Origin of the sequence: Cellulomonas sp. ICMP 17802, assembly GCF_041295535.1 — a bacterium.
Lineage (GTDB): Bacteria > Actinomycetota > Actinomycetes > Actinomycetales > Cellulomonadaceae > Cellulomonas.
In genome coordinates, this window is the sequence record NZ_JBGFQZ010000028.1 from 1 (window position 1) to 47,145 (window position 47,145).

Annotated in this window: 43 protein-coding genes and 1 pseudogene; 32 read left to right on the forward strand and 12 right to left on the reverse strand. The window is 73.7% G+C overall.

Annotation, left to right across the window (positions count from 1 at the left end):
* The 8 genes from AB5970_RS15920 to AB5970_RS15955 form a co-directional block, all read left to right on the forward strand.
* Positions 1-601, forward strand: a 601-nt coding sequence (locus tag AB5970_RS15920) for an FHA domain-containing protein (RefSeq protein WP_370504926.1), incomplete at its 5' end; no start/stop codon positions are given.
* A gap of 9 nt (positions 602-610) precedes the next feature.
* Complete coding sequence (locus AB5970_RS15925; RefSeq protein WP_370504927.1) at positions 611-2,035, forward strand: PQQ-binding-like beta-propeller repeat protein; 1,425 nt, start codon at positions 611-613, stop codon at positions 2,033-2,035.
* 6 nt (positions 2,036-2,041) lie between these two features.
* Positions 2,042-3,499, forward strand: a complete 1,458-nt coding sequence (locus tag AB5970_RS15930) for a PQQ-binding-like beta-propeller repeat protein (protein WP_370504928.1) — start codon at positions 2,042-2,044, stop codon at positions 3,497-3,499.
* 163 nt (positions 3,500-3,662) lie between these two features.
* Positions 3,663-5,408, forward strand: a complete 1,746-nt coding sequence (gene leuA / locus AB5970_RS15935) for a 2-isopropylmalate synthase (RefSeq protein ID WP_370504929.1) — start codon at positions 3,663-3,665, stop codon at positions 5,406-5,408.
* 221 nt (positions 5,409-5,629) lie between these two features.
* Positions 5,630-6,079: an NUDIX hydrolase gene (locus tag AB5970_RS15940; protein WP_370504930.1), complete on the forward strand. Its 450-nt coding sequence runs from the start codon at positions 5,630-5,632 to the stop codon at positions 6,077-6,079.
* Positions 6,080-6,158: 79 nt separating this feature from the next.
* The gene (locus AB5970_RS15945; protein ID WP_370504931.1) at positions 6,159-7,586 is read left to right on the forward strand and encodes an HNH endonuclease; all 1,428 of its coding nucleotides are present in this window, start codon (positions 6,159-6,161) and stop codon (positions 7,584-7,586) included.
* Between the two features lie 125 nt (positions 7,587-7,711).
* Complete coding sequence (recO, locus tag AB5970_RS15950) at positions 7,712-8,443, forward strand: DNA repair protein RecO (RefSeq protein ID WP_370504932.1); 732 nt, start codon at positions 7,712-7,714, stop codon at positions 8,441-8,443.
* Positions 8,444-9,226, forward strand: coding sequence for an isoprenyl transferase (locus AB5970_RS15955; RefSeq protein WP_370504933.1), 783 nt, complete (start codon positions 8,444-8,446; stop codon positions 9,224-9,226).
* Between the two features lie 28 nt (positions 9,227-9,254).
* Here AB5970_RS15955 and AB5970_RS15960 read toward each other — a convergent pair whose 3' ends face one another.
* From AB5970_RS15960 to AB5970_RS15985, 6 genes are read right to left on the reverse strand one after another with little or no spacing between them, the layout of a single operon-like run.
* Complete coding sequence (locus tag AB5970_RS15960) at positions 9,255-9,542, reverse strand: transcriptional regulator (RefSeq protein WP_370504934.1); 288 nt, start codon at positions 9,540-9,542, stop codon at positions 9,255-9,257.
* On the reverse strand, positions 9,542-10,105 hold the full coding sequence (locus AB5970_RS15965) for a hypothetical protein (protein WP_370504935.1): 564 nt from the start codon (positions 10,103-10,105) through the stop codon (positions 9,542-9,544). The genes AB5970_RS15960 and AB5970_RS15965 overlap by 1 nt, the downstream gene beginning before the upstream one ends.
* A 50-nt stretch (positions 10,106-10,155) precedes the next feature.
* Complete coding sequence (locus AB5970_RS15970) at positions 10,156-10,710, reverse strand: DedA family protein (protein WP_370504936.1); 555 nt, start codon at positions 10,708-10,710, stop codon at positions 10,156-10,158.
* A 9-nt stretch (positions 10,711-10,719) separates the two neighbouring features.
* Positions 10,720-11,688: a metal ABC transporter permease gene (locus AB5970_RS15975; protein WP_370504937.1), complete on the reverse strand. Its 969-nt coding sequence runs from the start codon at positions 11,686-11,688 to the stop codon at positions 10,720-10,722.
* On the reverse strand, positions 11,685-12,461 hold the full coding sequence (locus AB5970_RS15980; protein ID WP_370504938.1) for a metal ABC transporter ATP-binding protein: 777 nt from the start codon (positions 12,459-12,461) through the stop codon (positions 11,685-11,687). Before AB5970_RS15980 ends, AB5970_RS15975 begins: the two co-directional genes overlap by 4 nt.
* A complete protein-coding gene (locus AB5970_RS15985; protein ID WP_370504939.1) occupies positions 12,458-13,384 on the reverse strand; it encodes a metal ABC transporter substrate-binding protein in 927 nt (308 codons plus the stop codon). The genes AB5970_RS15980 and AB5970_RS15985 overlap by 4 nt, the downstream gene beginning before the upstream one ends.
* 153 nt (positions 13,385-13,537) lie before the next feature.
* On the opposite strand from AB5970_RS15985, the gene AB5970_RS15990 reads away from it, so the two are divergent.
* The 8 genes and pseudogenes from AB5970_RS15990 to AB5970_RS16025 all read left to right on the forward strand — a co-directional run bounded on the left by AB5970_RS15990 (position 13,538) and on the right by AB5970_RS16025 (position 20,558).
* Entirely contained in the window at positions 13,538-14,923 is a 1,386-nt protein-coding gene (locus tag AB5970_RS15990) for a glycine--tRNA ligase (protein ID WP_370504940.1), read from the forward strand.
* A 131-nt stretch (positions 14,924-15,054) separates the two neighbouring features.
* On the forward strand, positions 15,055-15,999 hold the full coding sequence (locus AB5970_RS15995) for an ABC transporter ATP-binding protein (RefSeq protein WP_370504941.1): 945 nt from the start codon (positions 15,055-15,057) through the stop codon (positions 15,997-15,999).
* Positions 15,996-16,787, forward strand: coding sequence for an ABC transporter permease (locus tag AB5970_RS16000; protein WP_370504942.1), 792 nt, complete (start codon positions 15,996-15,998; stop codon positions 16,785-16,787). Before AB5970_RS15995 ends, AB5970_RS16000 begins: the two co-directional genes overlap by 4 nt.
* Before the next feature lie 50 nt (positions 16,788-16,837).
* On the forward strand, positions 16,838-18,043 hold the full coding sequence (locus AB5970_RS16005) for a sensor histidine kinase (RefSeq protein WP_370504943.1): 1,206 nt from the start codon (positions 16,838-16,840) through the stop codon (positions 18,041-18,043).
* Positions 18,040-18,651 (forward strand): response regulator, encoded by a 612-nt coding sequence (locus AB5970_RS16010; RefSeq protein ID WP_370504944.1) that lies wholly within the window; start codon positions 18,040-18,042, stop codon positions 18,649-18,651. Before AB5970_RS16005 ends, AB5970_RS16010 begins: the two co-directional genes overlap by 4 nt.
* A 25-nt stretch (positions 18,652-18,676) precedes the next feature.
* On the forward strand, positions 18,677-19,861 hold the full coding sequence (gene dusB / locus AB5970_RS16015) for a tRNA dihydrouridine synthase DusB (protein ID WP_370504945.1): 1,185 nt from the start codon (positions 18,677-18,679) through the stop codon (positions 19,859-19,861).
* Positions 19,862-19,909: 48 nt separating this feature from the next.
* Positions 19,910-20,260: pseudogene (locus AB5970_RS16020) on the forward strand (GAP family protein); the annotation flags it as partial.
* A 25-nt stretch (positions 20,261-20,285) separates the two neighbouring features.
* Entirely contained in the window at positions 20,286-20,558 is a 273-nt protein-coding gene (locus AB5970_RS16025) for a GAP family protein (protein WP_370504968.1), read from the forward strand.
* A gap of 70 nt (positions 20,559-20,628) precedes the next feature.
* On the opposite strand, the gene AB5970_RS16030 is transcribed toward AB5970_RS16025, so the two are convergent.
* Positions 20,629-21,507 carry a carbohydrate kinase family protein gene (locus AB5970_RS16030; protein WP_370504946.1) on the reverse strand — a complete coding sequence of 293 codons (879 nt, stop codon included), beginning with the start codon at positions 21,505-21,507 and terminating at the stop codon, positions 20,629-20,631.
* A 65-nt stretch (positions 21,508-21,572) separates the two neighbouring features.
* Between AB5970_RS16030 and AB5970_RS16035 the strand changes: the two genes are divergently transcribed.
* Together AB5970_RS16035 and AB5970_RS16040 are read left to right on the forward strand one after the other, a co-directional pair.
* Positions 21,573-23,843 carry a M28 family peptidase gene (locus tag AB5970_RS16035; RefSeq protein WP_370504947.1) on the forward strand — a complete coding sequence of 757 codons (2,271 nt, stop codon included), beginning with the start codon at positions 21,573-21,575 and terminating at the stop codon, positions 23,841-23,843.
* A complete protein-coding gene (locus AB5970_RS16040) occupies positions 23,840-25,282 on the forward strand; it encodes an alpha-amylase (protein ID WP_370504948.1) in 1,443 nt (480 codons plus the stop codon). The genes AB5970_RS16035 and AB5970_RS16040 overlap by 4 nt, the downstream gene beginning before the upstream one ends.
* A gap of 53 nt (positions 25,283-25,335) precedes the next feature.
* On the opposite strand, the gene AB5970_RS16045 is transcribed toward AB5970_RS16040, so the two are convergent.
* Both AB5970_RS16045 and AB5970_RS16050 read right to left on the reverse strand, forming a co-directional pair.
* Positions 25,336-27,072: a glycoside hydrolase family 13 protein gene (locus AB5970_RS16045; protein ID WP_370504949.1), complete on the reverse strand. Its 1,737-nt coding sequence runs from the start codon at positions 27,070-27,072 to the stop codon at positions 25,336-25,338.
* 78 nt (positions 27,073-27,150) lie between these two features.
* Positions 27,151-28,251, reverse strand: a complete 1,101-nt coding sequence (locus AB5970_RS16050; protein ID WP_370504950.1) for a LacI family DNA-binding transcriptional regulator — start codon at positions 28,249-28,251, stop codon at positions 27,151-27,153.
* A 168-nt stretch (positions 28,252-28,419) separates the two neighbouring features.
* On the opposite strand from AB5970_RS16050, the gene AB5970_RS16055 reads away from it, so the two are divergent.
* From AB5970_RS16055 to AB5970_RS16085, 7 genes are all read left to right on the forward strand, one after another.
* Entirely contained in the window at positions 28,420-29,664 is a 1,245-nt protein-coding gene (locus AB5970_RS16055; RefSeq protein WP_370504951.1) for a sugar ABC transporter substrate-binding protein, read from the forward strand.
* A gap of 178 nt (positions 29,665-29,842) precedes the next feature.
* Complete coding sequence (locus AB5970_RS16060; protein ID WP_370504952.1) at positions 29,843-31,465, forward strand: ABC transporter permease subunit; 1,623 nt, start codon at positions 29,843-29,845, stop codon at positions 31,463-31,465.
* Positions 31,465-32,370, forward strand: a complete 906-nt coding sequence (locus AB5970_RS16065; RefSeq protein WP_370504953.1) for a sugar ABC transporter permease — start codon at positions 31,465-31,467, stop codon at positions 32,368-32,370. Before AB5970_RS16060 ends, AB5970_RS16065 begins: the two co-directional genes overlap by 1 nt.
* On the forward strand, positions 32,367-34,226 hold the full coding sequence (locus AB5970_RS16070) for a glycoside hydrolase family 13 protein (protein WP_370504954.1): 1,860 nt from the start codon (positions 32,367-32,369) through the stop codon (positions 34,224-34,226). Before AB5970_RS16065 ends, AB5970_RS16070 begins: the two co-directional genes overlap by 4 nt.
* 16 nt (positions 34,227-34,242) lie before the next feature.
* Positions 34,243-35,562: a deoxyguanosinetriphosphate triphosphohydrolase gene (locus AB5970_RS16075; RefSeq protein WP_370504955.1), complete on the forward strand. Its 1,320-nt coding sequence runs from the start codon at positions 34,243-34,245 to the stop codon at positions 35,560-35,562.
* Positions 35,563-35,603: 41 nt separating this feature from the next.
* Positions 35,604-37,535 (forward strand): DNA primase, encoded by a 1,932-nt coding sequence (gene dnaG, locus AB5970_RS16080; RefSeq protein WP_370504956.1) that lies wholly within the window; start codon positions 35,604-35,606, stop codon positions 37,533-37,535.
* 86 nt (positions 37,536-37,621) lie between these two features.
* Positions 37,622-38,197, forward strand: a complete 576-nt coding sequence (locus tag AB5970_RS16085; RefSeq protein WP_370504957.1) for a VIT1/CCC1 transporter family protein — start codon at positions 37,622-37,624, stop codon at positions 38,195-38,197.
* Between the two features lie 13 nt (positions 38,198-38,210).
* Here AB5970_RS16085 and AB5970_RS16090 read toward each other — a convergent pair whose 3' ends face one another.
* Positions 38,211-39,008 (reverse strand): transglutaminase-like domain-containing protein, encoded by a 798-nt coding sequence (locus tag AB5970_RS16090; protein WP_370504958.1) that lies wholly within the window; start codon positions 39,006-39,008, stop codon positions 38,211-38,213.
* Between the two features lie 348 nt (positions 39,009-39,356).
* Between AB5970_RS16090 and AB5970_RS16095 the strand changes: the two genes are divergently transcribed.
* From AB5970_RS16095 to AB5970_RS16105, 3 genes are read left to right on the forward strand one after another with little or no spacing between them, the layout of a single operon-like run.
* Entirely contained in the window at positions 39,357-41,114 is a 1,758-nt protein-coding gene (locus AB5970_RS16095) for a CHAT domain-containing protein (RefSeq protein WP_370504959.1), read from the forward strand.
* Positions 41,115-41,124: 10 nt separating this feature from the next.
* Entirely contained in the window at positions 41,125-41,490 is a 366-nt protein-coding gene (locus tag AB5970_RS16100) for a CU044_2847 family protein (RefSeq protein WP_370504960.1), read from the forward strand.
* 26 nt (positions 41,491-41,516) lie between these two features.
* Positions 41,517-42,536, forward strand: a complete 1,020-nt coding sequence (locus AB5970_RS16105; RefSeq protein ID WP_370504961.1) for a DUF2278 family protein — start codon at positions 41,517-41,519, stop codon at positions 42,534-42,536.
* Between the two features lie 8 nt (positions 42,537-42,544).
* Here AB5970_RS16105 and AB5970_RS16110 read toward each other — a convergent pair whose 3' ends face one another.
* Positions 42,545-43,174 (reverse strand): 4'-phosphopantetheinyl transferase family protein, encoded by a 630-nt coding sequence (locus AB5970_RS16110; protein ID WP_370504962.1) that lies wholly within the window; start codon positions 43,172-43,174, stop codon positions 42,545-42,547.
* An 87-nt stretch (positions 43,175-43,261) separates the two neighbouring features.
* Here AB5970_RS16110 and AB5970_RS16115 point away from each other — a divergent pair, with 87 nt between their 5' ends.
* Positions 43,262-43,690 carry a transferase gene (locus AB5970_RS16115; protein ID WP_370504963.1) on the forward strand — a complete coding sequence of 143 codons (429 nt, stop codon included), beginning with the start codon at positions 43,262-43,264 and terminating at the stop codon, positions 43,688-43,690.
* Positions 43,691-43,704: 14 nt separating this feature from the next.
* Here AB5970_RS16115 and AB5970_RS16120 read toward each other — a convergent pair whose 3' ends face one another.
* A complete protein-coding gene (locus AB5970_RS16120; protein WP_370504964.1) occupies positions 43,705-44,091 on the reverse strand; it encodes a hypothetical protein in 387 nt (128 codons plus the stop codon).
* Positions 44,092-44,291: 200 nt separating this feature from the next.
* Here AB5970_RS16120 and AB5970_RS16125 point away from each other — a divergent pair, with 200 nt between their 5' ends.
* Genes AB5970_RS16125 through AB5970_RS16135 form a run of 3 tightly spaced genes read left to right on the forward strand, consistent with a single transcriptional unit; the run spans position 44,292 to position 47,044 of the window.
* Positions 44,292-45,818, forward strand: a complete 1,527-nt coding sequence (locus AB5970_RS16125; RefSeq protein ID WP_370504965.1) for a phage tail sheath family protein — start codon at positions 44,292-44,294, stop codon at positions 45,816-45,818.
* 33 nt (positions 45,819-45,851) lie between these two features.
* On the forward strand, positions 45,852-46,373 hold the full coding sequence (locus AB5970_RS16130) for a phage tail protein (protein WP_370504966.1): 522 nt from the start codon (positions 45,852-45,854) through the stop codon (positions 46,371-46,373).
* On the forward strand, positions 46,370-47,044 hold the full coding sequence (locus AB5970_RS16135; protein ID WP_370504967.1) for a hypothetical protein: 675 nt from the start codon (positions 46,370-46,372) through the stop codon (positions 47,042-47,044). The genes AB5970_RS16130 and AB5970_RS16135 overlap by 4 nt, the downstream gene beginning before the upstream one ends.
* Positions 47,045-47,145: the final 101 nt, after the last annotated feature.

Here is a 47,145-nt window from a genome sequence, read left to right on the forward strand (position 1 = left end):
GTGGGCCGTGGCGAACCCGCCCGCGTCGGCGGGGACCGGCTCCCTCGGCGTCGTCCTCGACCAGGGCCGACCGGCGGCGCTCGTGCTCGCGCCCCTGTCCCCGCAGCGCAGCGGCCCGGACCTCGACACCCGTGCGACCCCCGTCGTCCGGCAGGTCGGGCTCAGCTACGGGCTCGCGCCCGAGCTCGAGATGACCCGCCCCGCGGGGCCCCGCGACGACCTGCTGGCGCAGCCGGTGGACTCGGTCGCCGTCGACCGCACGGTGGCCGAGCTCGAGCTCTCGGACGGCCGCCGGATCACGGTCGGGCGGACGGCGCTCGTGGGCCGCAACCCGGCGTCGGACGCCGACGTCCAGCTGGTGCGCGTGGTCGACCCGGGCCGGTCCGTCTCCAAGACCCACCTGCAGATCGGCGTCGAGCCGGGCGGTGTCTGGGTGGCCGACCGGGGGTCGACCAACGGCACGGTGGTGACCCTGCCCGACGGCGCGCAGGTGGTGTGCCGGGTGGACCAGCAGGTCCGGCTGCGGGTCGGCTCGACCGTCGCGTTCGGCGACTGCGCGCTGCGTCTGGTCCGAGCCCCCGGATCGCCGCCCGTGTCCTAGAGTCGGATCATGGCGGACCGGCGCCTGGCTGCACGGATGCAGCTCGTCGAGATCGAGGACGCCTCGACCACGACGACCTGGTCGCGCCACCCGGACGACGAGCCGCCGCCGGGGATCCCGCTCGGTCATCCCCCCGTCCTGCGCTGGTGGCCGGTCGCCGTGCTGGTCGTGCTCGCCCTGCTCGCGGCCGCCATGCTCGCGTCGGCGCGGGACCGCGCCTTCGTCGCCCGGATCGTGGCCGTGCCGGGGCTGGTCCGGCCCCTGGACGCGGCGCCGGCGCCGCTGTGGCACGTCCGGGGCCGTACGGCCAACGGCACCGTGCTCTCGGCGGAGGGAGCGCTCGTGGTGCTCGCCGAGGGCGACACCGACTGGGACCTCACGTCGCACGACCCCGCGACCGGTGACGTGCGCTGGACCGTCCCCGTCGCCCCCGTCTCGCGCAGCGGGTTCGAGAGCACCTCGGTGATCTGCCCGGCCCAGGCGGCGGACGTCGGGTCGCTGGTCCTGTGCCTCGTGCGCCAGCCCCGGGTCGTCTACTCCGACGAGGCCTCGATCCAGGAGCAGCCGCACCTCGCGGTCCTGCCCCTGTCCGCGCGCGACGGGACGCGGGTGGGCGGCTGGCAGGTCCGGGGATCTGTCGTGGCGATCGACCGGGTGGCCGACGACCTCGTCATCGGGATCATGCAGCCGGACGGGCACCTGCAGGTGCAGCGCCGCAGCGGGCGGTCGGGCGCGGTCGTCTGGTCGTACGTCTCGCCGGTGGCGCTCGCGCAGCTGCTCTCGGCGACCGTCCGGGTCATGCCCCCGATCGTGGTCCTCGACGGCGAGTCGACGATCGTGCTGGATGTGGACGACGGCCACGCGCTGGTGACCGGTGCCCGGTTCACCGGGCTGCAGGTGGCCGCGCTGGGAGACCGGTTCGCCACCTGGGCGCCGGTCGGGGGCGGGCAGATGCGCGACGTCGACGGCACGCCGCTCTACGCGCTCTCGAGCCTGCCCGCCCAGCTGGCGGCGGACGACGGCTCCGAGCCGGGCCTCGTGATGGTCGACGACGGGCCGCAGCTCGGCGCCCTGGACCTGGCCACCGGCACCGAGACGTGGCGCACCCGCACCGCGCTCGACCCCCGCCTGCTCGTGTCCCACCGGCTCGTGGTGTCCGGCGCGGGCACGTACGGGGTGCTCGACGCCTCTGACGGCCGCAAGCTCTGGTCGGTCGACACGGGTGACGCGCTCGCGTGGCCGCCGCTCTCCGACGGGACGCTCGTGCTGGGTACCGGCTCGTCGCCGGACGGCAAGCCCGAGCTCTGGGGGCGCGGGCTCTCCGACGGGGTGCGGTACTGGGCGGTCCCGCTGCCCGAGCACGTGCGGCACGTCGACGCCGTGGGCGGCCACCTCGTGGTGCGCACGCCGAACGACCTGATCGCGTACGGCTGACCCGCGGTGGCGACCACCGGGCTCAAGGCCCCCATGCAGCGCGTGCGGCTCGACGAGGACGAGCGGGCGAGCGTCGCGGACCCGCCCTCCGGCCCCCAGCGGCTGCGCGGGTGGGTGGCCCGCCGACCAGGTCGGGCGGCGGCGGCGGTCGTCGCGACGGTGGTCGTGCTGGCGACGGTCGTCGTGGGCGCACCGCGGTGGGCCGCCGACCAGGAGCGTGCCGCGGTGCTGGGCGCGGCGGCGTTCCCGGGTGCCGTCCGGTCGCTCGCGGACCCGCCCGGGGTGCGGTGGACGACGGCCGTCGACGGGTCCGTGGTGCCCCTGCTGGTGGGCGACGTGATCGTGGCCGTCGGGGCGACGACGGCCGGCCGGCAGATCGTCGGGCTGGACGTCGTCGACGGGCAGCAGCGCTGGTCGGTGTCCCTGGCCGACCATCCCGCGCCCGAGAACGTGCTGTGCCGGCCGCTCGAGGGGCACCTCGCGTGCGTGGTGGGGCCGGCGCCGCCGTCCGACCGGCGCGTGCTGGTCCCCGGGGACACCAACGGCGACGACGGGACCGCGGTGCTGCTGGTCCTCGACCCCGTCGACGGGACGGTGCTGCACCGCAGCGACATCGGGGGCTGGGTGGTCGCGACGGCGCAGGCCGGCTCCGACCTCGTCGTGGCGACGTACGCCTGGGGCATGCTCACCGTGCGTCGGCTCGACCCGGCGACCGGGGCGGTGCGGTGGCAGACGCAGCGCTGGTCCACCTTCCAGTCGGCGTCGAACGGCCGCGTGTCGCTCGTCGCGGCCGCGGGGCTCGTCCTCGCCGCGGGCAACGACGTGACCCTCGTGCTCGACGCGGCGTCGGGGGAGCGGCTGCCGCGGCCGGCCGGCGCGACGGTCGAGGACCAGACCCGGCTGCTCGAGGACGGCACGCTCGTGCGCACGCGCTACCGGCTCCGCGACGCCGGCGTCGACGCGATCTCCCAGCTCTCGACTGGCCGCGGCGAGCCGTGGGCCTCGGTGCGCGGGGTGCTCGTGGCGCCGACGGTGAGCGACGGGTCGTCCGGCCTCGTCTTCGCGGCGGGCGGCCTCACGTCCGGCGGGCGCGTCCGGGCGTACGACCGGGGCACCGCCGAGCAGGTCTGGCTGGCCTCGGCCCCCGCGCCCGAGGTCGTGGTCGACGCCGCCGGACGCGTGGTGCTGCGGGGCGGGGGAGCCCTGGTGGGGCTGGATGCGGCGACCGGCAAGGAGGCCTGGACGCACGCGTTCGGGCCGTCGATCGGCCGCGCGTTCACGGACGGTCGCCGGGTCGCCGTCGAGCACGACACCTCCGACGGCACCCCGGTGCTGAGCGCCGTGGCCCTCGACGACGGCGCGGCGGCGTGGGAGGTCCCGGTGCCCGCCGGGACGACGCGGGTGGTCCGGCTGGGCAGCCACCTGTACGCCCTCGGCGACGACGCGCTGGTGGCGCTGCGCTGAGACGCGGTTGCGTGGCGCCCGGACGATGGGGGTAACGTGACGTCGTGCTCGCAGTCACCCTCCTTCTTCGTTGCCGCGACGAGGCCCTCTAGGCCGCATCCTCGTCGCGGTGTCGTGTGTGCCGGCTGACCCCCCGCCGAACCGCCCGAAGGACGAGAAGACCATGACCTACCTGGAGACGAGCGCACAGCAGCCGTCGTCGATGCCGGTGCACAAGTACCGCCCCTTCCACGAGCAGATCCGCGTGGACCTCCCCGACCGCCGCTGGCCCGACGCGCGAGCGACGAAGGCGCCCCGCTGGTGCGCGGTCGACCTGCGCGACGGCAACCAGGCGCTGATCGAGCCGATGAACCCCGCGCGCAAGCTCGAGATGTTCGAGCTGCTGGTGCAGATGGGCTTCAAGGAGATCGAGGTCGGCTTCCCGTCCGCCTCGCAGACCGACTTCGACTTCGTGCGGATGCTCATCGAGGAGGACCGCATCCCGGACGACGTCGTCATCCAGGTGCTGACCCAGGCACGTGAGCACCTGATCGAGCGGACGTACGAGGCCATCGCGGGCGCCAAGCAGGCGATCGTGCACCTGTACAACTCGACGTCGACCCTGCAGCGCGAGGTCGTGTTCCGTTCCGACGAGGACGGCATCGTCGACATCGCGGTCTCGGGCGCCCGGTTCTGCAAGAAGTTCGAGGAGCTGGTCCCCGACACGGACGTGTACTACGAGTACTCGCCCGAGTCGTACACCGGCACCGAGCTGGAGTACGCGCTGCGCATCTGCAACGCCGTGCTGGAGGTCCTCGAGCCGACGCCCGACCGCAAGGTGATCATCAACCTGCCGGCTACGGTCGAGATGGCGACGCCCAACGTCTACGCGGACTCGATCGAGTGGATGAGCCGGAACCTGCGGTACCGGGAGAGCGTCGTCCTGTCGCTGCACCCGCACAACGACCGCGGCACGGCCGTCGCGGCGGCGGAGCTGGGCTACCTGGCCGGCGCGGACCGCATCGAGGGCTGCCTGTTCGGCAACGGCGAGCGCACCGGCAACGTCGACCTGGTGACGCTCGGCATGAACCTGTTCAGCCAGGGCATCGACCCGCAGCTGGACTTCTCCGACATCGACCACATCCGCCGCACGGTCGAGCGCTGCAACCAGCTGCCCGTCGGCGAGCGTCACCCGTACGGCGGCGACCTGGTGTTCACGGCCTTCTCCGGCTCCCACCAGGACGCCATCAAGAAGGGCCTGACCGCGATGGAGGTCGCGGCCGAGCGGCAGGGCAAGTCCATCGACGACCTGGTCTGGGCCGTCCCGTACCTGCCCATCGACCCGAAGGACGTCGGCCGGTCCTACGAGGCGATCATCCGCGTGAACTCCCAGTCCGGGAAGGGCGGCATCAGCTACCTGATGAAGTCCGAGAAGGACCTCGACCTGCCGCGCCGGCTGCAGATCGAGTTCTCGCAGGTGGTGCAGCGGCACACCGACCAGCACGGCACCGAGGTCACGGCCGACGAGCTCTGGCACATCTTCAACGACGAGTACCTGCCCGTCGAGCCGGGCAGCCCGTTCGCCCCGTGGGGTCGCTTCTCACTGCGTGGCACGCGGGGGACCAGCGTCGAGGACGGGCCGGACACGCTGGAGGTGGACCTCGTCGACCGCGGCGTGCCCCGCACCCTGCAGGGCTCCGGCAACGGGCCGGTCGCCGCGTTCGTCGCGGCCGTGAAGTCCCTCGGGGTCGACGTGGCGGTGCTGGACTACGCCGAGCACGCGCTCTCGTCGGGCGGCGACGCCACCGCGGCCGCGTACGTGGAGTGCGCGATCGGCGACGAGATCCTCTGGGGCGTCGGCATCGACCCCTCGATCACCACCGCCTCGCTCAAGGCGATCATCTCGGCCGTCAACCGGCACGAGCGCTGACGGGTCGACCCCCGCGGACCAGCCCCGCGCGACGGCGACGCCACCCGCCGTCCGGGGCGCGCCCGGTCGTCCGTCGGCAACCCCGACCCGCCCGGCGCGCCGCCCGCGCCGCCGACCCTCGCTCGCCTGCCCGTCACCACCCCCGACGGGCGCGAGCCGACGAGGCGTCGGCGGCGCGGCCGGTCGACCTCGGCCGGCGGCACCGGGCTACGGTGGCTGCCGTGCGCTTCCAGGTCGTCCCCGCCGCCTACCTCGTCCTCCGACGTGGTGGCGAGGTCCTGCTCCAGCTGCGGCGGGGCACCGGCTACATGGACGGGTACTGGGCCTGCGCGGCGGCCGGGCACGTCGAGCGCGGCGAGTCGGTGACCGCCGCCGCGACCCGCGAGGCGCGCGAGGAGCTCGGCATCGAGGTCGCCGCCACCGACCTCGCCGGACTCACCGGCATGCACCGCACGAACGGCACCGGGGCGCCGATCGACGAGCGCGTCGACTGGTTCTTCGCGTGCGAGCGGTGGACCGGGGACCCCGCGCTCCAGGAGCCGGACAAAGCCGCCGACCTGCGCTGGTTCTCGCTCGGCGCGCTGCCCGAGCCTGTCGTGCCGCACGAGCGCGCGGTGCTCGAGGCGCTCGCCGACGGCGCGGTGCCGGCGGTCATGACGTTCGGCTTCTGACGCGCATCCTGCCTGTCAGTCGAACGCCAAGATGTGGACAAACCTGGCAGATCGAACAGGTGTTCGATAGACTCTGTTCGTGACCTCCACTCAGCCCGCCGCGCCGCGTCGCATCGACGCGGACACGATCGAGCGCTGGCGCCACGAGCTGATGCAAGGTGGCGGCGTCGCAGGGCCGGGTGCGGCGCTCGTGGACCTGCTCGCCGCGCTGGAGGATCTCAAGTCCGCGGCGTGCGCGCTCCAGGCGGAGGCGGCGGTCGAGCTCGACCGCGCGGAACGCGACCGGCAGGCGCTCGCGGGTGTGCCGGCGCGGCGGCGCGGCTTGGGTGTCGCGGCCCAGGTGGGCCTCGCACGCCGGGAGTCTCCGCACCGAGGCGCGGCGCTGCTGGGCGCGGCGAAGGTATGGATCGCCGAGATGCCGCACACGTTCGGTGCTCTTCGGGCGGGGTGGCTCACCGAGCACCGCGCGATGCTGCTGGTCCAGGAGACCGCCTGCTTGGAGATCGAGGACCGCCGCGAGGTGGACGCCCTGCTCTGCGCCGACCCCTCGGGGCTGGTGGGGATCGGGACGCGTCAGCTCGTCGCATCGGCGCGGGCGCACGCGGCGCGGCTCGACCCCGCCGCGGTCGTGCGGCGCGCCCGGCGTGCCGAGTCGGAGCGCTGCGTGACCCTGCGGCCCGCCCCGGACACGATGACCTACCTCACGGCGCTGCTCCCCGTCGCGCAGGGTGTCGCGGCCTACGCGGCGCTGAGTCGGGCGGCCGACGCGGCGGCGGTGGTCCCGGACGGAGGACCCGCGGGATCCGCTGCGAGCGACGACGGTCCGGCAGGCGCGCGACGAGGTCGCGGGCAGATCATGGCGGACACCCTCGTCGAGCTGGTCACCGGTCAGTCGAGCGCGTCAGCGGTCCCCGTCACGGTGAACCTCGTGCTCAGCGACGCCGCGCTGCTCGGCGCGGGGCACGAGTCCGGGCATCTGGCCGCTGGGGGCCCGGTGCCCGCGCAGGTCGCCCGCGAGCTCGTGGCCGCCGGGGTCGATGCCGACGCCGCGTGGCTGCGGCGGCTGTACGCCGATCCTGGTGGCGACCTGGTGGCGATGACCTCCCGGGCGCGGTTCCATCCCGAGGGCCTGGCCGAGTTCCTGCGGATCCGCGACCAGGGAGTCTGCCGGACGCCGTACTGCGGTGCCCCGGTCCGGCACATCGATCACATCGTCCCGGCGGCAGCCGGTGGCCCGACGACGGCGGAGAACGGCGAAGGGCTCTGCGTCGCCTGCAACCTGGCCAAGGAGGCGCCGGGGTGGTCGCGCCGGCCGGTCCAGCGGGCAGGGCCTGGTCACCCGGTCCTGACCACGACGCCAACCGGGCACGAGTACCTCAGTCGCGCCCCGAACCCGCCTGTGCCGATCGGGCCGGTGCCTGGTGGCAGCGAGCGTCGGTCGGCGATCGGTGTGCGGTCCGCGATCGATGTCTGCTTCGCGGAGCTCGTCGCCGACCTCGTGGCGTGACCGGTGTCGGGCACGCCGCGCTCCGTGACGTCCCCCCGGGGCCGTCGCGACTCCGCCGCCCGATCCGCCGCCGGCCGCCCCGCGCGCCGACGCGGACTGTGGGTGGCGCGGGGGACAATGACCCGGTGAGCCTCTACCGCGACGAGGCGATCGTGCTGCGCACCCACAAGCTGGGGGAGGCCGACCGCATCGTCACCCTCCTGACCCGGTCGCACGGCAAGGTCCGTGCCGTCGGCAAGGGCGTGCGTCGCACCTCGTCGAAGTTCGGCTCGCGGCTCGAACCGTTCATGTACGTCGACCTCCAGCTGAGCACCGGCCGCAACCTCGACATCGTCACGCAGGCCGAGACGCTCGGGCCGTTCGGGCGCCGGATCTGCGAGGACTACACCCTCTACACGGCCGGCACGGTGATGCTGGAGACGGCGGACCGGCTGGTCGAGGCCGAGCACGAGCCCTCGCTGCAGCAGTACTGGCTGCTGGTCGGGGCGGTGAAGGCGCTCGCCTACCGTGAGCACGCGCCGGGCCTGATCCTCGACTCGTACCTGCTTCGGGCGCTCGCGACGGCCGGCTGGGCGCCCAGCTTCACCGACTGCGCGCGCTGCGGCGAGCCCGGCCCGCACTCCGCATTCGCGGTGGCGTCGGGCGGCGCCGTCTGCCGCGCGTGCCGGCCTCCGGGCGCTGCGGCGCCTGCGCCCGAGACGTTCGCGCTCCTGGCCGCGCTGCTCGAGGGAGACTGGTCCGTCGCCGACGCGAGCGCCGAGCGGCACCGCGGCGAGGGCAACGGACTGGTCGCCGCGTTCTGCCAGTTCCACCTCGAGCGCCAGCTGCGCTCGCTGCCGATGGTCGAGAGGGTCTGAATGCCGGTCCCACCCCCGCCGCACCCGAGCGGCGAGCGCGCCCCCGCGATCCCGCGCGAGTTCGTGCCGCGGCACGTCGCCGTCGTCATGGACGGCAACGGCCGCTGGGCCAACGCGCGCGGGCTGCCGCGCACCGCCGGGCACGCGGCGGGAGAGGCGTCGCTGCTCGACGTCGTCGCCGGAGCGATCGAGGTGGGCGTCGAGTACATCTCGGCGTACGCGTTCTCCACCGAGAACTGGTCCCGGTCGCCCGACGAGGTCCGCTTCCTCATGGGGTTCAACCGGGACGTCCTGCGGCGCCGGCGGGACCTCATGAACTCGTGGGGCGTCCGGGTGCGCTGGGCGGGCCGCCGCCCGAGGCTGTGGCGCTCGGTGATCACCGAGCTGGAGACGGCCGAGGAGCTCACGAAGAACAACTCCACGGTGACCCTGACCATGTGCGTGAACTACGGCGGCCGGGCCGAGATCGCCGACGCCGCGCAGGCCATCGCGCGCGAGGTCGCGGCGGGCCGCGTGAAGCCCGACAAGGTCAACGAGAAGCTGTTCGCCCGCTACCTCGACGAGCCCGACCTGCCCGACGTCGACCTGTTCCTGCGCTCGTCGGGCGAGCAGCGGACGTCGAACTTCATGATCTGGCAGGCGGCCTACGCGGAGCTGGTGTTCCTCGACGAGCCCTGGCCGGACGTGGACCGACGGCACCTGTGGCGGGCGGTCGAGACGTACGCCCGGCGCGACCGGCGGTACGGCGGGGCGGTCGACCGGGCGGCTCAGCCCCCGGCCTGACGCACCGCGATCCGGTCCCGCCGGAGCGCTACTCCACGCCGGCGATGAGCTCCCGGAGGGCGGCGACGTGCGCGCTCAGGGCCTTGCGACCGACCGCCGTGAGCGAGATCCACGTGGTCCGGCGCTGCAGGTGGACGCCCTTGCGGCTGGTGACGTAACCGACGTCGGACAGGGCGGCCACGTGCTTCGACAGGACCGAGTCGCTGACGTCCAGCCGGTCGCGCAGGGTCGAGAACTCCGCCTCCGAGACCGCCGTGAGCATCGTCATGAGCTTCAGCCGGGCAGGCGAGTGGATGGCGGCGTCGAGCTCGGCCATCATCGACCGATCAGCAGCAGCGCGAGGCCGGCGAGGGCGACGACGACCAGGCAGACCAGCCAGGCGGCGGACTCGCCGCGGCTGTGCGCGGAGGGGTCGGACCGGTAGAGCCGCACCCAGCGGCGGCCGCTCAACGCGTAGGCCACGCCCCCGGCGACCGAGCACACGACGACGAGAGCCCACTGCGCCTCGAACGCCGCCCAGATCGCGCCGCCGAGCCCGAGGGCGTACGAGACGGACGCCGCGGTCGCGGTCCCGCCGACGACGCGGCTGGCGAGTCCGCTGACCCACAGGCCGTTCAGCCGTCGGAACCGGCGGAGCTGGACGAAGGCAACCACGGCGAGGACGAGGATCCCGGCCTCGACCATAAACACGGGCCGCGGGCCCACCCCGGCCAGGGCGAGGGCGGTCGTGCCGATCTGCAGCGCGACCGCCGCCCCGATCGAGGTGTGGAAGTACGAGGGCAGCGCGACGTCGTGGGCGAGCCGTTCGCGCGAGTGCTCGGCCTCGGCAAGGGCCGCCGCTGCGTCGTCAGGACTCGGGGCACCATCCACAGTTTCCATGGTGGAAAGTATGAATCGAACTTTCCAACTTGGCAAGTATGGATCGCGCGCTACTCCGCGATGCTCGCCGGCACCGGCTCCGCCGCGCGACGCACCCGGCGGCGCCGGACCGCCCAGCCGACGACGACGACCACCACGAGCACGGCGGCGGCGAGGGCCCACGGCGACCGCGCGAGCAGGGTGAGCGCACCCCAGACCGCGCCGAACCCGATCGTCGCCCAGACCACGGCCCACACGAGCGCGCCGGGGATCGAGGCGAGCGTGAAGCGCAGGTAGGGCATCTTGAGCAGGCCGGACGCGGCGAACACCGCCGTCTGCACCCCCACGGTCAGGTAGGCCAGCGTGACCGCGACCGGGCCCCAGCGCCGTACGAGGTCGAGCCCGCGCTGCGCGCTGCTGGTGCCGGTCCAGGCCTCGAGCCGGCGGACGGACGCGTGCCACCAGCCCGGTGCGCGCTCCTGCTCGTCCACCGCCCGGGCGCCGCGGACGACGCCCCGCCCGGCCCAGTAGGTGGCGTGCGAGCGGGCCATCACGATGACGAACAGCCCGGCGACGGCAAGCCCGATCGGCACACTGCCGAGGTGGTAGGCGTCGCGGGGGTCCACGACCCGATCCTAGGGGGTCGGTGAGGGTCGCCTAACCGCGGCCTCGTCGTCGTCGGCGACGTCGTGCACGTCGTCCACGAGCAGCACGTCGTCGACCATGTCGGGGTGCGGGTCGCGCGGGGGCTGCGGGCGGGAGAACAGCGGGCGCAGCGTGGCCGCCACGGCGTACACCAGGATGGCGAGGACGACGATGGTCGCGCCCGGCGGGATGTCCTGCCAGTACGTGAGCACCAGCCCGGCCACGCTGACGACGACGCCGATCACGCTGGCCAGGGTCATCGTGCGGCCGAACGAGCGGGCGAACAGCTGCGCGATGGCCACGGGCACGATCATCAGCGCGCTGACCAGCAGCAGGCCGACCACGCGCATCGCGATGGTGACCGTGAGGGCGGCGATCACCGCGACCACCATGGACAACGCCCGCACGGGCAGGCCGCTGGCGCGCGCGAACTCCTCGTCGTGGCTCACGGCGAACAGCGCGGTGCGCAGGCCGAGCCCGACGCCCAGCACGACCACCGCGAGCCCGGCGGTCCACCAGAGGTCCGCGGTCGACACGGTCGAGATTGAGCCAAACAGGTAGCTGATGAGGTTGGCGTTGGTGCCGCCGGCGACCTTGATCAGCAGCACGCCACCCGCGATGCCGCCGTAGAACATGAGCGCGAGGGCCAGGTCGCCGCTGGTGCGGCCGCGCTCGCGCACGAGCTCGATGACCACGGAGCCGACGATGGCCGCGACGACCGCGCCCGGCACGGCGAGCGCGTCCTGCGGCACCAGCCCGGCCCAGCTGCCGACGAGCCAGCCGAGCGCGACGCCGGTGAGCGCGACGTGCCCGATGCCGTCCCCCATGAGGGCCATGCGGCGCTGCACGAGGAAGGTGCCGACGACCGGGGCGGCCGCGCCGACGAGGACGGCCGCGAGCAGCGCCCGCTGCATGAGCGGCGAGGTGAGCAGCTCGACCACCTGGTCCCACGCGGTCACGGGTTCACCTCCACGGACAGGGACGGCCCGGTGCGCGGGGGCTCGGGGTCGGGGTGCGCGTGCGTGTGGTCGTGCCACTCGCCGGCGTGCTCGCCGCGGGCGCGGGGCGGTGCGCCGTCGTGCGCGACGCGGCCGTGCCGCAGCACGACCGCGCGGTCGATCAGCGGCGCGAACGGACCGAGCTCGTGCAGGATCACGACGACGGTGGTGCCGGCGTCGTGCAGGCGGCTGATCGTGTCGACGAACGTGGCCTGCGTGGGGATGTCGATCCCGGACGTGGGCTCGTCGAGCACCAGCAGGTCGGGGTTGCGGACCAGCGCGCGGGCGATGAGCACGCGCTGCTGCTGGCCGCCGGACATCTCCTGCACGCGCTGGTGCGTGCGGTCGCCCAGGCCGACGTCGGTCAGGGCGTCGAGGACCCGACGGCGGTGCCCCCGAGGCGGGCGCAGCGACCGGCCGTGCAGCAGCCCGGACGTCACCACCTCGGACGCGGTGGCGGGGACGCCCGCGGCGGCGGGGAGACGCTGCGGCACGTACCCGACGCGGTGCCACGGCGCCGACGGACCGAGGTCGGTGCCGAAGAGGCGGACGTCGCCCGTGGTCCGGGGGAGCACGCCGAGCAGCGTCCGCACGAGCGTCGACTTGCCCGACCCGTTGGCCCCGAGCAGGGCGAGCACCTCGCCGGCGGGCACCGCGAGGTCGATCCCGTCGAGGATGGGCTGCCCGCCGAGCGTCACGCCCAGGCCGGTGGCCTCGATCACGGGGGTGCTCACGAGCAGGACAATGCCATGCGGAGGGCGTCGAGGTTGCGCTCGGCGACGGAGAAGTAGTCGTCGGCCGGGTCCGCGAGCCCCTCGATGGGGTCCAGGACGGCGCTCCGGATCCCGAGGTCGCCGGCCAGCGTCTCCGAGACCTTCGGGCTCACCAGGCTCTCGAAGAAGATCGTGCCGACGTGCTGGTCGCGGACGATCTTCTCGACCGCGGCAAGCCGGGCGGGCGAGGGCTCGGCCTCGGGGTCGATGCCGGAGATGCCGACCTGGTGCAGGTCGTAACGGTCCGCCAGGTACCCGAACGCCTCGTGCGAGGTGACGAACGTGCGGGTCTCGCACTGCGCCAGGCCGGCGGAGTAGGCCGCGTCGAGGTCCTCGAACCGCTGCGTCAGCGCCGCGGCGTTCGCGGCGTACGTGTCGGCGCCGTCCGGGTCGATCGCGCTGAGCTGCGCGGCGACGTCGTCGACGACCGCCGGCATCCTGCTGGGGTCGAGCCAGAAGTGCGGGTCCAGGGCCCCGTGCTCGTCGGCCTCGGCGGCGCCGTCCTCGTGGCTGTGCTCCTCGGCGGGCGTCATGAGCGTGGTGTCGTCGGCGGCGTCCACCACGTGCGCCGGGGAGGTCAGGGCGACGGCGTCGTCGACCGCGGCCTGGAACCCCGAGAGGTAGACCACCAGGTCGGCGCCGTCGATCCGGGAGACCTGCGCGGGGGAGAGCTCGACGTCGTGCGGCTCCGCCCCGGGCGGCGTCAGCGACCGCACGGTCACGCGGTCGCCCCCCACCTGCTCGGCGACGAGCTGCAGCGGGTAGAACGAGGCCATCACGTCGACGGTGCCCTCCGCGACCCCCGGCGTGGCGCCGGCGGCGCAGCCGGTCAGCAGCAGGGGTGCGAGGGCGAGCAGGGCTCGTCGCCGGAGCGCGATGGACATGACGATCATTCTCAGTTAGACGAGAACGGTTGTCAAAACGGCCGCGGCCACCGACGGGTAGCCTGGGCAGCGCCTCAACCGCGGCGACCATCGCCGTGGTCCACCCGCCCGCGACACCCAGCCGCGGGCGCCACCACCCTGGAGTGATCGATCGTGGCTGCACCCTCCCGCCTGGACTCCGTCGTCTCCCTCGCCAAGCGGCGCGGGTTCGTCTTCCCGAGCGGTGAGATCTACGGCGGTACCCGGTCGGCCTGGGACTACGGACCGCTGGGCGTCGAGCTCAAGGAGAACATCAAGCGCCAGTGGTGGCGCACGATGGTGACCGGCCGCGACGACATCGTCGGCCTCGACTCGTCGGTGATCCTGCCGCGCCAGGTCTGGGTCGCCTCCGGCCACGTCGGCGTCTTCACCGACCCGCTGACCGAGTGCCTCTCCTGCCACAAGCGGTTCCGCGAGGACCACATGCTCGAGGAGTACGAGGAGAAGAAGGGCCGCGCCCCCGAGCACGGCCTGGCCGACATCGCCTGCCCGAACTGCGGCACCCGCGGCCAGTGGACCGAGCCCCGCGACTTCAACATGATGCTCAAGACGTACCTCGGCCCGGTCGAGGACGAGTCCGGCCTGCACTACCTGCGGCCCGAGACCGCGCAGGGCATCTTCGTGAACTTCAAGAACGTGTACTCCACCGCGCGCATGCGCCCGCCGTTCGGCATCGGCCAGATCGGCAAGTCGTTCCGCAACGAGATCACGCCCGGCAACTTCATCTTCCGCACGCGCGAGTTCGAGCAGATGGAGATGGAGTTCTTCGTCGAGCCCGGCACCGACGAGACCTGGCACCAGTACTGGATCGACCAGCGCACCGACTGGTACGTCGACCTGGGCATCGACCGCGACAACCTGCGCCACTACGAGCACCCGAAGGAGAAGCTGTCGCACTACTCGAAGCGCACCGTCGACATCGAGTACCGCTTCGGCTTCCAGGGCAGCGAGTGGGGCGAGCTCGAGGGCATCGCCAACCGCACGGACTTCGACCTCAAGACGCACACCGAGCACTCGGGCCAGGACCTGTCGTTCTTCGACCAGGCCAAGAACGAGCGCTACGTGCCGTACGTCATCGAGCCCGCGGCCGGCCTGACCCGCTCGCTCATGGCGTTCCTGGTCGAGTCGTACACCGAGGACGAGGCGCCCAACACCAAGGGCGGCGTCGACGTCCGCACGGTGCTCCGGCTCGACCCGCGCCTGGCCCCGGTCAAGGCCGCGGTGCTGCCGCTGTCCCGCAACGAGGCGCTGTCGCCCAAGGCCCGCGACCTCTCCGCCGAGCTCCGCAAGAGCTGGAACGTGGAGTTCGACGACGCCGGCGCCATCGGCCGTCGCTACCGCCGCCAGGACGAGATCGGCACGCCGTTCTGCATCACGGTCGACTTCGAGACGCTCGACGACCAGGCCGTCACCATCCGCCACCGCGACGACATGACGCAGGAGCGCGTGGCCCTCGACAAGGTCACCGGCTACCTGGCGCAGCACCTCGTCGGCTGCTGACCCGGTCGGACCACGACGCCCGTCCCGCACGCGCGGGGCGGGCGTCGCCGTGTCCGCGCATGACATCCGTCATCCCCGGTCGATGACGTGCGGCGGGGGAGCGGCCCGGCCCGGACCGTCAGGATCGAGCCATGACCTTCACCGACACCCTCCCCACGCCGGCCCCGGCCGGCCCGGGACCGCTGGCGATCGAGCTGCGCGGTCTGCACAAGTCCTTCGGCGCCGTGCGCGCCGTCGACGGGATCGACCTGGCGGTCACGCCGGGTGAGGTCGTCGCGTTCCTCGGCCCCAACGGCGCGGGCAAGACGACCACGATCGACATGCTGCTCGGCCTGGCCCAGCCCGACGCGGGCTCCGTGTCGGTGCTCGGGCTCGACCCCAGCCGCGCGATCGCGGAGGGGCGGGTGTCCGCCGTCATGCAGACGGGCGGGCTGCTCAAGGACCTCACGGTGGGCGAGACGGTCGAGCTGACCGCCTCGTTCTTCCGGTCGGCGCGGACCGCGCAGGAGGTCCTGGCCCGGGCCGGGATCGCGGACATCGCCGACCGCAAGGTGGGCAAGTGCTCGGGCGGCCAGCAGCAGCGGCTGCGGTTCGCGCTCGCGCTGCTGCCCGACCCCGACGTGCTGGTGCTCGACGAGCCGACCACCGGCATGGACGTCGAGGGGCGCCGCGACTTCTGGACCGCCCTGCGGGCCGACGCCTCGCGCGGCCGGACGATCCTGTTCGCGACGCACTACCTCGAGGAGGCCGACGCCTACGCCGACCGCATCGTGCTGGTCAGCCACGGCCGGATCGTCGCCGACGGGTCCGCCGCGCAGGTGAAGAACATGGCCTCGGGCCGGCTGGTCACCGCGACCCTGCCCGACCTGACGGCCGCCGAGAGCGCCGCCCTGCGGGCCATCCCCGGCGTCCAGTCCGTCGAGCTGCGCCGCGACCGCGTACTCGTGCACACGTCGGACTCCGACGGCGTCGCGCGCCACCTGCTCACCGCCACCGCGGCGAGCGACATCGAGATCACCGCCCGCGGGCTCGAGGACGCGTTCCTCGCCCTGACGACTTCCGGGAGTGCCGCATGAGCGCCGCCGTCCTGCCCGCCACCACCACCGTCCGGGACCGCGCACCGCGGACCTCCCTGGTCAACGGCCCGTTCCTCGCCATCGAGCTGCGCCGCCTGCTGCGCAACCGCCGCACGGTCATCTTCACGCTGATCATGCCGCCGGCGTTCTTCCTCATCTTCGGCACGGCCGACGCCTACAAGACGCAGTCGGTCGGGAACGGCAACGTCACCGCCTGGATCATGGTCTCGATGGCCCTCTACGGCGCGATGCTGGCCACCACGAGCGGCGGCGCGAGCGTGTCCGTCGAGCGCTCGCAGGGGTGGACGCGCCAGCTGCGCCTGACGCCGCTGCGACCGGCCACCTACGTGTTCACCAAGGTGGCCGTCGCCATGGTGATGGGCCTGGCGGCGGTCCTCGTCGTGGCGGCCGTCGGCCTGGTCAGCGGCGCGACCGGCGACACCGGCGCGCTCGTCGCGTCCCTCGGGCTGGCCTGGGCCGGCTCGGTGGTCTTCGCCGCCTTCGGCCTGTTCATGGGGTACCTGCTCCCGGCCGAGAACGTCATGCAGATCCTCGGCCCGGTGCTCGCGCTGCTGGCCTTCGCGGGCGGCCTGTTCGTCCCGCTCGGCGAGGGCCTGTTCGCGGACATCGCCAAGGTGGTCCCCACCTATGGCCTGGCCGAGATCGTGCGGGCGCCCCTCACGGGGGACGCGCCGAGCATCTGGGCCGTGATCAACGTGGTCGGGTGGGCCGCGGTGTTCGTCGGCGGCGCGGCGTGGCGGTTCCGCCGCGACACGGCGCGCGTGTGACCAGCACCTCGGACGAGGGGCCGCGCCGTCGCCCCGCTACCGTGAACGCCGTGAGGCGACGCACGGAGCGGGGCGACGGCACGGGCGTGCGCGACGAGCACTGGCCCAGCTGGGGCGGTCGGCTCGCGTACGCGTCGGAGGCCGACGGGATCGCGCGACCGCGCACGCGGCGGGTCATGCGAGTGGTCGGCCCGGCCATGGGGATCGTGTGGGCCGTCTTCCTGCTCCAGCCGTGGCAGGCGGCCTGGGACGCGCCCCACGACGTCGAGCGGATCCTGTCGCTGGTCGCGATCGCCGCCCTGGCCGTCAGCTTCGCGTGGGTGGTGCTCACGCAGGCGGGCCCGCACCGCGGGCGGTCGCCGGACCCCCGCAGCGCGTTCATCCTGCTCCAGCAGCTGGTCCTCGTCGCGGTCTCCTGCCTGGCCGCCGACGAGCAGGGCTTGGTCGGGCTGGTCTTCGTGTGCGTGTCCGCGGTGTTCCTGCTGCGCGACCCCCGCGCGCTGCTGGTGCCGGTGTTCGCCGCGGTCGTCGTGCTCGTGGTGCCGCGGATCGTGCCGGGCTGGCAGACGATCGACGACCTGATCATCTCGGTGTTCCTGGCCTCGGTCGCCGTCTACGGGTTCACGCAGCTGGTCCAGCGCAACCGGCAGCTGGCCCTGGCGCAGGACGAGGTCGCGGTGCTTGCGGTGGAGCGGGAGCGCGAGCGGATCGCGCGCGACATGCACGACATCCTCGGGCACAGCCTGACCGTGATCGCGGTCAAGGCCGAGCTCGCCGGCAAGATGTTCGACGTTGACGCCGACCGGGCACGGGCCGAGATCGCGGAGGTGCAGGGTCTGGCGCGTGCTGCGCTCGCGGACGTGCGCGGCATGGTGTCGGCCACGCGCGCGGTGACCCTCGCCGGCGAGCTGGCCGGCGCGCGGCAGGCCCTCGACTCGGCGGGCGTGGAGGCGGACGTGCCCGGCACCGTCGACCAGGTGCCGGACGACCTGCGCGAGCTCTTCGCCTGGGCGGTGCGCGAGGGCACCACCAACGTGCTGCGCCACGCCGCCGCGAGCCGCGTCCGGGTCACCATGACGGGAGACACCCTGATCGTCGACGACGACGGCTACGGCCCGGCGAACGCCGACCTGGTGCCCGGCAACGGCCTGCGCGGCCTGACCGAGCGGGCCCGCGAGTCCCGGGCACGGGTCGAGGTCACCGCGAGCCCGCTGGGCGGGTACCGGCTGCTGGTCACCACCAAGGACGCGCGATGATCCGGCTCCTGCTGGCCGACGACCAGGCGCTCGTCCGCGGCGCGCTCGCCGCGCTGCTCGACCTCGAGTCGGACCTCACGGTCGTCGCCCAGGTCGGTCGCGGCGACGAGGTGCTCGAGGCCGCCCGCGAGCACGCGGCCGACGTCGCCCTGCTCGACGTCGAGATGCCGGGCCTCGACGGCATCGCCGCCGCCGCGGAGCTCAAGGCCCGGTACCCCGCGTGCCGCTCGCTCATCGTCACCACCTTCGGCCGCCCCGGCTACGTCCGCCGGGCGCTCGACGCCGGGGCCAGCGGCTTCGTCGTCAAGGACACCCCCGCCGAGCAGCTGGCCGACGCGGTGCGGCGCGTGCACCGCGGGTTGCGCGTGATCGACCCGGACCTCGCGGTCGAGTCGCTCACCGTGGGCACCAGCCCGCTGACCGACCGCGAGCGCGACGTGCTCGTCGTCGCCGCCCATGGTGGGACGGTCGCGGACATCGCCCGCGAGACTTTCCTCTCGGAGGGCACGGTGCGCAACTACCTGTCCGCGGCCATGGGCAAGACAGGCGCCCGGACGCGGGCGGAAGCGGTGCGGCTGGCGCAGGAGTACGGCTGGCTGCTGGGCTGAGCGGCGCATGGGGGACAATGGGTGCATGACCCTGACGACTCCTGCGGCCCCGGCGCGCCCCGGCGCCGTGCTGCCGCCGTTGCGCATCGGTCCGCTGACCATCGACACCCCGGTGGTCCTGGCGCCCATGGCGGGCGTCACCAACGCCGCCTTCCGCCGCCTGTGCCGCGAGTCCGGCGCCGGGCTGTACGTCGCCGAGATGGTCACGTCCCGCGCGCTGGTCGAGCGCGGCGAGGAGTCGATGCGGATCATCTCGCACGAGCCCGACGAGCGGCCGCGGTCCGTCCAGGTCTACGGCGTCGACCCGGCGACCGTCGGAGCCGCCGTGCGGCTCATCGCCTCCGAGGACCGCGCCGACCACGTCGACCTCAACTTCGGCTGCCCGGTGCCCAAGGTCACGCGCCGCGGCGGGGGAGCCGTCCTGCCCTGGAAGCGGGACCTCTTCCGCAACATCGTCACGGCCGCCGTCGACGCCGCCAGCCCGTACGGCGTCCCGGTCACGGTGAAGATGCGCAAGGGCATCGACGACGACCACCTGACCTACCTCGAGGCCGGCCTGGTCGCGCAGGAGGTCGGCGTCGCGGCCGTCGCGCTGCACGCCCGCACCGCCGCCGACTACTACTCCGGCACGGCTGACTGGGACGCGATCGCGCAGCTCAAGCAGGCCGTGACCGACGTCCCGGTGCTGGGCAACGGCGACATCTGGTCGGCCGAGGACGCGCTCGAGATGGTCGCCCAGACCGGCTGCGACGGCGTCGTCGTCGGCCGCGGCTGCCAGGGCCGACCGTGGCTGTTCGCCGACCTCGCGGCCGCGTTCGCGGGGTCGGACGAGCGGATCACGCCCGGGCTCGGCTACGTCGCGACGATCGTCCGCCGGCACGCCGAGCTGATGGTCGAGCACTTCGGCGACGAGGGCAAGGCGCTGCGCGAGATGCGCAAGCACATGGCCTGGTACTTCAAGGGCTACGTCGTCGGCGGCGAGACCCGGGCCGCGCTCGGGCTGGTGTCGACCATGGCCGAGCTCGACGAGCGCCTCGCCCGCCTCGACCTCGACCAGGGCTACCCGGGTGCGGGCGCCGAGGGGCAGCGCGGCCGGGCCGGCTCGCCCAAGCGACCGCTCCTGCCATACGGCTGGCTCGACTCGCGCGAGCTGTCCGAGGAGTTCGCCAAGGCGCTGCACGAGGCCGAGCTGAGCGTCTCCGGCGGCTGACCCCGGCGTGAGACGATCCGGGCGACGACGACGCCCGGGAGGCGACCGATGCTGCTCGAGATCGCGCCGCTGGCCCTCGGCATCGCCGCCTCGCCGTTCCCGGTGATCCCGGCCATCCTCCTGCTGTTCACGCCGCGACCTCGCGCCGCCGGAGGGGCCTTCCTCCTCGGCTGGGCGGTCGGCATCGCGGCGTCGTGCGGTGTCGCCGCCGCGGTGGCCTCGTTCGTCGAGCTCCACGAGACGACGCCCACCTGGGTCCCGTGGACCAAGCTCGCGCTCGGTGTGCTGCTGCTCGCGCTCGCCGCGCGGCAGTGGCTCTCGCGCGGGTCGAAGGCCGAGCCGGCCTGGATGGCCGCGCTGAGCGACGCCGGGCCGGCGGCCGCGGTGCGCTGGGGCCTGCTCCTGTCCGCGGGCCAACCCGAAGATCCTGGTGCTCGCCGCGGCGGGCGGGTTGGCGATCGGCGCCGCCGACCTGACCGGTGCCCGGTCGGCGACGGCCGTGGTGGCCTTCACCGCGATCGCGTCGTGCACGGTGGCGCTGCCGTGGCTGCTCTTCGTCGTGCGGGGACCGCGGATCCTCGGCCCGCTCGGTCGCGCCCGGGACTGGCTGCGGGCCCACAGCGGCGCGGTGATGGCCGCGGTCCTCGGGGTGATCGGCGCCCTGCTCGTCGCGGAGGGTCTCGCCGGCGTGGTCTAGGGGCGGGCGGCGCGGACCCCACGCTGCACGCATCCATGTGGGCATCCATCCCGCGTCGCGAGCGCGCGGGTCACAGGCGACGGACCGCCACGCTCCTCGCGAGCTCGTCGACGCTGTCGACCGTGGCGGTCGGTGCGCCGAGGTCGCGGGTCGTGACCGCGAGCGCTCCCGTCGCGGACGCGCGCGCGAGCGCGCACTCGACCGCCAGCCCGTCGAGGACCCCGGAGATCAGCCCGGCGAGGAACGCGTCGCCGGCGCCGTTGGTGTCCACCGCCTCGGCCACGGGCGTGGCCGGCACCTCGATCCAGCCGTCGGCGTCCAGCGCGAGGGCACCCGCCGCGCCGTCGGTGCAGACCGCGAGCCGGCAGCCGCGGGCGACCGCGCCCGCGAGGTAGGCGCGCCGGTCGGCCAGGCTCGCGGCACTGACCAGCAGCACGTCCGCCGCGGCGACGAAGTCGCGGGGGTAGCCGGCGACGCCGTCGTCGTCGTGCACGTCGCACCAGACGGGGACGCCGGCGGCGCGGGCGGCGTCCAGGAGCGGACGGCTGTGGTCGGCCAGGTCGAGGACGGCGACGTCCACGCCGTCGAACGACGGCACGGCGCCCGGCTCCGGGTTCGGCAGCTCGAGGTAGACGGACACGCGCGAGCCGTCGTCGGCCATGAGGTTGACGTGCCGCTCGGTGCGAGCGACGCCCTGCGCGACCAGGTCGATGCGCGGGTGCGCCAGGGCGGCGCGGACGAGTCCTCCCTCGCGGTCGTCGCCCAGCGCGGTGCGGAGCGTGACGTCGACGCCGAGCGCCGCCAGCGTCAGCGCCTTGCCGGCCGAGGTCCCGCCGAGCCCGTCGTGGTGGCTGCTCGCGAACAGGGTCTGCGAGCGCGGCTCGGGCAGGGCCGCGAGGCGGATGAGGGTGTTCCAGGACGCGGGACCGTTGACCAGGACGCGAGGCACGCGGCCCACCCTAGGAGCGGCGTGGTGGTCCTCAGCACGACACTCCGCCAGGGATCATGGTCGCCGTGAACGTGACGACGAGGTCCCGCGGCCTCTCCCTGCTCAGCCTGGTCGTGCTCGCCGTCCTGACGGCCGTGAGCCTGTGGACCGTCTGGCCCCCGGCCCCGGCCCCCGCCGACGCTCCCGCCGACGAGTTCAGCGCGCAGCGCGCGTTCCAGCACGTCGAGGCCGTCGGCCAGGAGGTCCACCCGGCCGGCAGCCCGGCCGCGGGCGACGTCCGCGCGCACATCGTCGACACGCTCACCGACCTGGGCCTGGAGCCCGAGGTCGTGGACGGCGTCGGTGCCACGGGCGCGCTGGGCAGCACGTACGGGCTCGCGGCCGTGCAGAACGTCGTCGCGGAGATCCCCGGCACCGACTCGACCGGGCGGATCTTCCTCGTCGCCCACTACGACTCGGTGCAGGTGTCGTACGGCGCCAACGACGACGGCGCCGGCACCGCCACCCTGCTGGAGACCGCCCGAGCCCTGCACGAGGGGCCGGCGCTGAAGAACGACGTGGTCCTGCTCTTCACGGACGCCGAGGAGGCGTGCCTGTGCGGCGCGGAGGCGTTCGTGCACGACGCCCCGCTCGGCGCCGACGGCGGCGTGGTGCTGAACGTCGAGGCCCGCGGGGCTTCGGGCCCGGCGATCATGTTCGAGACGTCCCGGGGCAACGCCGCCCTGGTCGACGTGTACTCCACCGTGCCGCACCCCGTCGGCAGCAGCATGGCGGTCGAGGTCTACCGGATCCTGCCGAACGACACCGACTTCACGCCGTTCCGCGAGCAGGAGCGGTTCACGGGCCTCAACTCGGCGTACATCGACGGCTCGGCGGTCTACCACTCGCCGGAGGACCGGCCGGAGTACATGGACCTCGCGAGCCTGCAGCACCACGGGTCCAACGCCCTGGCGCTCGTGCGGCACCTCGGCGACGACGACATCGCCGCGCTGAGCGTGCCGTCGGCGGACGACGCCACGTACTTCCCGGTGCTCGGCGAGCTCGCGCGCTACCCGGGCTGGCTCGTGTGGCCGGTGGCGGTGCTCGCCCTGCTCGCGGTCGTCGCGCTGGGGTGGCTGTCCGTGCGCAGCGGCCTGGTGCGCGGGCGCCGGCTGGCCGCGGGGTTCGCCTGGGGGCTGGCGCCGATCGTGCTGGTGGCGGTCGTGGCCCAGCTGTTCTGGATGCTGCTGGTCGCGCTGCGGCCCGGGTACTCCGAGATGATCGACCCCTGGCAGCCCTGGTGGTTCCGCGCTGCGCTGATGGCGTTGGTCGCGACCGTGCTGCTGGTCTGGTTCGGCACGCTGCGGGGACGGCTGGGGGCCCCGGCCCTGGTGGTCGGGGCGCTCGGGTGGCTGGCGGTGCTCGGTCTCGTGCTGGCGGCGGTGACCCCGGGCGGCTCGTACCTGGCCGCGCTGCCAGCCCTCGCGGGGGGCGTCGGCGGCATCGTCGCGCTGCGCCTCGGCGAGACCGGGCGCGTCGTGGTGCACACAGTCGTCGGGGCGGTCGCGGTCGTCGTGCTGGCGCCGATCGTCCTGCTGTTCCTGCCCGCCCTGGGGCTGGCGACGGGCGCGGCCCCGGCCCTGTTCGCCGTGCTGCTCGGGCTGGCGCTCCTGCCCGTGCTCGACCGCGTGGTCCCGGCTGGGCGTCGCGCGCTGCTCCCCGCGCTGGTGGCGGGCGCGCTCGCGGTGGCCTGCGTCGGGGTCGGCCTGGTGGTCGACCGGTTCGACGAGCGGCACCCGCTACCGACCCAGCTGATGTACGCGCTCGACGCGGACTCGGGGAAGGCGTGGTGGGTCAGCTCCGAGGCCTCGCCCAGCGACTGGACCAGCCAGTACGTGTCGGGCCACGACGACGTCGCGTCGACGTTCCCGCTGCTGACCGACGGCGTCTGGACGGGTTCCGCGGAGGCGGCCGACCTGCCCGCGCCGGAGATCACCACGAACTCCGACACGACCGCGGACGGCGTCCGGACCCTCGAGCTGACCGTGGTCCCGCAGCGACCGGTCCGCCTGGTCGGCCTGCACCTGGCCGACGCCACGGTGCGGACGGCCGAGGTCGAGGGCCGCGACGTGCCGGTCTCCGACGGCACCTTCGACGTGGTGTTCAACGCCCCGCCGGCCGACGGCGTGCACGTCACGCTGACGCTGGACCCCGGCACGGCGGCCACGCTGCGGGTGGCCGACGGCAGCGACGGGCTCGAGGACCTGCCCGGGTTCCGGCCGCGGCCGCCCGGCGTGGGGATCGAGGGGTCGCACACGTCGGAGCTGGTGCTGGTGGGCAGGTCGGTGTCGCTGTGACGCGCCTGACCGCCCGCGTGGCAGCCCTGGTCGGCGCGCTCCTGCTCCTCGCGGCGTGCAGCGGGACGCCCGAGCCGTCGGTCTCGCCCCCCGACGGCGGTGGGCACGACGTGGGCGTCGAGATGTTCCAGTGGACCTGGGACGCGATCGCCACCGAGTGCACCGACCACCTGGGCCCGGCAGGCTACGCGTGGGTGCTCACCAGCCCGCCGCAGGAGCACATCCTGGGCGAGCAGTGGTGGACGGCCTACCAGCCGGTCAGCTACCGGGTGGAGTCCCGGCTGGGCACCCGCGAGCAGTATGCGGCGATGGTGCAGACGTGCCACGACGCGGGCGTCGACGTCTGGGCCGACGCGGTGGTCAACCACATGACCGGCCAGGACGCGCCCGGCACCGGCTGGGCGGGGTCGACCTACAGCCACTACGACTACCCGGGCACCTACACCGACGCGGACTTCCACCACTGCGGGCTGACGCCGGACGACGACATCGCCGACTACAAGAACGCCGCCCAGGTCCAGACGTGCGAGCTGGTCAACCTGGCCGACCTCGCGACGGAGACCGACCACGTGCGGTCGACGATCGTGGCCTACCTGCAGGACCTGGTGTCGCTGGGCGTCGACGGCTTCCGCATCGACGCCGCCAAGCACATGGCTCCCGCGGACATCGCGGCGGTCGTCGCGGAGCTGCCCGCGGGCACGGGCATCGCGCAGGAGGTCATCCGCGGCAGCGGCGAGCCGGTCACGCCGGAGCAGTACACCGACAACGGCCATGTCTACGAGTTCGCGTGGGGCAAGGACGTCAAGGGCGTGCTCGCCGGGTCGCCGGGCCTCGCGCTCGACCTGGGCACCACGTCGCGGTACCTGCCGTCCGACGACGCGGTGATCTTCGTCGACAACCACGACACCGAGCGCAACGGTTCCACGCTCAGCTACCGCGACGGCGCGCAGTACGCGCTGGCGAACGTGCTCATGCTCGCCAGCAGCTACGGCATCCCCGCGGTCTACACGGGGTACGCGTTCTCGGACCGCGACGCCGGCCCTCCGCAGGACGCCGACGGGCGCGTGCTCGACGCGACCTGCGGTGACGCGCCGGGCCCCGACGCCGACCCCGCCGCCGGCGCCTGGGTCTGCCAGCACCGGTGGCCGGAGATCGCGGGCATGGTGGGCTGGCGCAACGTCGTCGGCGACGCGCCGCGGACGGACGTCTGGTCCGAGGGCGACGCGGTCGCGCTCGGCCGGGGGGAACGAGGGTTCGTCGTGGTCAACGCGGGCGACGCCGAGCTGCGCACCGAGCTGGCGACGAGCCTGCCGGACGGCCGGTACTGCGACGTGCTCTCGACGCAGGAGTGCGCCGACGCCACGGTGAAGGACGGGAAGCTCTCCGTCGTCGTCCCGCCGGGCACGGCCCAGGCCTGGGACGTCGCCCACCGCCCGTGACCAGGCAGGACGGCCCCGCCGAGCAGTGCTCGACGGGCCGTCCGCGTGCGGGGTCAGGCGCTGAGTCGGGCCCAGACGGTGGCGTCGGACGGGACCAGCACCGAGCCGTCCGCGTCGGCTGCCGGGTCGATCGAGGCGAGCAGCACCTCGGCGCCGGCGGGCAGGGCCACCGGGTCGGCGCCCAGGTTGGCGACGACCAGCACGTCCCGGTTGACGAACGCGATGACGTCGTCGCCGAGGCCGTGCAGCCACTCCATGCCGCCCGACCCGAGGCCCGACTCCCGCCGCAGCTGCAGCGCGGCCCGGTAGGTCTCGTAGGTCGAGCCGGCGACGCCGCGCTGCGCGTCGAGCGCGTACGACGCCCACTCCGCGGGCTGCGGCAGCCAGGTCACGCCGGTGGGGGAGAACCCGAACCCGGCCTGGTCGGAGGCCCAGGGCAGGGGCACGCGGCAGCCGTCGCGACCGCGCTCGGCGCCACCGGTCCGGAAGAACGCCGGGTCCTGGCGCAGGTCGTCGTCGAGCGAGGTGTGGTCGGGCAGCCCGAGCTCCTCGCCCTGGTACAGGTACGCGGAGCCGGGCAGGCCGAGCATGAGCAGCGAGGCGCAGCGCGCACGGCGCAGGCCGAGGGCCTCGTCGGGCTGCTCGTCGCCGTGCCCGATGCCGTTGGGCCGCGAGCCCGGCTCGGCGAGACCGAGCCGCGAGGCGTGCCGGACCACGTCGTGGTTGGACAGCACCCAGGTGGTGGGCGCGCCGACGACGTCCGCCGCGCGGTACGACGCCTCGACGACCGTGCGCAGCGCCGGCGCGTCCCAGTGCGTGGCCAGGAACGCGAAGTTGAACGCCTGCTGCATCTCGTCGGGCCGCACGTAGCGCGTCAGCCGGGAGAGGGGCTCCACCCAGGCCTCGGCCACCAGCGCGCGGTCGCCGGGGTACTCGGCGAGCACCTTGTTCCAGGCACGGTAGATGTCGTGCACGCCGTCCTGGTCGAACATCGGGCCCTGGTTGCCGGCGCCGGAGACGGTGTCCGTGGCCTCGACGTCGTCGGACCCCTCGATCATGGAGACGTGGCCGTCCCAGTCGGGCAGCCCGGGCGCCTTGACCATGCCGTGCGCGACGTCGATGCGGAAGCCGTCGACCCCGCGGTCGAGCCAGAACCGCAGCACGTCCTCGAACTCGGCGCGGACCTCGGGGTGCTCCCAGTCGAGGTCGGGCTGCCGGGAGTCGAACAGGTGCAGGTACCACTCGCCGGGCGTGCCGTCGGCGTCCGTCGTGCGGGTCCAGGCCGGTCCGCCGAAGATCGACTGCCAGTTGTTGGGCGGCTCGGTGCCGTCCACGCCGCGGCCGTCGCGGAACAGGTACCGGGCCCGCTCGGGCGAGCCGGGGCCGGCGGCCAGCGCGGCCTGGAACCACTCGTGCTCGTCGGAGGTGTGGTTGGGCACCAGGTCGACGATCACGCGGAGGCCGAGGCCGTGCGCGCGCTCGAGCATCGCGTCGAAGTCCGCCAGCGTGCCGAACAGCGGGTCGACGTCGCGGTAGTCGGCGACGTCGTACCCGGCGTCGGCCTGCGGGGACCGGTAGAACGGCGAGAGCCACACGGCGTCGACGCCGAGCTCGGCGAGGTGCTCCAGGCGCGAGGTCACGCCCGGCAGGTCGCCGATGCCGTCGCCGGACGCGTCCGCGAAGGAGCGCGGGTAGACCTGGTAGATCACGGCATCCCGCCACCACTCGCCGTCCGGGGAGCCGGGGGCGTGCACCAGGGTGCGCAGGGGTCGGGTGTCGGTCGTCGTCATGCGGGCATGCCTCACTTCGGGGGGTCTAGACAGGGGGAGGCGCCGTTGCCGAACGGGGCCGCACGGGCCCGCGGTCGATCAGAGTACGGCGGACGCCTGGGTGGTCACAGCGACCGAGGTCAGCGCGGGGGCGGCCCCCGTGGAGCCGCGGACGATGAGCTCGGGGTGGAACTTCAGCTCGGTGCGGGACGCCGGGGTCCCGTTGATCTCCGAGACCAGCGCCGAGACCGCGGCGTGGCCCATCGAGAGCACCGGCTGGCGCACCGTGGTCAGCGGTGGGTCGGTGAAGGCGATCAGCGGGGAGTCGTCGAAGCCCACCACCGACAGGTCGCCCGGCACGGACAGCCCGCGGGAGCGGGCCGCGCGGATGGCGCCCAGGGCCATGAGGTCCGAGCCGCAGATGATCGCGGTGTGCCCGGAGTCGATGAGGTCGAGCGCGGCCGCCTGGCCCCCCTCCACCGTGAACAGGGTGGTGACGACGTGGCCGTCCTCGCTGGTGACCCCGAGGTGGCGCTCCAGGTTGATCGCGAACTCCACCCGTTTGCGCGCCGCCGGCACGAACCGCTCGGGGCCGATGGCGAGGCCGATCGAGCGATGGCCGAGCGAGACCAGGTGCCGGAAGGCGAGGTCGAGCGCCGCCGAGTCGTCGGTGGAGACCGACGGGGCGTCCACCCCGGCGGCGAACCCGTTCACCAGCACGATCGGCATCCCACGGCTGCGCAGCCGGTGGTAGCGCTCCTTGCTGGCCGTCGTGTCGGCGTGCAGGCCGGACACGAAGACGATGCCGTCGACCGCGTGCTCGAGCAGCATCTCGACGTACTGGTCCTCCGTGGTGCCGCCCGGGGACTGCGTGCAGAGCAGCGGCGTGTACCCGCGCTCGGTCAGCATCGTCTCGATGACCTGCGCGAACGCGGGGAAGACGGGGTTCGACAGCTCGGGGACCACGAGGCCGACCAGGCCGGCGGACCGGGTGCGCAGCTTCTCGGGTCGCTCGTACCCGAGCACGTCGAGGGCCGCCAGCACGGCCTGACGAGCCTGGGCCGACACGCCGTGCTTGCCGTTGAGGACCCGAGACACCGTGGCCGTGCTGACGCCGGCCTGCTCGGCCAGATCCGTCAGACGGGTGCGCACAGGCGGCAGCGTAGGGGACACCGGACCTCCTCGTCCGTAGTCGTTCATGAAGGTCACCGCGGTGCGCGTCGAGGCCCGCTGGAACCGTTGCCTGAAAGTTACCGTAACGACTTGCAAGCGCTGTGGCAACGACGCTAACTTCGCCCTTATCAGGCCAGCGTCGGTGGGGATACCGCCGCACGCGGGCATACCCCACAGACCTCTTTGGAGATGACGATGCGACGGAGCATCCCTGTCGTCGCGGCGACGCTCGGCCTCGCGCTGACGCTCACCGCGTGCTCAGGTTCCGGTGACAGCGGCGACAACTCGTCGGCCGCCCCGAGCGAGAGCGCCGCCCTCACGGGCACCCTCACGATGTGGGTCGACGAGACCCGTATCGACGTGATGAAGCCGATCGTGGACGAGTTCACCGCGGAGACCGGCGTCAAGGTCGACCTCGTGCAGAAGGTGTCGGGCGACATCCGCACCGACTTCGTCTCGCAGGTCCCCACGGGCGAGGGCCCGGACGTCATCATCGGCGCGCACGACTGGACCGGTGAGTTCGTCAACAACGGTGTCGTCGCTCCGGTGGAGCTCGGCGACAAGGCCGACGGCTTCCTCGAGTCGGCCGTCACGGCGTTCACCTACGACGGCCAGCAGTACGGCGTGCCGTACGCGATCGAGAACATCGCGCTGGTCCGCAACAACGCGCTGCTCAAGGACACCACGGCGACGACGTTCGACGACCTCGTCACGCAGGCGAAGAGCGCCGGCACCGAGTTCTCGGTCCTCATCCAGCAGGGCGACCAGGGCGACGCGTACCACCTGTACCCGCTGCAGACGTCGTTCGGCGCCCCCGTGTTCAAGCAGGACAGCACCGGCTCGTACACCAACGAGCTCGCCCTCGGCGGCGCGCAGGGTGACGCGTTCGCGGCCTACCTGCAGAAGCTCGGCCAGGAGAAGGTTCTCGACCCGGCCATCGACGGCGACAAGGCCAAGCAGGCGTTCCTCGACGGCAAGGCGCCGTACATCATCACCGGGCCGTGGAACACCACGGCGTTCAAGGACGCCGGCATGGACATCACGGTCCTGCCCGTCCCGAGCGCCGGTGGCGAGGAGGCCAAGCCGTTCGTCGGCGTCCAGGGCGCCTTCATCTCCGCGAAGTCGAAGAACCCGGTGCTGGCCAACGAGTTCGTGACCAACTTCCTCACCACCGAGAAGGTCCAGACCGAGCTCTACAAGGCGGGTGGCCGCCTGCCGGCCCTCAAGACCGCCGCGGCGAAGGTCGACGACCCGATCCTCGCGGGCTTCAACGAGGCCGGGGCCACCGGCGCGCCGATGCCCTCGATCCCCGAGATGGGCTCCGTCTGGAGCTTCTGGGGCACCACCGAGGTGCAGATCATCGGCGGCCAGGCCGCTGACCCTGCCGGCGCGTGGAACACCATGACGGCGAACATCCAGGGCGCGATCGACGCCGGCTGACGCCGATCGACCGGCTCGCCGGGGTCCCGCACGGGGCCCCGGCGAGCCGTCGCCGGGCCGAACGATCCGACCGCTGCCAGGATCGGATCGTCGGTCGAAGTCGTAGTACGTCCCACGCTCCACCGCGGGCAGCGCCCCGCCCTGTCGCCGCGCGACGACGCGCAGCACGGAGGACCTCATGACGGACCAGCAGACCACGCAGGACGTCGTCTCCCAGGGGGCGCAGCCGCCCCCCGCGGACGTCCCCCGCCGAGCTCGCTCCGGCGACTCCCACGCGCGGAGCTTCTCCGCGGGTTTCGTGGCCAAGCTCCTGCTCGTGGCCCTCGTCGACGCGCTCGGCGTGTACGGCATCCTCGCCGCCGCCGCGGTCAGCTCGTGGGCGATCGTCGGGTTCCTCGTCTTCGCGCTGGTCGTCGTCAACTGGGTCTACTTCTCGCGGCGCATGCTCCCCGCGAAGTACCTGGTGCCCGGGCTCTTGTTCCTGCTCGTGTACCAGCTGTTCGCCATGGCCTACACGGGGTACATCGCCTTCACCAACTACGGCGACGGCCACAACTCGAACAAGTCCGACGCGATCGAGTCGATCCTCGTCCAGAACGAGCGCCGGGTGGAGGGCTCGCCCAGCTACCCGCTCACCGTGGTCACCCGCGACGGGAACCTCGGGTTCGCCATCGTGCAGGACGACGAGGCGCAGGTGGGGACGGCCGACAAGCCGCTCGAGCCGGCGCCCGACGCCACGGTCGAGGCAGGCAAGGTCACGGCGGTCCCCGGCTACGACGTCCTGCAGTTCGCGCAGATCGCGCAGCAGCAGGAGGCGATCACCAACCTGCGGGTCCCGGTCTCGAACGACCCGAACGACGGCTCGCTGCGCACCCAGGACGGGTCGACCGGGTACATCTACGAGTCGACGATGGTCTACGACGCGTCCGCGGACACGATGACGGACCAGACGACCGGGACGGTGTACTCGCCGTCCGACCACGGCAACTTCGTGGCCGAGGACGGCACCGTGCTGCTGCCCGGCTGGCGCGTGACCGTCGGCTTCGAGAACTTCACCGCGTTCTTCACCGACTCGCGCATCGCCGGACCGTTCTTCGAGATCCTCGTGTGGACGTTCGCCTTCGCGATCCTGTCGGTCCTCACGTGCTTCGTCGTCGGGCTGTTCCTCGCGGTCGTGTTCAACGACCCGCGGGTCAAGGGCCGGCGGATCTACCGCTCCCTGCTGCTCCTGCCCTACGCCCTGCCGGCGTTCATCTCCGCCCTGGTGTGGCGGGGGCTGCTCAACCAGCGGTTCGGGTTCGTCAACGAGGTGCTGCTGGGCGGCGCCGACATCCCGTGGTTGACCAACCCGTGGCTGGCCAAGCTCTCGATCATCGGCGTCAACCTGTGGCTGGGCTTCCCGTACATGTTCCTGGTGTGCACCGGGGCGCTGCAGTCCATCCCCGGCGACGTCATCGAGTCGGCGCGCATGGACGGCGCGGGCGCCGCGCGGATCCAGCGCTCGATCGTGCTGCCGCTGCTGATGGTCGCGGTCGCGCCGCTGCTGATCGCGTCGTTCGCGTTCAACTTCAACAACTTCACGCTCATCTACCTGCTGACCGGCGGCGGGCCGAACTTCCAGGGCACGCCGATCCTGGTCGGCCACACCGACATCCTCATCTCGATGGTCTACTCCGTGGCCTTCGAGAGCGGGCTCAAGCAGTACGGCCTGGCCAGCGCGCTGTCGATCATGATCTTCCTGATCGTCGGTGCGATCTCCTGGGCAGGCTTCCGTCGGACCCGTCGTCTCGAGGAGCTGTGATGACCACCGCCACGACCGTCGAGAAGCGGACCGTCACGTCGACGGAGCAGTTCAGCCCCAAGGGCATGCGCTGGTGGCGCGAGGTCGGGTGGCGGCACGTCGTGGCCATCGTGGCCATCGTCATCTGCCTGCTGCCGTTCGTGTACCTGGTGTCCGCCTCGCTGAACCCGGGCGGCACGCTCACGGGCTCGAACCAGCTGTTCCGCACCATCAGCACCGAGAACTTCTCCACGCTGACCACCACGAAGTACCCCCGCTGGCTGGGCAACTCGCTCGTCATCGCGACCGTCACGGGGATCGGCACGGTGCTCATGGGCGCGGCGGCGGCGTACGCGTTCTCGCGGTTCCGGTTCCGCGGCCGGCGCGGGACGCTGACCAGCCTGCTGATCATCCAGATGTTCCCGCAGACGCTCGCGTTCGTCGCGATCTTCCTGCTGCTGCTCTCGCTCGGGAAGGTGTTCCCCGCGCTGGGCCTGAACAGCTCGCTCGGGATCATCCTGGTCTACCTGGGCGGCGCGCTCGGCGTGAACACGTTCCTCATGTACGGGTTCTTCAACACCGTGCCCCGGGAGCTCGACGAGGCCGCCAAGATCGACGGCGCGACCCATGCCCAGATCTTCTGGACGATCATCCTGCGCCTGGTGACGCCGATCCTCGCCGTGGTGGGGCTGCTCTCGTTCATCTCGACCTACGGCGAGATCCTCATCGCCCGCGTGGTGCTGGGCCGGCAGGAGAACTACACGGTCGCGCTGGGTCTCTACACCTGGGCCGCCGACGAGCGCACGGCCCGGTGGGGCGTGTTCGCGGCCGGAGCCGTGCTCGCCGCCATCCCCGTGATCATCCTGTTCTTCGCCCTGCAGAAGTACATCGTCGGCGGGCTGATCGCCGGGTCCGTCAAGGGATGAGCCCGGTGCGCCACCTGCTCGACCAGCCGCACCACGACGGGTCCGAGCTGTACGTCCGGCGCGCCACGCCGCGGCTCGGCGACGTGGTCCCGGTGCGGGTCCGCGTGCCGGCGTCGGGCTCCGAGCGCGCGGTCTGGCTGCGCACGGTGCGCGACGCGGAGCCGCGGATGGTGCCGACCCGGCTCGAGCGGGTCGACGAGGACGCCCGCTGGTACGTCGGCGAGGTGCCGGTGCACAACCCGGTCGCGGGCTACCGGGTGCTGCTGGACGAGCCGGGCGGCTACCGCTGGCTGAACGGGCGTGGCCTGCACGCGCGCGACGTGCCGGACGCCGGGGACTTCCGGCTCACCGTGCACGACCCGGCGCCGGCCTGGATGGACACCTCGGTGGTCTACCAGGTGTTCCCGGACCGGTTCGCGCGGTCGTCCGGTCACGACGGCCCGCCCGCCGGCCCGCTGCCCGACTGGGCGCTGCCCGCGCGCTGGGACGACGAGCCCATCGGGGAGGGGCGCGGGGTCGCGCAGCAGTACTTCGGGGGCGACCTGGCAGGGGTCGAGCAGCGGCTCGACCACCTGCAGCGGCTGGGGGTCGACACGCTCTACCTGACGCCGGTCTTCCCCGGCCGGTCCAACCACCGCTACGACGCGAGCACGTTCGACGTCGTCGACCCGCTGCTGGGGGGCGACGCGGCGCTGGCGTCCCTGAGCCGGGCGGTGCACGGCCGGGGCATGCGGATCCTCGGCGACCTCACGACGAACCACACCGGCGCGGGGCACGAGTGGTTCGGGCGCGCGCAGGCGGACCGGTCGAGCGAGGAGGCGTCCTTCTACTACTGGACCGACGACGAGCTCGGCTACGTCGGGTGGCTCGAGCACGCGTCGCTGCCCAAGCTCAACTACAACGCCCCCGCGCTCGCGCACCGCATGGTGGACGGCCCGAACTCCGTGATCGGGCGCTGGCTGGTCGAGCCGTACGCGCTCGACGGGTGGCGCATCGACGTCGCGAACATGACGGGCCGGTACGCGGACGACGACCTCACGCTGCAGGTGGCGCACACGATCCGCCGCACGATGCACGCCCTCAACCCCGAGGCGGTGCTGGTCTCGGAGCACTTCCACGACGCCGGCACGGACCTGGCGGCCGGCGGCTGGCACGCCAACATGAACTACTCGGCGTTCACGCGGCCGGTGTGGACGTGGCTGGTGGACCCCTCGCTGGACCTGGGTTTCCTCGGCATGCCCGTGCCGATCCCGCGGCGCGACGGCGTCTCGATGGTCGACACCATGCGCGACTTCGACTCGACGGTGCCGTGGGCGGTGACCACCCACCAGTGGAACATGCTCGGCTCGCACGACACCGCGCGCCTGCGGACCGTCGTCGGCACGCGCGAGCGCGTGGAGCTGGCCGCCGGCCTGCTGTTCACCTACCCCGGGACGCCCGCGATGTTCGCCGGCGACGAGGGCGGCCTGACCGGCACCAACGGTGAGCACTCCCGGGTCGCGATGCCGTGGCACGACATCGACGCAGGCGGCGGACCGCGCTGGGACCAGGCCACGTTCGAGATCTACCGCGCGCTCATCGCCGTGCGCCGAGGCTCGCGGGCGCTGCGCGAGGGCGGGATGCGCTGGGCCGTCGTGAGCCCGGACGCGGTGGCGTACCTGCGCGAGACCGTCGACGAGCGGGTGCTCGTGCTCGTCGCGCGCGGGCCGTGGGACGGGGCGGACCTGCCGCGGCACCTCCTCGCGGCGGGAGCCGCGCCGGAGAACCTGTACGGCGGCGGCGACCTCGGGGTGCACCCGGACCGCCTCACGCTGCCGGGCGACGGACCGGGGGTGCAGGTCTGGAGGCTGGCGTGATCGTTACGCTGGCCCCGTGACCGCACTGGACCCAGCCCGGGAGATCGAGGGGGCCCTCGACGGGTACGTCGACGCCGACCGGGAGCGGTGGGTGCAGGAGCCGGTCAAGTCGCGCGAGCGCACGGCGTTCGAGCGCGACCGCGCGCGGCTCGTGCACTCGTCGGCGCTGCGCCGGCTGGGCGCCAAGACGCAGGTGCTGGGCCCGTCGTCGGACGACTTCGTGCGCACCCGGCTGACCCACACGCTCGAGGTGGCGCAGGTGGGCCGCGAGATCGGCAAAGTGCTGGGCTGCGACCCCGACGTCGTCGACACCGCCTGCCTCGCGCACGACCTGGGCCACCCGCCCTTCGGCCACAACGGCGAGCGCGCGCTGGCGGAGCTGGCCAAGGGCATCGGCGGGTTCGAGGGCAACGCGCAGACGCTCCGGCTGCTCACGCGGCTCGAGCCCAAGGTCGTGGGCCCCGACGGTCGCGCGGTCGGCCTCAACCTCACGCGGGCCAGCCTCGACGCCTCGGTGAAGTACCCCTGGCGGCACCTGCAGGGCCCCGTCAGCGCGGCGAGCGGCCGGCCCACCCACAAGTTCGGCGTCTACGAGGACGACCTGCCGGTGTTCGAGTGGCTGCGCGAGAAGGCGCCCGGCGGCCGCAAGTGCCTCGAGGCGCAGGTCATGGACCTGGCGGACGACATCTCGTACTCGGTTCACGACGTGGAGGACGCCGTCGTGGGCGGGCGCCTCGACCTCGAGGTGCTCGGCGTGCCCGTCGAGCGCGAGCGTGTGGTCGAGGCGGTGCAGACCTGGTACGGCGACGCGGTCACCGCGGACGGCCTGCAGGAGGCCATGGACCGGCTGGTGGCCGCGCAGCTGTGGCGGCCGGGCTTCGACGGCTCCCGCGGGGCGCTCGCGTCGCTCAAGGACTCCACCAGCCAGCTGATCGGCAGGTTCGCCAAGGCGTCCCAGCTGGCCACCCGCGAGGTCTACGGCCCGGGCCCGCTCACGCGGTACGGCGCCGACCTGATCGTGCCGCACGAGACGCTGGCCGAGATCCTCGTGCTCAAGGGCCTCGCCGTCGCCTACGTGATGGCGCCGCGCGAGCTCGAGCCGCTCTACCACCGCCAGCGCGAGGTGCTCGTGGACCTGGTGCACGTGCTGTCGGAGCGCGCGCCGATCGCCCTCGAGCCGCCCTTCGCGGCGGACTGGGCGGACGCCGCGGACGACGCCGCCCGGCTGCGCGTGGTCATCGACCAGGTGGCCTCCCTCACCGACGTCTCGGCCGCCGAGCTGCACGCCCGGCTGGTTCACCCGCCCCGCCACGGCGGACCCGGCGTGCTGCTGTGAACCGGGTCCTCGGCGTCACCGCCGACGCCTAGACTCCTCGCGTGGCAGGACGGATCCGGCGGGAGGACGTGGAGGCGGTCCGCGAGCGTGCCCACATCGAGGAGATCGTCGGGCAGCACGTCACGCTGAGGTCCGCGGGCGTCGGGTCGATGAAGGGCCTGTGCCCGTTCCACGACGAGCGCTCGCCCTCGTTCCACGTGCGACCCCAGGTCGGCCGGTACCACTGCTTCGGCTGCGGCGAGGGCGGCGACGTCATCGACTTCGTGCAGAAGGTCGACGGGCTGGGGTTCTCCGAGGCCGTCGAGTACCTGGCCGGCAAGGTCGGGCTGCAGCTGCGGTACGAGGAGGGCGGCGCCCCGCGCCCCGGCGAGGAGCCGGGCAAGCGGCGCCGCCTCATCGAGGCCCACAAGGTGGCCGAGGAGTTCTACCGCGAGCAGCTGAGCACGCCCGCCGCCGCGGCGGGGCGGCAGTTCCTCGCGGAGCGCGGCTTCGACCGCACGGCCGCGGCCGACTTCGGGGTCGGGTTCGCGCCGCAGGGCTGGGACTCGCTCATGCGCCACCTGCGCGGCCGGGGGTTCACCGAGGCCGAGCTCACGTTGTCGGGGCTGGTCAGCCAGGGGCAGCGCGGCGTGTACGACCGGTTCCGCGGCCGGCTGGTGTGGCCCATCCGCGAGGTGACGGGGGAGACCGTCGGCTTCGGTGCCCGCCGCCTGTTCGAGGAGGACCAGGGCCCCAAGTACCTGAACACCCCCGAGACGCCGCTCTACAAGAAGTCGCAGGTGCTCTACGGCATCGACCTGGCCAAGCGGGACCTGCAGCGCGACAAGCGGGTGGTCGTCGTCGAGGGGTACACCGACGTCATGGCCATGCACCTGTCCGGCGTCGGCACCGCGGTGGCCACCTGCGGCACCGCGTTCGGGTCCGACCACGCGCGGATCGTGCGGCGGCTGATCGGCGACTCGGGGTCGTCCGGCGGGGTCCAGCTCGCGTCCGGCGCCTCGGTGGGCGGCGAGATCATCTTCACTTTCGACGGCGACGCCGCAGGTCAGAAGGCCGCGCTGCGGGCGTTCGGCGAGGACCAGTCGTTCTCCGCCCAGACGTTCGTCGCGGTCGAGAAGTCGGGGATGGACCCGTGCGAGCTGCGCCAGGCGAAGGGTCCCGACGCCGTCCGCGCGCTCGTGGCCGGCCGGACGCCGCTCTACGAGTTCGTCATCCGCTCGACCCTGGCGTCCTACGACCTGCGCACCGCCGAGGGCCGGATCGGCGCCCTGCGCGCCGCCGCCCCGATCGTCGCGGGCATCCGCGACGCGGGCCTGCGGCCCGAGTACACGCGCCTGCTCTCGGGCTGGCTCGGCATCGACGACCAGGACTCCGTGCGCCGGGCCGTGCAGGGGGCGTCGACCTCGACGCGACCGGCCGCCCCCCGCACGGAGCGCCCGTCGTCCGAGCCGGTCGCCGTGCCCGTCGCGCGCATGCCCGTCCCGGACCGGCGCGACCCGGTCGCGCAGATCGAGCGGACGGCGCTCGAGGTGGTGCTCCAGCGGCCCGACCTCGTCGCCGCCGACTTCGACGAGCTCCCCTCCGACGCGTTCGGTGCGCCCGCCTACCGCGCGGTGCACGAGGCCATCCGGGCCGCCGGCGGACTGGCGGTCGCCCGGCCCCTGCTGCAGGCCTCGGGCGGGTCGACCGGGTGGGTGGGCGCCGTGATCGAGGAGGCTGCCGAGCCCGTGCGGGCCCTCGTCACCGAGCTCGCGGTGGCGCCCCTGCCCGAGGACCGGCCCGAGGCGCTCGAGGGCTACGTCAAGGGCGTCGTGCTGCGGCTCGTGGAGATCGGCTTCACGCGGCACATCGCGGACCTGCGCGGCCGGTTGCAGCGCATGGACGCCGACGCCGACCCCGCCGCCTACCAGGCCGCGTTCGCCGAGCTGGTCGAGGTCGAGGGTCGCCGCCGGAACCTGCGGGAGAGCGCCTGAGGTAGGTGAGGCTTTCCTGCATCGCTGCAGGTCAGGGCAGGCTTTGCTTCGATGACAGACCGCCGGTCGCGTCCTACCGTGGACCCGTGACCACGATTGCGACCCAGCGCCCGGCCCCGACCGTCGCGAGCCTCAACTGGCTGCGCGCGGGCGTGCTCGGCGCCAACGACGGCATCGTCTCCGTGGCGGCGACGGTGCTCGGCGTGGCCGGTGCGGCCACCGCCGTCAGCACGATCGCGGTGGCGGGCATCGCGGCCCTGGTGGCCGGGGCCCTGTCGATGGCCGCGGGCGAGTACGTGTCGGTGAGCAGCCAGCGGGACGCCGAGCGCGCCGCCCTGCGCCGCGGCCGCGTGCTGCCCACCCTCGTCGTCCAGGACGACCCGGACCAGCTGACCAACCCCTGGCACGCCGCGATCGCGTCGCTGAGCGCCTTCCTCGTCGGCGGCATCGTCCCGCTGCTCGTCGTCCTCGCGCCGTGGGGGGCCGCGCGCGTGCCGGCCACGTTCGCCGCCGTCGTGGTGGCGCTCGTGGTGACCGGGTTGGTGGCGGCCCGGTTCAGCGACGCCGAGCCGCGGCGCGCGGTGGTGCGCAACGTCCTCGGGGGATCGGTGGCGATGGCCGTGACCTACGGCGTCGGCGCCCTGGTCGGGCTGACGGTGTAGCGGGTCGACCTGGTCAGCGCAGCGCGACGAGCCCCGTGCCGTCGTCGGCCGGCAGGACTGCGTGCACCGCGGCGGTGACCGTCATGGCCCGCATCGAGAGCTGGCCGCCGTAGTAGGAGAGGAACGCCGTGTCGGTGGCGTCGCGCCCGGTGGCGATCCGGACGAGCGACTCGCGCGGGGCTAGCCGGGTGGCGTCGACCACGTGCCAGGCGCCGTCGACGTACGCCTCGGCGACCGCGTGGAAGTCCATGGGCTTGAGGCCCGGCGCGTAGACGGACGCGAGGCGGGCCGGCACGTCCTTGGCGCGCAGCAGGGCGACGACGAGGTGCGCGAAGTCGCGGCACACGCCGCGCCGCTTGAGCAGCGTGTCGGTGGCACCGTCGGTGGGCAGGCTCGAGCCCGACAGGTAGGTGACGTGGCCCGTGACCCACGCGACGACCGCGTCGAGCAGCTCGGGCCCCTCGATGCCCCTGAACTGGTCCCGCGCGAACGCGAGCAGGCGGTCGGACTCGGCGTAGCGGCTGGGCCGGCGGTACTCGACCAGGTCGACGTCCTCGATGGCCGGCAGGTCCGCCTGGCCCGTGACGGTGGCCTGGTAGTCGACCACCAGCCGGCCGGCGGGCGCGAGCACGCGGTGCATGCGGCCGCCGTGCGCCATCTTGATCTCGGCGACGTCCAGGGGTCCGTCCTCGTGCCGCACCGAGAGGATCTCGGAGCGGTCGTAGGCGCCGTCCGCGACGGCGACGGAGAGCAGGATCTCGAGCGGGGTGCGCACGTCCAGAGACAGGTGCGAGGTGACGGTGCGCAGCACGGCCGGGGGTCCTTTCCCGGCCATCGGCGGCCGGACCATCCAAGGGGGCAGGCGCAAGTGTGAGGCTCGCGGGGCCATCCGTCCAGCCCGCGGACGGCCCCCGGTGAACATGCAGGTCAGCGCGCTGTCGGCGGCCGCCCGGCGGCCCCCGTCGCGGCCCCCGGCGGCCGCGGTTACCGGCGAGTAGGTCGGCCCGTCGGCGCGAGTCCGTCCCGGCCCGGAGCGGGGGAACTCTGGCCGGAGTCGTGGACCCGCCGCCACCCCCGGCGTAGCGTCGAGCGCGAGCAGGACAAAGGCCGCGAACCGGGCGCCCAGCAGCGGCGCGCCGAGCGCGGCAGGGGGCGTGCCGTGGACGACGTGATCGAGCTCGAGATCGAGCAGGGGCCCGAGGCCGGGACCTACTCGGTCCAGGTGCTGCGCTCGGTCTCGGGCGGCGAGCCGCAGGGCACCATGACGCTCGACGTCCCGGCGCTCCTGGCGGGCATGCCGCTGATCGAGTCGACGGTGCTGGCCTCCGCGGTCGCCGCACGACGGGTGGTGGGGGACCGGGAGGCCCCGCTGCGCGCGATGGGCACACAGCTGTTCGAGTCGGTGTTCGCCGGCGCGGTCGGCGGGGCGTACCGCGCCAGCCTCGGGGTGGCCCGCGAGCGCGGCAAGGACCTGCAGGTGCTGCTGCGGCTCACCGCGCCCGGGCTCGCGGGCGTGCCGTGGGAGACGCTGTTCGACCCGGAGGCCGGCGCGTACGTCTGCCGCAAGGAGCCGCTGGTCCGGCACGTGCCGGCGCCCTCGTCGTTCAAGCCCGACACGCTCCTGCTCGAGCCCCCGCTGCGCATCCTCGGCATGGTGTCGTCGCCGTCCGGCCTGGCCCGGCTCGAGGTGGACGACGAGCGGCAACGGCTCGAGGCCGCGCTCGGCCCCCACATCGCGTCCGGTCGCGTCGAGCTCACGTGGCTCGACGACGTCTCCTGGGACGGGGTGCACGCGGCGCTGCTGCAGGGGCACTGGCACGTGCTGCACTTCATCGGCCACGGCGGGTACGACGCCGACACCGACGAGGGGGTGCTCGCGTTCGTCGGCAAGGACGGCCGGGCGGACTACGTGGAGGCCAGCAGCCTCGCCGACCTGCTCGACGAGGCCGAGGTCACCCCGCAGCTCGTCGTGCTCAACTCGTGCCAGTCCGGCGCGGTCGGCGCGGTCGACCCGTTCTCCGGCACCGCGGCGGCACTGGTCCGCAGCGGCATCCACGCGGTCGCGGCCATGCAGTTCGCGGTGAGCGACGTGGCCGCCGTGGCGTTCGCGCGGTCGTTCTACATGGCGATCGCGCACGGTCGCAGCGTGGACGAGGCCGTGCGCAGCGGGCGCATCGGGATCCTGGGCACCGGGCGCGGCACGCTCGAGTGGGTGACGCCCGTCCTCTACGTCCGCGGCGGGGACACGCGGCTGTTCGAGTTCGACTCCACCACGACTCCCTCGGTCGCCGCGCCGGAGGTCCAGGCGCCGGCCCCACCGCCGGCTCCACCGCCGGTCCCGCCGCCCCCGGTCGAGCAGCCCGCGTCGCCGGGCGCCGACGAGCCCGCCCCGACGAAGAAGTCCCACCGCGCGCTCATCGGCGGCGGCATCGCCGCGTTCGTCGCGTCGGGCGGACTGGCGACCGTGCTGGCGCTGCTGCCCCACGGGGACACGGACGCCGCCACCGACCCGTCGCCGTCGACCTCGGTGGTCACCCCGCGCCCGGTGGTCACCGTCCAGCACGAGGTGCCGGCAACGCAGCAGTGGACCGACATGCTGCTGGCCTGCCTGGCGGGGGACACGCTCGAGATCGTCGGCGGCGGGACGATCCTGCACGAGCAGTCGGCGACCGGGCGGGTGGGGCCCGAGGGTCTCGCGGACCCCGGCTACCACGCGTACAACGTGGTCGGGCTGCCCGATGCGCCCACCGCGGGGCTGATCGGCAGCCTCGACGTGCAGGACCCGTTCTTCGTCGGCACCGGGGTCACCTACGTCTGCCCGCGCGACGGCGAGCTGTTCCTCGGCGTCAACGACATCGGGCTCGCCGGCAACAGCGGCGCCTTCGCCGCGACGATCACGCTCCATCCGGGCTCGTGAGGGGACGACGATGACGCAGCTGCTGACGTTCGGCACGGCCGACGGCGCCGAGGTGGTGGTGCAGGTCGACGACGGGGCCGACCTGCCGGGCATGGTCACGCGCGGCCTGCGCGACGGAGCCGTGGTGCAGCGGGTCGAGCAGACCTTCGACGACGCCCTGTCCCGCGTGCAGCCGGCGGTCCGGGCGATGCTGGCGCAGCTGCGCTCGCCCGTCGACGGACCCGACCAGATCGAGGTCGAGTTCGGCATCCAGATGAGCGCCGAGGTCGGCGCCTTCGTCGCGGGAGCGAGCTCGACCGCGAACTTCAAGGTGACCCTGACGTGGAAGTCGACGGCGTCCGCCGCTCCCACGGCGGGTGGCACGTCCCACGTCTGACCGACCGAACCCCTCAGGAGACCGTCATGCCGCTCAAGGCCTACGGAGTCCTCGCCGCCCGAGCGCTCGCCGGCGTGCGGGAGTCCGACCCCGACAGCCCGCACTTCCAGGTGCACCTGACCGACGACGCCGGCGTGCAGTACCGCGCCTCCATCAACGTCAAGTCCCAGCAGACGCCCTCGGACCTGCTCACGTTCATGTCCGAGGACTTCCACCACCCGATCTGCGCGGGGCTGCCCGCGCTGGCCAGCGGATGGACGCCGGTCGCCCCGGGGCCCGAGGGCGGCGGCCTCGACTTCATCCGGGGCAACCTGTTCGACCGGGCGGCCATGCGCCTGCTGCCGCCGGACCTGCCCGACGCGGACAACGACCTGGCCGACGCCCTCGACCACCACGTCGGCCGCGCCGTTCGGGACCCGGAGTCGCGCGTGTACCTGTTCGGGGAGCCCTGGGGGCCCGAGGCCGGCATCCCCGACAAGGCCTTCGGGTTCCTGCCCGGCGCCGGGGTGCACGACATCCACATGAACCAGGGCAACGGCGGTCGGTTCGAGGACGACGACGGGCCGTGGCAGGACGGCGGGCTGCTGCTCCACCACGCCGCGGCCGACCAGTGGGTGGCCGTGTTCCTGGCGTTCCAGTCGCAGGCGTGGCACACCGACGACGTCACGGGCCACGCGCTGCAGACCGTGCTGCTGCCGGGGGACACCGCGCCGGTGGTCACGGACCGGCGGGTGCGGGTGGTGGCGTCCATGGTGAACGGCCCGGGGCCGGCGCCCGAGCGCGAGACGGTCACGCTGGTCAACGTCACGGCGGCGCCCATCGACCTGAGCGGGTGGGCGGTGGCGGACGCCGCGAAGAACCGGGTCGTGCTGACCGGGCCCGTGCTCGGTCCGGGGGAGGCCGCCCGGGTCGAGCTGGCCCCGCCGGTCCAGCTGGGCAACGGCGGCGGCCTCGTGAGCATCCTCGACCCCGCCGGGCTCAAGGTGGACGGGGTCGCGTACACCGGCGCCGACGCCCACCGCGAGGGGTGGACCCTGGCGTTCTGACCGGCCGGCTAGGGGCGGGGGAGGGCGACCGCGGTCACGACGAGCCCGTCCCCGACCGCCCACCGGCCGTGCAGCACCTGCACGCCGAGCCCGGCGGGTCGCAGCCGGGCGACGAACGTGCCGTCGCCGAGGCGCACGTCGACGTCCTCGAACCCCAGCCACGCGTGCGTCACGGGGGACCAGACCTTGTAGACGGACTCCTTGGCGGAGAACAGCACGCGGTCCGGGCAGAGCGCCGGGTCGGTCCCCGCGAGGGCGGCCTGCTCGGCGGGGCTCATCACGAGGTCCAGCACCTCGGGCGGCAGCGGCGCGAGGACCTCGGCGTCGATGCCCACGCCGGCCCACGTGCCGGCGAGCGCGACGGCGGCGGCGCGGTAGCCGGCGCAGTGGGTCATGCTGCCGACGATCCCCGGCGGCCACTCGGGGGCGCGGTCGGGGCCGGCGGGCACGGCGACCGCGTCGAGGCCGAGCCGCCGCAGCGCGGTGCGCGCGCAGGCCCGCACGGCGGCGTACTCGGCGCGGCGCGCGGGCACCGCGCTCGCCACCCCCGCCTCCTCGGCGGGATCCAGCGGGCTCGGCAGCGGGGGACCCGCGTGCTCGGCGGCCTCGACGCCGCGCGGCAGCACCCGTTCGATCATGCGGCGAGTCTGGCAGGGGGTGGATCCGCCGCTGGAATCCTCCGGCTCCCTCGTTCGTTATGTCACCTGAGAACGAGGGTGACTATCGTGAGGAGCAGGATGACGCGGCGCAAGTCGGGGCTGGTGGAGTTCGAGGACGACCTCGGTGAGGTCGTCCGTTACATGCGGCACGCGAACGGCGGCGGCCTCGTCTCGCCCGCCGCCCGCGTCCACGAGGGCGCCTGGCTGGCCGAGACCTCCTACGTCGAGGCGGGTGCCGTCGTGCACGACGGTGCGCGCGTGGGCCCCGGCAGCTGGGTCGACGTGGACGTGGTGCTGGGCGCCGGCGCCGTCGTCGACCGCAACGTGCACCTGGGGCGCGGCACCCGGGTGGGCGCCCGGGCCCGGATCGGTTCGGGTGCGCGGCTGGGCGAGTTCGTCGTCGTGGAGCCCCGCGCGCGGGTCGGTGCGGACGACGTGGTCCGCGACGGCACGACGATCACCCGCGGCGCGTCCGCGTACGGGATGGCGGCGTAGGCCGGACGGTCGCGTCAGGCTCGGTGGCCGGCGAGCACGTCGACGGTGATCGCCGCCGTGCCGGCGTTGGTGAGCACGACGGTCCGCGGGCCGGTGGCGACGATGGCCGCCAGGGCGTCCTCGCTCGCGACGAGCAGGGAGCCCGACACCTCCACCGAGGCGGTCGCCGCCCCGGCCTTGAGCTCGGCCGTGACGTCGGCAGGCTTGCCCTTGGCGTCGTGGGCACGGATGGCGAGCAGCGCCACCGTGCCGCCGTCGGGCAGCAGGTCGACCGTGCGGTCCGGGTCGCTGCCGGCGGCCTCCGTGAGGTCCACGGTGGCGAGCACGTACGACTCGACCTCCACCGTCGTCCCCAGGGGGAGCGTGGGTCCGCCGGGGACCCCGAGTGACGCATTGACCACGATCTCGACCATGGGAGACCTCCCGACGCTGGGTTGGTGGCACGGTCGCAGGCGCGTCGTCACCCCGGCGTCACACGCACGTCAAACCTGGCCGCCCGCACCCGCCCGCGGCCTGCGGCGGCGCGTGACGCGTCGGTGACGACCGGGTGACGGACCGGCGCGACGGTGAGCGACAACGAAGCCCTCCCCGAGGAGTAGTCGTGACCGTCAAGACCTCCTACCCCGGCGTGTACGTCACCGAGATCCCGAGCGGGTCCCGCACGGTCGTGGGGGTCGCCACGTCGATCACCGCGTTCGTCGGCTCGGCCACGCGCGGTCCGGCCGACGCGCCGACGACGATCTTCAGCCTGGGCGACTTCGAGCGGACGTTCGGCCCGTTGTCGCGCGACCACGGGCTCGGCTACCTGGTCCGGGACTTCTACCTCAACGGTGGCGGCGAGGCGATCGTCGTGCGCGCTGTCAACGCGGACACGGCGGTGACCGCGCACGGCGACGTGGGCGGCCTGGAGCTCGAGGCGACGGGTCCGGGGGCGTGGGGCAACGCCCTCAAGGTCCAGGTCGAGCACCCCACGGTCGAGACCACGGCGATCGCGGCGGCCCAGGGCGTGCAGCCGACGGACCTGTTCACCCTGCGGGTGCAGGAGGGCGACGACGAGTCGACCCGCGAGTCGTACGTCAACGTCACCGTCGCCGACGGCCCGCGCCGGGTCGACCTGGTGCTCGCCGGCTCCCGCCTGGTCCGGGTGGCCGGGACACTGCCCGGGTCCCGCCCCAACGAGGTGGCCGACATGGGCGGCAGCCTCGCCGCGGGCGCCGACGGCGACGCCATCGTCGAGGCCGACTACGGCGACGAGACCGCGACGACCGGGCTCTGGTCCCTGCTGCGGGCGGACCTGGTGAACATCCTCTGCCTCGCGCCCGCCACGCCCTCGTCCGACGTGCCGACGGGGGTCTGGCCCGAGGCGCTGTCCTTCTGCGTGCGCCGTCGCGCGTTCCTGCTGGTCGACCCGCCGTCGACGGCGACCGACCACCCCACCCTGTCCACCTGGGTGACCGGGTCGGGCATCGCCGGGACGGGCGCGCGCAACGCGGCGCTCTTCTTCCCGCGGCTGCGCTACGGCGACCCCGCGCGCGGGGGTGCGATGTCCGTCTTCGCCCCGTCCGGAGCGGTCGCCGGCGTGATGGCGCGCACGGACGCCGACCGCGGGGTCTGGAAGTCGCCCGCGGGGCTCGAGGCCGGGCTGGTCGGCGTCAACGGGCTGGAGCACACGCTCACCGATGACGAGAACGGGCTGTTCAACCCGGACGGCCTGAACAACCTGCGGACGTTCCGCGGCGTCGGCTCCGTCGTGTGGGGTTCGCGGACGATGCGCGGCGCGGACATCCTGGGCGACGAGTACCGCTACATCGCCGTCCGGCGCCTGGCCCTGTTCCTCGAGGAGACGCTCTACCGCAACACCCAGTGGGTGGTCTTCGAGCCCAACGACGAGCCGCTCTGGGCGCAGATCCGCACCTCGCTCGGCGCGTTCATGCAGGACCTGTTCCGGCGCGGCGCGTTCCAGGGCCGGACCCCGCGCGACGCGTACTTCGTGCAGTGCGACTCCGACACCACGACCCAGTACGACATCGACCGGGGCGTCGTGAACATCAAGGTGGGCTTCGCGCCGCTCAAGCCGGCGGAGTTCGTCGTCATCAGCATCCAGCAGAAGGCCCCCGCGGCCGTCTGACCCCGGCCACCCCGTCCCCAGGAGGAAGCTCCGATGGCTGAGTTCACGGTCAACGCCACGAGGTTCGACCCGTACAAGAACTTCAAGTTCCGCGTGAAGTGGGACGGCAAGTACGTGGCGGGCATCAGCAAGGTGACGTCGCTCAAGCGCACGACCGAGGTGGTCAAGCACCGGCACGGCGGCGACCCGAGCACCAGCCGGAAGTCGCCGGGGCGCACCGAGTTCGAGGCCGTCACGCTCAGCCGCGGGGTCACCCACGACGTCGAGTTCGAGCGCTGGGCCAACAAGGTCTGGAACTACGGCTCGGGGCTCGGTGCGGAGACGTCGCTGAAGGACTTCCGCAAGGACATCATCATCGAGGTCTACAACGAGGCGGGCCAGCTGGCGCAGGCCTACAAGGTCTTCCGGTGCTGGGTCTCGGAGTTCGAGTCGCTGCCGGAGCTCGACGCCAACGCGAACGCCGTCGCCATCCAGACCATCAAGCTGGAGAACGAGGGCTGGGAACGCGACTACTCCGTGGCCGAGCCGACGGAGCCGTCGTTCGTCGAGCCGTGACCGGGGCCGGGCTCCGGTCCTCCGCCGTGCTGCTCGACGCCTGGGGCAGCGCGCACGCCGTGCCGGACGTCGCGCGCGGGGCGGCGGTCCTGGCCACCGCGTCCGGGCTCGAGCTCGAGGCGCTGGTCGACGTGCCGCTCGCGGACCTGGCGCGGCTCGCGGCGCGGTGCCTGCAGGAGTCGTTCGACGACGCCCTCGACGTGGTCCTGGTCTGCGACGCCTGCGGCGAACGGCTCGACGTGGCGGTGCCTGTCGCGCTGCTGCCGGTGGCCGAGCAGCCGACCGAGCCCGCGGCCACGGTGCGACCACCGACCACGCGGGACCTGCTCGCCGCGGCCGGCAGCGCCGACCCCGCCGGGACGATGCTCGCCCGGTGCGCGGCGCCGGCTGACCTGCTCGACGACGAGTCGCGGCGGCGGGTGGCGGACGCCCTCGACCGGGCGGCCGGGGACGCGCTGTCCGCGCTGGTCTGCGCGTGCCCGTCCTGCGGTGCGGCCGTCGACGGCGTCCTCGACGTCTGCGCGCTCCTGTGGGACGCGGTCGACGACGCGGCCCCCCATCTGCTGCGCGAGGTGGCCTCGCTCGCCGCCGCCTTCGGCTGGACCGAGCCGGAGATCCTGGCGCTGCCGCCGGCCCGCCGCGCCGCCTACCTGGACCTGGTGGGGGCATGAGCGACTTCCTCGACCGGGTGGCCCGCCGCGTCGCCGGCTCGGGCTCGGTGGTGCGGCTGCGCCCCCGCGCGCGGTACGAGCAGTCCTCGCCGGCGCTCACG

Excerpts from the sequence above, each read along its gene's own strand:
- AB5970_RS15965 (WP_370504935.1), bottom strand. The coding sequence starts at position 10,105 with ATGGAAACTGTGGATGGTGCCCCGAGTCCTGACGACGCAGCGGCGGCC.
- AB5970_RS16105 (WP_370504961.1), top strand. The coding sequence starts at position 41,517 with ATGCCGCTCAAGGCCTACGGAGTCCTCGCCGCCCGAGCGCTCGCCGGC.
- AB5970_RS15995 (WP_370504941.1), top strand. The coding sequence starts at position 15,055 with ATGACCTTCACCGACACCCTCCCCACGCCGGCCCCGGCCGGCCCGGGA.
- AB5970_RS16050 (WP_370504950.1), bottom strand. The coding sequence starts at position 28,251 with ATGAACGACTACGGACGAGGAGGTCCGGTGTCCCCTACGCTGCCGCCT.
- AB5970_RS15985 (WP_370504939.1), bottom strand. The coding sequence starts at position 13,384 with ATGTCCATCGCGCTCCGGCGACGAGCCCTGCTCGCCCTCGCACCCCTG.
- AB5970_RS16060 (WP_370504952.1), top strand. The coding sequence starts at position 29,843 with ATGACGGACCAGCAGACCACGCAGGACGTCGTCTCCCAGGGGGCGCAG.
- dusB (WP_370504945.1), top strand. The coding sequence starts at position 18,677 with ATGACCCTGACGACTCCTGCGGCCCCGGCGCGCCCCGGCGCCGTGCTG.
- AB5970_RS15960 (WP_370504934.1), bottom strand. The coding sequence starts at position 9,542 with ATGGCCGAGCTCGACGCCGCCATCCACTCGCCTGCCCGGCTGAAGCTC.
- AB5970_RS15955 (WP_370504933.1), top strand. The coding sequence starts at position 8,444 with ATGCCGGTCCCACCCCCGCCGCACCCGAGCGGCGAGCGCGCCCCCGCG.
- AB5970_RS16070 (WP_370504954.1), top strand. The coding sequence starts at position 32,367 with ATGAGCCCGGTGCGCCACCTGCTCGACCAGCCGCACCACGACGGGTCC.
- AB5970_RS16065 (WP_370504953.1), top strand. The coding sequence starts at position 31,465 with ATGACCACCGCCACGACCGTCGAGAAGCGGACCGTCACGTCGACGGAG.
- AB5970_RS15925 (WP_370504927.1), top strand. The coding sequence starts at position 611 with ATGGCGGACCGGCGCCTGGCTGCACGGATGCAGCTCGTCGAGATCGAG.
- AB5970_RS16000 (WP_370504942.1), top strand. The coding sequence starts at position 15,996 with ATGAGCGCCGCCGTCCTGCCCGCCACCACCACCGTCCGGGACCGCGCA.
- AB5970_RS16130 (WP_370504966.1), top strand. The coding sequence starts at position 45,852 with ATGGCTGAGTTCACGGTCAACGCCACGAGGTTCGACCCGTACAAGAAC.
- AB5970_RS16045 (WP_370504949.1), bottom strand. The coding sequence starts at position 27,072 with ATGACGACGACCGACACCCGACCCCTGCGCACCCTGGTGCACGCCCCC.
- leuA (WP_370504929.1), top strand. The coding sequence starts at position 3,663 with ATGACCTACCTGGAGACGAGCGCACAGCAGCCGTCGTCGATGCCGGTG.
- AB5970_RS16055 (WP_370504951.1), top strand. The coding sequence starts at position 28,420 with ATGCGACGGAGCATCCCTGTCGTCGCGGCGACGCTCGGCCTCGCGCTG.
- AB5970_RS16100 (WP_370504960.1), top strand. The coding sequence starts at position 41,125 with ATGACGCAGCTGCTGACGTTCGGCACGGCCGACGGCGCCGAGGTGGTG.
- AB5970_RS16010 (WP_370504944.1), top strand. The coding sequence starts at position 18,040 with ATGATCCGGCTCCTGCTGGCCGACGACCAGGCGCTCGTCCGCGGCGCG.
- AB5970_RS16110 (WP_370504962.1), bottom strand. The coding sequence starts at position 43,174 with ATGATCGAACGGGTGCTGCCGCGCGGCGTCGAGGCCGCCGAGCACGCG.